46 protein-coding genes, 1 pseudogene and 1 riboswitch are annotated in these 50,405 nt (G+C 37.2%); of the genes and pseudogenes, 27 read left to right on the top strand and 20 right to left on the bottom strand.

Annotation, left to right across the window (positions count from 1 at the left end):
- Both AC3WSK_RS23665 and glnA read left to right on the top strand, forming a co-directional pair.
- Positions 1-351: ISL3 family transposase (locus AC3WSK_RS23665; RefSeq protein WP_492535141.1), on the top strand; the 351-nt coding region annotated here is incomplete at its 5' end.
- A 293-nt stretch (positions 352-644) separates the two neighbouring features.
- Entirely contained in the window at positions 645-1,979 is a 1,335-nt protein-coding gene (gene glnA, locus AC3WSK_RS23660; protein ID WP_492414757.1) for a type I glutamate--ammonia ligase, read from the top strand.
- Between the two features lie 113 nt (positions 1,980-2,092).
- On the opposite strand, the gene AC3WSK_RS23655 is transcribed toward glnA, so the two are convergent.
- Positions 2,093-3,199: a hypothetical protein gene (locus AC3WSK_RS23655; RefSeq protein ID WP_427482754.1), complete on the bottom strand. Its 1,107-nt coding sequence runs from the start codon at positions 3,197-3,199 to the stop codon at positions 2,093-2,095.
- Between the two features lie 804 nt (positions 3,200-4,003).
- Between AC3WSK_RS23655 and AC3WSK_RS23650 the strand changes: the two genes are divergently transcribed.
- Positions 4,004-4,180 (top strand): sporulation protein Cse60, encoded by a 177-nt coding sequence (locus AC3WSK_RS23650; protein ID WP_139376949.1) that lies wholly within the window; start codon positions 4,004-4,006, stop codon positions 4,178-4,180.
- Positions 4,181-4,204: 24 nt separating this feature from the next.
- Positions 4,205-4,414: a hypothetical protein gene (locus tag AC3WSK_RS23645; RefSeq protein WP_079560775.1), complete on the top strand. Its 210-nt coding sequence runs from the start codon at positions 4,205-4,207 to the stop codon at positions 4,412-4,414.
- A gap of 132 nt (positions 4,415-4,546) precedes the next feature.
- Here AC3WSK_RS23645 and AC3WSK_RS23640 read toward each other — a convergent pair whose 3' ends face one another.
- Positions 4,547-4,948 (bottom strand): NUDIX hydrolase, encoded by a 402-nt coding sequence (locus tag AC3WSK_RS23640; protein ID WP_170938918.1) that lies wholly within the window; start codon positions 4,946-4,948, stop codon positions 4,547-4,549.
- Between the two features lie 300 nt (positions 4,949-5,248).
- Between AC3WSK_RS23640 and AC3WSK_RS23635 the strand changes: the two genes are divergently transcribed.
- On the top strand, positions 5,249-6,112 hold the full coding sequence (locus AC3WSK_RS23635; RefSeq protein WP_492414758.1) for an AraC family transcriptional regulator: 864 nt from the start codon (positions 5,249-5,251) through the stop codon (positions 6,110-6,112).
- A 64-nt stretch (positions 6,113-6,176) separates the two neighbouring features.
- Here the strand turns inward: AC3WSK_RS23635 and AC3WSK_RS23630 are convergent, their stop codons facing one another.
- Positions 6,177-6,701 (bottom strand): GNAT family N-acetyltransferase, encoded by a 525-nt coding sequence (locus AC3WSK_RS23630; RefSeq protein ID WP_427483017.1) that lies wholly within the window; start codon positions 6,699-6,701, stop codon positions 6,177-6,179.
- Between the two features lie 161 nt (positions 6,702-6,862).
- Here AC3WSK_RS23630 and AC3WSK_RS23625 point away from each other — a divergent pair, with 161 nt between their 5' ends.
- Positions 6,863-7,654, top strand: coding sequence for a GNAT family N-acetyltransferase (locus AC3WSK_RS23625; RefSeq protein WP_492414759.1), 792 nt, complete (start codon positions 6,863-6,865; stop codon positions 7,652-7,654).
- Positions 7,655-7,682: 28 nt separating this feature from the next.
- Here the strand turns inward: AC3WSK_RS23625 and AC3WSK_RS23620 are convergent, their stop codons facing one another.
- Entirely contained in the window at positions 7,683-7,946 is a 264-nt protein-coding gene (locus AC3WSK_RS23620; protein WP_427483014.1) for a Parvovirus coat protein VP1-like protein, read from the bottom strand.
- A 219-nt stretch (positions 7,947-8,165) separates the two neighbouring features.
- Between AC3WSK_RS23620 and AC3WSK_RS23615 the strand changes: the two genes are divergently transcribed.
- The 3 genes from AC3WSK_RS23615 (at position 8,166) to AC3WSK_RS23605 (ending at position 11,330) form a co-directional block, all read left to right on the top strand.
- Positions 8,166-9,212 carry a DUF418 domain-containing protein gene (locus AC3WSK_RS23615; protein WP_427483012.1) on the top strand — a complete coding sequence of 349 codons (1,047 nt, stop codon included), beginning with the start codon at positions 8,166-8,168 and terminating at the stop codon, positions 9,210-9,212.
- A 145-nt stretch (positions 9,213-9,357) separates the two neighbouring features.
- Positions 9,358-10,056, top strand: coding sequence for a hypothetical protein (locus AC3WSK_RS23610; RefSeq protein ID WP_427483010.1), 699 nt, complete (start codon positions 9,358-9,360; stop codon positions 10,054-10,056).
- A 14-nt stretch (positions 10,057-10,070) separates the two neighbouring features.
- Entirely contained in the window at positions 10,071-11,330 is a 1,260-nt protein-coding gene (locus AC3WSK_RS23605) for a glutathionylspermidine synthase family protein (RefSeq protein WP_492414760.1), read from the top strand.
- Positions 11,331-11,378: 48 nt separating this feature from the next.
- On the opposite strand, the gene AC3WSK_RS23600 is transcribed toward AC3WSK_RS23605, so the two are convergent.
- Positions 11,379-11,852 (bottom strand): YbaK/EbsC family protein, encoded by a 474-nt coding sequence (locus tag AC3WSK_RS23600; protein ID WP_079560794.1) that lies wholly within the window; start codon positions 11,850-11,852, stop codon positions 11,379-11,381.
- Between the two features lie 140 nt (positions 11,853-11,992).
- A riboswitch (guanidine-I (ykkC/yxkD leader) is annotated at positions 11,993-12,090 on the top strand.
- Positions 12,091-12,260: 170 nt separating this feature from the next.
- On the opposite strand from AC3WSK_RS23600, the gene AC3WSK_RS23595 reads away from it, so the two are divergent.
- Complete coding sequence (locus AC3WSK_RS23595; RefSeq protein WP_079560796.1) at positions 12,261-12,602, top strand: DMT family transporter; 342 nt, start codon at positions 12,261-12,263, stop codon at positions 12,600-12,602.
- Positions 12,602-12,916, top strand: coding sequence for a DMT family transporter (locus tag AC3WSK_RS23590; protein WP_079560799.1), 315 nt, complete (start codon positions 12,602-12,604; stop codon positions 12,914-12,916). Before AC3WSK_RS23595 ends, AC3WSK_RS23590 begins: the two co-directional genes overlap by 1 nt.
- Before the next feature lie 289 nt (positions 12,917-13,205).
- Here the strand turns inward: AC3WSK_RS23590 and AC3WSK_RS23585 are convergent, their stop codons facing one another.
- The 4 genes from AC3WSK_RS23585 to AC3WSK_RS23570 all read right to left on the bottom strand — a co-directional run bounded on the left by AC3WSK_RS23585 (position 13,206) and on the right by AC3WSK_RS23570 (position 17,130).
- A complete protein-coding gene (locus AC3WSK_RS23585; protein ID WP_079560802.1) occupies positions 13,206-14,081 on the bottom strand; it encodes a glycine betaine ABC transporter substrate-binding protein in 876 nt (291 codons plus the stop codon).
- Positions 14,082-14,166: 85 nt separating this feature from the next.
- A complete protein-coding gene (locus tag AC3WSK_RS23580) occupies positions 14,167-15,021 on the bottom strand; it encodes an ABC transporter permease (RefSeq protein WP_079560803.1) in 855 nt (284 codons plus the stop codon).
- Positions 15,014-16,213, bottom strand: a complete 1,200-nt coding sequence (locus tag AC3WSK_RS23575; protein ID WP_079560804.1) for a quaternary amine ABC transporter ATP-binding protein — start codon at positions 16,211-16,213, stop codon at positions 15,014-15,016. Before AC3WSK_RS23575 ends, AC3WSK_RS23580 begins: the two co-directional genes overlap by 8 nt.
- A 281-nt stretch (positions 16,214-16,494) precedes the next feature.
- Complete coding sequence (locus AC3WSK_RS23570; protein ID WP_079560805.1) at positions 16,495-17,130, bottom strand: GntR family transcriptional regulator; 636 nt, start codon at positions 17,128-17,130, stop codon at positions 16,495-16,497.
- A gap of 273 nt (positions 17,131-17,403) precedes the next feature.
- Here AC3WSK_RS23570 and AC3WSK_RS23565 point away from each other — a divergent pair, with 273 nt between their 5' ends.
- Genes AC3WSK_RS23565 through AC3WSK_RS23550 form a run of 4 tightly spaced genes read left to right on the top strand, consistent with a single transcriptional unit; the run spans position 17,404 to position 20,921 of the window.
- The gene (locus AC3WSK_RS23565) at positions 17,404-18,135 is read left to right on the top strand and encodes a GTP cyclohydrolase II (protein WP_079560806.1); all 732 of its coding nucleotides are present in this window, start codon (positions 17,404-17,406) and stop codon (positions 18,133-18,135) included.
- Positions 18,136-18,146: 11 nt separating this feature from the next.
- Positions 18,147-19,259 carry a bifunctional diaminohydroxyphosphoribosylaminopyrimidine deaminase/5-amino-6-(5-phosphoribosylamino)uracil reductase RibD gene (ribD, locus tag AC3WSK_RS23560; protein WP_079560807.1) on the top strand — a complete coding sequence of 371 codons (1,113 nt, stop codon included), beginning with the start codon at positions 18,147-18,149 and terminating at the stop codon, positions 19,257-19,259.
- On the top strand, positions 19,256-20,341 hold the full coding sequence (locus tag AC3WSK_RS23555) for an FAD-dependent monooxygenase (RefSeq protein WP_079560808.1): 1,086 nt from the start codon (positions 19,256-19,258) through the stop codon (positions 20,339-20,341). The genes ribD and AC3WSK_RS23555 overlap by 4 nt, the downstream gene beginning before the upstream one ends.
- Positions 20,342-20,357: 16 nt before the next feature.
- Positions 20,358-20,921 carry a 5' nucleotidase, NT5C type gene (locus tag AC3WSK_RS23550; protein ID WP_079560809.1) on the top strand — a complete coding sequence of 188 codons (564 nt, stop codon included), beginning with the start codon at positions 20,358-20,360 and terminating at the stop codon, positions 20,919-20,921.
- 64 nt (positions 20,922-20,985) lie between these two features.
- Here AC3WSK_RS23550 and AC3WSK_RS23545 read toward each other — a convergent pair whose 3' ends face one another.
- The 5 genes from AC3WSK_RS23545 to AC3WSK_RS23525 all read right to left on the bottom strand — a co-directional run bounded on the left by AC3WSK_RS23545 (position 20,986) and on the right by AC3WSK_RS23525 (position 26,109).
- Complete coding sequence (locus AC3WSK_RS23545) at positions 20,986-21,753, bottom strand: IclR family transcriptional regulator (RefSeq protein WP_492414761.1); 768 nt, start codon at positions 21,751-21,753, stop codon at positions 20,986-20,988.
- Between the two features lie 87 nt (positions 21,754-21,840).
- A complete protein-coding gene (locus tag AC3WSK_RS23540) occupies positions 21,841-22,983 on the bottom strand; it encodes a CaiB/BaiF CoA transferase family protein (protein WP_427483000.1) in 1,143 nt (380 codons plus the stop codon).
- Positions 22,984-23,002: 19 nt separating this feature from the next.
- On the bottom strand, positions 23,003-23,809 hold the full coding sequence (locus AC3WSK_RS23535; protein ID WP_079560812.1) for an enoyl-CoA hydratase/isomerase family protein: 807 nt from the start codon (positions 23,807-23,809) through the stop codon (positions 23,003-23,005).
- 66 nt (positions 23,810-23,875) lie between these two features.
- Positions 23,876-24,952, bottom strand: coding sequence for an acyl-CoA dehydrogenase family protein (locus tag AC3WSK_RS23530; protein ID WP_427482998.1), 1,077 nt, complete (start codon positions 24,950-24,952; stop codon positions 23,876-23,878).
- Entirely contained in the window at positions 24,949-26,109 is a 1,161-nt protein-coding gene (locus AC3WSK_RS23525; protein WP_427483024.1) for an acyl-CoA dehydrogenase family protein, read from the bottom strand. Before AC3WSK_RS23525 ends, AC3WSK_RS23530 begins: the two co-directional genes overlap by 4 nt.
- A gap of 561 nt (positions 26,110-26,670) precedes the next feature.
- On the opposite strand from AC3WSK_RS23525, the gene rpoN reads away from it, so the two are divergent.
- From rpoN to AC3WSK_RS23490, 7 genes are all read left to right on the top strand, one after another.
- Complete coding sequence (gene rpoN, locus AC3WSK_RS23520) at positions 26,671-28,008, top strand: RNA polymerase factor sigma-54 (protein ID WP_079560816.1); 1,338 nt, start codon at positions 26,671-26,673, stop codon at positions 28,006-28,008.
- Positions 28,009-28,573: 565 nt separating this feature from the next.
- A complete protein-coding gene (locus tag AC3WSK_RS23515; protein WP_427482995.1) occupies positions 28,574-29,989 on the top strand; it encodes an amino acid permease in 1,416 nt (471 codons plus the stop codon).
- 226 nt (positions 29,990-30,215) lie between these two features.
- Positions 30,216-31,862 (top strand): sigma-54 interaction domain-containing protein, encoded by a 1,647-nt coding sequence (locus AC3WSK_RS23510; RefSeq protein ID WP_427482993.1) that lies wholly within the window; start codon positions 30,216-30,218, stop codon positions 31,860-31,862.
- 465 nt (positions 31,863-32,327) lie between these two features.
- A complete protein-coding gene (locus tag AC3WSK_RS23505) occupies positions 32,328-33,659 on the top strand; it encodes an aminotransferase family protein (protein WP_427482991.1) in 1,332 nt (443 codons plus the stop codon).
- 314 nt (positions 33,660-33,973) lie between these two features.
- Positions 33,974-35,371, top strand: a complete 1,398-nt coding sequence (locus tag AC3WSK_RS23500; RefSeq protein ID WP_079560820.1) for an aldehyde dehydrogenase family protein — start codon at positions 33,974-33,976, stop codon at positions 35,369-35,371.
- Between the two features lie 177 nt (positions 35,372-35,548).
- Positions 35,549-37,576 (top strand): hydantoinase/oxoprolinase family protein, encoded by a 2,028-nt coding sequence (locus tag AC3WSK_RS23495; RefSeq protein WP_492414762.1) that lies wholly within the window; start codon positions 35,549-35,551, stop codon positions 37,574-37,576.
- A gap of 19 nt (positions 37,577-37,595) precedes the next feature.
- Positions 37,596-39,572 (top strand): hydantoinase B/oxoprolinase family protein, encoded by a 1,977-nt coding sequence (locus AC3WSK_RS23490; protein ID WP_079560822.1) that lies wholly within the window; start codon positions 37,596-37,598, stop codon positions 39,570-39,572.
- A 215-nt stretch (positions 39,573-39,787) separates the two neighbouring features.
- On the opposite strand, the gene AC3WSK_RS23485 is transcribed toward AC3WSK_RS23490, so the two are convergent.
- Complete coding sequence (locus AC3WSK_RS23485; protein ID WP_079560823.1) at positions 39,788-40,429, bottom strand: response regulator transcription factor; 642 nt, start codon at positions 40,427-40,429, stop codon at positions 39,788-39,790.
- Between the two features lie 381 nt (positions 40,430-40,810).
- Here AC3WSK_RS23485 and AC3WSK_RS23480 point away from each other — a divergent pair, with 381 nt between their 5' ends.
- Complete coding sequence (locus AC3WSK_RS23480; RefSeq protein ID WP_492414763.1) at positions 40,811-41,299, top strand: hypothetical protein; 489 nt, start codon at positions 40,811-40,813, stop codon at positions 41,297-41,299.
- A gap of 102 nt (positions 41,300-41,401) precedes the next feature.
- On the opposite strand, the gene solA is transcribed toward AC3WSK_RS23480, so the two are convergent.
- From solA to AC3WSK_RS23460, 4 genes are all read right to left on the bottom strand, one after another.
- A complete protein-coding gene (solA, locus tag AC3WSK_RS23475; RefSeq protein ID WP_492414764.1) occupies positions 41,402-42,526 on the bottom strand; it encodes an N-methyl-L-tryptophan oxidase in 1,125 nt (374 codons plus the stop codon).
- A 186-nt stretch (positions 42,527-42,712) separates the two neighbouring features.
- Positions 42,713-44,065, bottom strand: a complete 1,353-nt coding sequence (locus AC3WSK_RS23470; RefSeq protein ID WP_492414765.1) for a uracil-xanthine permease family protein — start codon at positions 44,063-44,065, stop codon at positions 42,713-42,715.
- Between the two features lie 39 nt (positions 44,066-44,104).
- Complete coding sequence (gene guaD / locus AC3WSK_RS23465; protein ID WP_492414766.1) at positions 44,105-45,472, bottom strand: guanine deaminase; 1,368 nt, start codon at positions 45,470-45,472, stop codon at positions 44,105-44,107.
- 259 nt (positions 45,473-45,731) lie between these two features.
- Positions 45,732-46,622: a LysR family transcriptional regulator gene (locus tag AC3WSK_RS23460; protein ID WP_492414767.1), complete on the bottom strand. Its 891-nt coding sequence runs from the start codon at positions 46,620-46,622 to the stop codon at positions 45,732-45,734.
- Between the two features lie 118 nt (positions 46,623-46,740).
- Between AC3WSK_RS23460 and AC3WSK_RS23455 the strand changes: the two genes are divergently transcribed.
- The 3 genes from AC3WSK_RS23455 (at position 46,741) to AC3WSK_RS23445 (ending at position 49,426) form a co-directional block, all read left to right on the top strand.
- Positions 46,741-47,943 (top strand): YbfB/YjiJ family MFS transporter, encoded by a 1,203-nt coding sequence (locus tag AC3WSK_RS23455; protein ID WP_492414768.1) that lies wholly within the window; start codon positions 46,741-46,743, stop codon positions 47,941-47,943.
- A gap of 186 nt (positions 47,944-48,129) precedes the next feature.
- Positions 48,130-48,891 (top strand): class I SAM-dependent methyltransferase, encoded by a 762-nt coding sequence (locus AC3WSK_RS23450; protein ID WP_079560830.1) that lies wholly within the window; start codon positions 48,130-48,132, stop codon positions 48,889-48,891.
- 13 nt (positions 48,892-48,904) lie between these two features.
- Positions 48,905-49,426: a DUF6886 family protein gene (locus tag AC3WSK_RS23445; RefSeq protein WP_492414769.1), complete on the top strand. Its 522-nt coding sequence runs from the start codon at positions 48,905-48,907 to the stop codon at positions 49,424-49,426.
- A gap of 51 nt (positions 49,427-49,477) precedes the next feature.
- On the opposite strand, the gene AC3WSK_RS23440 is transcribed toward AC3WSK_RS23445, so the two are convergent.
- On the bottom strand, positions 49,478-49,963 hold the full coding sequence (locus tag AC3WSK_RS23440) for an NUDIX hydrolase (RefSeq protein ID WP_079560832.1): 486 nt from the start codon (positions 49,961-49,963) through the stop codon (positions 49,478-49,480).
- Positions 49,964-50,207: 244 nt separating this feature from the next.
- Here AC3WSK_RS23440 and AC3WSK_RS23435 point away from each other — a divergent pair.
- Positions 50,208-50,330, top strand: a pseudogene (locus AC3WSK_RS23435) (2-thiouracil desulfurase family protein); the annotation flags it as partial.
- Positions 50,331-50,405: the final 75 nt, after the last annotated feature.

Below are 50,405 nucleotides of genomic sequence, written 5' to 3'. Positions count from 1 at the left end.
GAAACATTGAAAGTAGCTCATGAATTAAAGGAAATCTATTGTGAATGGTTTGATTGGGCAAAGACAAAGAATGATGTCGTAGAAGTGAAAAAGCGATTACTAGCTTTTTACCGTAAGGTAGAAGAGGCAAAATTACCAGCTTTCTTAAAAGCAATTCAAACATTGAAAAACTGGCAAGTAGAAATTTTAAATAGCTTTAGTTTTGGTTATTCCAATGGCTTCTTAGAAGGCATTAATAATAAAACAAAAGTGATGAAACGGAATGCATATGGCTTTCGACGCTTCGATCACTTTCGAGCAAAAATCTTATTAAATTTAAAGTATAAAGAAATTGGAGTTCATCTGGGTTAAGGTGCTGAAAGAGTACAACACCCCAACATTTTACTTAGAACCCTTTTTTGTTGGTGTAACAATTAAATACTTATTGCTGTCGCTTACGCTTTCGCGCAGGAAAAAGATGTGTTGCTGTCGGGGGCTGTAGTAAGAGAGAATGACTCTATTTATCTGAAAAAAAGATAAGTATATTCGAGAAATTGCATGTAATAAAACCTTACATAGATATTGTGTTTTTTATTCTTATGATGTATTTTAAAAGCAGTTGTAAAAGAAATGTGTAAATTAAAATAACATTGGAGTGGTGGAGAATGAAACATTATACAAAAGAAGATATTAAACGTCGTGTTAAGGAAGAAAATGTGAATTTTATTCGCCTACAATTTACTGATATATTAGGAACGATCAAAAACGTTGAAGTACCGGCTAGTCAATTAGAAAAAGCGTTGGACAATAAAATTATGTTTGATGGCTCATCGATTGAAGGATTTGTACGTATTGAAGAATCAGATATGTACTTGTGTCCTGACTGTGATACATTCGTCATTTTTCCGTGGACTGCCGAGAAAGGCAAAGTGGCCCGTGTCATTTGTGATATTGTTAGACCGGATGGTACACCGTTTGAAGGTGACCCACGTTCCAATCTGAAGAAGGTTTTAAAGGAGATGGAGGAGTTAGGCTTTAGCTCATTTAATTTAGGACCAGAGCCAGAGTTTTTCTTATTTAAGCTAGATGAAAAAGGGCATCCAACGCTTGAGTTAAATGATAGTGGCGGTTATTTCGATTTAGCCCCAACTGACTTAGGGGAGAACTGTCGACGTGATATCGTATTAGAGCTAGAAGAAATGGGCTTTGAAATTGAGGCATCTCATCATGAGGTTGCACCTGGTCAACATGAAATCGACTTTAAATATGCCAATGCTATCGAAGCATGTGATAATATTCAAACGTTTAAGCTTGTTGTAAAAACGATAGCTGCACAGCATGGACTGCACGCAACCTTTATGCCAAAGCCACTATTTGGTGTTAACGGATCGGGAATGCACTTCAACTTATCCTTATTTGAAGGGGATAAAAATGCGTTTTATGATGAAAAAGCAGAACTGCAATTAAGCGAAACAGCACGTAGCTTTATGGCAGGAATACTAAAACATGTACATGGTTTTACTGCTGTCACAAACCCACTTGTTAATTCCTATAAACGATTAGTGCCTGGCTATGAGGCTCCTTGCTATGTGGCATGGTCTGCACAAAATCGTTCACCACTTATTCGAATTCCAGCTGCAAGAGGATTATCAACACGTATCGAGCTTCGTTCTGTCGATCCAGCAGCAAATCCTTATTTAGCAATGGCTGTTATTTTAGCAGCTGGGCTCGATGGAATTCGTAAAAATCTCACACCGCCAGATGCTGTAGATCGAAATATTTATAAAATGTCACGAGCTGAACGTGAATTGAATGGTATCGATAGTCTCCCAGCTTCATTGGAATACGCACTCCTTGAGCTAGAAATGGATCATATCGTACGCGAAGCACTTGGAGACCATATCTTTGAAAAATTCTCGGCTGCTAAAGAAATAGAATGGAATAAATACCGCACACGTGTCCATAACTGGGAGCGGGAAGAATATTTAAGAATGTATTAGACGGGGAGTGTTGGGGCTTTGGGGCTCCGACACTTTTTTTGATCCAAAATGCGAGGAATTGAGTGTTAAAGAAGAAGGCTATCCCTAATCTTCATTGATAGGGATAGCTATTTTTAGTTAGGTAGTTCACTTTGGATAATTAATTTGCGTTTTTCATCTGATAAATCCTGGTTAATAATATATATATTATTTTCTGCAGAAAACCCATATATGTAAGGAGTTTCGAATTTCTCAATTTCTACAAGTGAATTATTTTTCACATGAAATAATTTTCTACAATATTCATCATTATTATAAGAAAAGAACACTTGATTATTAAAATCTGTGTAAAGAGTATTTACAATTAACACTTCCGAAACAACTTCTTGAGTATGATTTGTCGAAGCGTCATAAAAAATCAGCTTACCTTCACCAGTTGAAGATTTAGTAGGGGCGTCAAACGTTAGGTAAACCCATTGTTGATCACTAAGTAGTCTTGCCGAACCAATAAATTCATATGAACTTTTAAATTCTTTTATTTCTTTACTTTTAATATCATACAAATAGAGGTATCCAAAATAACCCTTTTCATCAGTGAATAATATTTTTCCGTCTTTCGCAGACAAATTCATATTCCTGTTTGTATAGCTATTTAAATCATATATACTTATTGTTTCGTCTGTTTTGAGATTCTTAAGCATAACTTGCGCTTTTTCATCTTTTCTGTCCTTTTGAATCCATGCTGCATAGTCTCCAATTAGTATTGGAAAATCATTAGTAACATTTTCTTCATTTTCTTTTGTCAATGGTTGAATTTCTCGCGTCTTTAAATCCATAAAATATGGATTCAAATATCCTCCGTGTTCATCGGTATCAACCCACAATAACCAAGTATCATTTAATTCAACCCCTTGAACTGAGGGCATTTTGAATTTACTGTTAAAAATGGTTGTGTATTTCTGGGTCTTTCGATTGTATTGAACAATTTTATTATCAAAAGAAGGACTCTCTTGGTCTATACTCATATAAATATAGTCAGCATTACCCTTATATGAGTTAATATTAGTAAAAGGTACGTCTACTGTTTTATTAAAATCTTTATCGATTATTTGGTAATAATTTGAACTTTGGGGTTTGATCAAAGCTCTATTTGACTGTACACCATTATATACGGCTTTAGAAACAATAAATAGAAATATAGCTGCACATGATAGTATTATTGTTCTCTCTATTATTTTCAATTGAATCTCTCCATTTAAATTGATTAAGAGCAGATCTCTCTTTCTATGAAAGGGTTGAATTTTTGGTAGCTAGTTATGTAACATCTACTAAAGCTTAATAACTTGTCCTGTTTTAAAAGATTATTATTTTTCTTTTAAAACGGTTTTGAGAATGTTAAATCCTTTTGTTCCAGTACAATGGCAAGAATAAATACAGTCAATCTTTATCCCATTTAATGTATTACCAATTGAAATTATTTCTTCTCTGGTCTTTCCTAAAGTGTTAACTATGGGGAGATCAATTTAATGAAATCCCCCAATAATTGCGTTGATATTCTGATTTGAAAATTTTCGGTTATAGTTTTAGTTATGTTTACAATTCCATGATGACTACAACCGCTAAATAGTACTAACCCATTTTCGTTTTCAATCACTAACACGATTTCGTGATTAAAATCATCTAATTCCTTCTTATCCCCTTTATATAGATTTTTTGTATATTCATTCGAGGGCTCTAAATGAATTTTTTATCTAACTTAGAATTTTCGAGGATAGCAGCAATTTTCAAAAAAAACCTACTTTCTAATGAAGATTAATCATGAATGCTAGACATAGTATATTGGTGTAACTCTTTAATTTAACTTTGATAAATGGAGAATATTTCAATACGCTGTTCTTTATTTTACCATATAAAAGGTATTTTACCTTTATTTATCGATGAAGGGGTGTAGCCTTATTGTTTATGCCCTACTCTTACTACGAAAATATTTTTTTGTGACAAATACTTCCTTTTAATCTATGATTAAAAGAAAAGGGGGAAAATGTATGACACAAGCAACTCAAGTAGTATCGATTCAAAATAATGATATTGTGCAATTTGAACATGATATTAATAACGCTTTATTAGATTTAAACGATTATTTAATAGTTGATATTAAATATAATACGTTATATATAGGGGAGCATAATGTTATACATTCAGCTTTAATTATTTATAAATAATTGATTCAAAGAGGGGGATATAACATGTCAAAAATATATTGGGTATCCATTGCTAAAAGAACAGATGAATTTGAAGTGAAACAGAGTGTCGTTGAAAAAATATTTGCGAAGAAATCGGAGCTTAAAGATTTTCTAGAAAAAGAAGGCTATTGTAAGGCAGCGAGAAATCAATATCTTAAAATCGAGGACGAATTGATATATGAAGCGGCTGTTGAAAAGGTAAAGATGAAATAATATTTTAAATGTTTACCCGCGGGTGACAGGGAACTACCCGCGGAAAAAAGGTAAATATCCAAGATTGAGAAAATGCCAAGTAGCCTAAAATTTATTGTCTATAAGTATCTTCCTACTATTATCAATCCTATATCATGACAATTTCATTTTTTGAAATAATGATAAAAGAAATTGCCTATCTTCAGGGAAGGATAATGTTAAATTGAGTATTTCTTCTTTTGATTTCCACGCAATTTCATAAATTAATTCATCAGGATCATGAATCATCATTTGTCCACCAGTAATAGTCGTCTCAAAATAACGAACTTCCACTGCATCATTATTTTTATGTAACACTTCTCCGACGATGTCTACTACATATCCTGTTTCTTCATACACTTCACGAATACAACACCTCTCAAAATTTTCATTAGCTTCTTTTCCTCCCGATGGTACTGCCCATGTCTTTTCTTCTTCTTTCGTACCTTGCAAAACCATTAATAATTGATTGTCTTCGTTTAAACAAATTCCTGCAGCCCCTTGCCATTTAAGCAATATCAAAACCTCCGATCTATTTATGCTGTTTAATAATAATTTTAACGTATTATGGTTATTTATTGGGTGTTGAAGCTGACATTTATTTAAAGTGTATGTCATGTGAAAAAGTTGATTGTAGTGGAGGCTCATCGAACGCCCCCAGGAAAGCGCTCAGCGGGAACGGGAATCAACCCCACGCTATGGTGGGAGATAAGCCAATAAAAATAAAGCTTTCATTTTAACCAGTCCAAAGTTAGCATAAAAAGACAGGAATAACTAATTTTGATGTTTTATGCTATAAGCAAGGAGTGAGGGCACATGAGTTGGATTGAGTCGATTCAAAAAGCAATTAATTATATCGAGGAGCATTTATTAGATGACATCACAATGGAACAAATCGCACGAGAGGTAAATTCTTCGATTTTTCATTTTCAACGGACTTTCTCGATTTTAACGGATATGTCTATTGCAGATTATATTAGACGGAGAAGGTTAACATTAGCTGCACAGGAGTTAATAAATACAGAACAGAAAGTAATCGATCTCGCCTACAAATATGGCTACGACTCTCCTGAAGCTTTCACAAAGGCATTTCGTAAGCAGCATCAGGTAACGCCTAGTGAAGCAAGAAAGAAGCAAGGACAACTACAATCATACAATCGCCTGGTTATCCAGGTGAGCCTGAAGGGAGCAGAACCAATGAAGTATAAAATCGTAGAAAAAGAAAAGTTTCAAGTGGTCGGAGTAAAAAGAACGTATAATTGTCAAAATGGTGAGAATACGAGAGAAATCCCTAAATTTTGGGATGAGATTAACAGCAAGGGGTTGGATCATCAATTATTTTCATTAAATAATGGAGAAATTAAAGGGGTGCTTGGCGTCTGTGCACCAAATGCCAGCGAACAAAAAAATGGGATTATTGATTATTGGATTGCAACGGATCATATTGGGGATGTTCCAGAAGAACTGAAAGCCATGGAAGTTCCAGCTTCAAAATGGGTTGTGTTTGAAGTACATGGCCCTATGCCGGATGCTATGCAAAATACTTGGAAACAAATTTACTCTGAGTGGTTCCCGTCCAACCCGTACAAGCCTGCCGGGACAGCTGAGCTGGAAGTGTACTCGGATGAAGATCCATTTAGTCCTGACCTTTATTCTGAAATTTGGATTCCGATTAAGTAACAGAAATGAAAGTAGCCAAGAATGTTCATAGATAACATTCTTGGCTTTTATTTTTTACATTAATTTATTTTCTGAAAGAGTAAACATTAATGTCATAAAAAGATTCTTTTGATTCTTCATATTCTTGAAATGTTCCTTCAAACGTAAAATTCAATTTCTCTACTACTTTTATAGAATTACTATTACCAGGCTCTATTTTTGCTACAATTTTAGTGATGCTTAAAGTAGAGAAAGCGTAATCCATCAAAGCGGAAATACATTCGGGCGCATAGCCCTTTCCCCAATGTGCCTTAGCAAAATCATAGCCTATTTCTGCAGTAGCTCCTTCTACGTCAAATGAATTGAATCCACAAGAGCCGATAATCTCATTGGATTCCTTCTCAATAATTGTTAAGCGAATAGCTTTGTGCTCATCAGCCAATTGATCAAAAAGTTCAATCATCTCCTTCGCTTGCTCTTCGTGAGCAAAATTGGTGATATTCATAAATTTAGTAACTTCTGGGTCTGACCAAATGTTAAATAAACTATGTGCATCAGCCATCTGCATTTTTCGTAAATATAATCTTTTTGTGTTCATGTGTTCTATCAATACTTTTACCTCCAAGTTTTTCGTTAAGTTTGGATGAAAAATATTGCTATCTGCGCATAATTCAGTCCCTTCAAATTTCGTGTATCTATTATACAATAATTGTAGTAATTGTTAAAATATTATACTGTATGAAGAGTTACAAAAGAATAGGGGGAATGATAATGATTAAAGTTACAGCAGAGAATTATTCGATTATCAAAGAAACAATAGAAAGGGCGCCAACATTTGTCTACAGTATTCTAGATCAAGTAATAGAAGGTGCAGTCTATGCCGACAATGAAAGCCTTCATTCACTACTGTTTCAAACCAAATCCGGAATATACTACGTTTATGGTGATTCATCCAGCGAGCAAGTTATAAATAAACTCGCGGCTTTACTACAAGAATCGATTGAGGAAAGTAAACGTTTCACATTATTCAGTTATTCAGATGAATGGAGCGCAAAAATTGAGCAACGATTAAATGATTATGTGAATAAATTAGAAAGGTACAATTTTAGCTTCGATATAAATGCTTATAACAATAGAGAGAAACGAGAGTCGCTTGACTATGAATGCATTAAAATCAAGCAACCTCAAATTGACCATAGTTTAGAATTTGAGAATCAATATTATGAGGACTACTGGGATTCTACCGATAATTTTCTAGAAAAAGGCTTTGGTTTTTGCCTTCAGCATGAAAATAAGATCATTAGCGAAGCAGTTTCTATTTTTAGATCTCATCAATTTGCAGAGATTGATATAATAACTGATGCCAATTATAGAGGAAAAGGGTTAGCAAGCTTTATTGCAGAAAAATTTATTAATGATTGCCTTTTAAATGATTTACAGCCTTGTTGGGATTGTGATATTGATAACAATGGATCGTATCATTTAGGCGTTAAGTTAGGCTTTACTAATCCAATGAAATATCCAGTTTTTTACAAAAAAACAATAGATAAGCTCACGATGTAAAAATAACATCGTGAGCTTTCTGTATGGCTTAAAAGAACCGATTGCGGATATCGAAGATATTGTAAAACAATCTAGCATCTTTAGCCATTTTATTATTAGCATTCATTTGAGGTCGTAAGCAATTTTGGAACATTTCATCGCAATATCTTGATCTACCATATCGATCATAACATTCGTCGTGTAATTTGCAGCATGAATCTACAGCATTGGTAGGTCTACCTGGTCCTGAACACCCTGGTCCGCAGTATTTATAGCCAGGGTAGCAAAAACCAAATTTGCGTTGTCTGTACATCGTCTATTCTCCTTTTTAAAAGAAATAATTGTTACTATAAAATATGAAATTTTCGCTTTTAGAAAGGGATTAAAAACTAATGTAAGTGAAAAAAGGCATTAACTTATGAGAAAAATCTATAAATGTAAGGTTCCTGTAAGCTTTTAAAAAAACTATTGTAAGGATGGAAAGCTATGATAGTCATACACAGTAAAGTTTGAAAGATAAGGAGTTTTAAAAATGAATCCATCCGTACCTCAAAAAGAAAGAATCGTATCCTTAGACATTATTCGTGGGCTAGCGTTATTTGGCATTTTGTTCATAAATGTAGCGGCCTACCAGGTAATAATGGAGGGAGGACCGATGCCTGACTATAGTGGAGTTAATGGTATTATCGATACGCTCATAGATATTTTTATTGAGAAGAAATTCTTTTCAATTTTTTCATTCCTCTTTGGTGTAGGTTTTTATATTTTTACTTCACGTGCAGAAGCGCGTGGGGATAAACCAAAATGGCGTTTTGCAAGACGTTTATTAGCTTTATTATTAATTGGCATTGTTCATATATTTGTTTTCTGGGGATCAATCTTAGCTATGTATGCAGTAATAGGTTTTTTACTGATACCTTTTTATCATGCAAAGATTTTAACAATTAGTAAATGGTTATTTGCGATTATTACTGTTCATATCCTGTGCATTCTTGGGCAAATATTGATACCAAATCAAGAAGCCTTTTCAATTGTTTTTGGATTATTAGGAAATGATGCAATTACTATTTTCATCATGTTTTTAACTGGTTTTTTAGTAGCGAAAGCTGATTGGATTAGTCATGTAAGTGAATACTCAAAACAAATAAAGTGGCTACAATTTGTGACGTTCCCACTTTTTGTTGGCATTTCAATATGGATTTGGTTTGCATCTCAAAGTGAAGATCAAAGTTTACAATTAATTATTGGATTAGGTGTAATTCCTACAACATATTTTTATTTAGCTTGTCTATTTCTTTTGTTAGAGAATAAGAAAATTGCAAAGCTGCTTAAGCCAATAGGACGAGTTGGACAAATGGCATTTACAAACTATTTAGCTCAAAGCTTTATTGGCCTAGCTATTATGTCTGCAATGGGGCTTGAAGTTGTTTCGCCTTCTGATGTAGTAATCATTGCAAGCATCACTTTTGTCATTCAAATTATCTTTAGTGTCATCTGGTTCAAATTCTTTAAAATGGGACCATTTGAAAAGCTATGGCGCTTTATGACATACGGAAGAAAAGCAGTACCGAATAAATAATTTGTATAAAACTCCCTGATGGTGAATGAATTCAATCCATCAGGGAGTTTTTAGTGCAATAATAATATGTATGAATTTGTAAAAAATGAAACCTAGAGAAGTAAACATCCGTAAAGAAGGTATCGAGATAAAGGAGAAATATAATATGGCAAAACAAATGAAAAAATATATAGCAGTCACAACTGCGTCATTTATGGCTATGCAATTAGCCGCGTGTGGGAATACAGAAAGTCAAACTGTCGAGGAATCCTCTGCTCCTTCAACGGATACAAATAATGTAACGGAAGAAAACAATTCGGCAGCTACAGCTAGTGATGATTTACAAAGTGTTTATGACAGCGACATGGCAAATGCATGTGATGAATGGAAAGAAAGTGATGATGGCTCCTTCGAATGTTTAGATGAAAATTCGCCTCATTATGCACATCATTTCTTTAATGGACTTATGTATGCAACTACCGGTGCATTGATTGGAAGTGCCATTTATAAAAGCCGCAATCTAAAAAATGGTACAGATCGAGAGGATAAAAGTGGTGGTTCAGGTTCAGCAATGCCACGTTCGACTAATAGTAATACTAGCGAAAGTAAAAATACAAATGGAATCACGACGAACGGCTCTCAAAATTCGTCTGGCGCAACATCTAACAGTTCAAATAACTCAACAACAAATAGCTCTCATTCAAATACAAGCGGTTCCAACTCTTATTCGAGTGGCAAACGTTCATTCTCAAATAGTTCAGATTCATCTTCGAATAGTTCTTATTCAAATCACTCATCAGCCAGTACTGGGAAATCAGGTTTCGGCTCAGGTGGTGCCTCTCGAGGTGGCTCTTCATCTTCTTAAAAGGAGAAATCAATATGGACAATTATTTTCAACAACGCCAAGCATTTTATTCTCAATTTCCTGATTTTTTTCCTGACTTTGAGAACCTAGAGTACGCCTTATATGATGTAATGGATTTACCTAAAGAGAAAATCGATGAAATTAACTATGCATCTACTATACTCTGGAAAGTATTTTTGAAGGTGGGTAAACAATTTAAGCATTTATCGGATGAACAACTTTTAGCACTGGGCATTCGTTCTGAAATGCTGCCCTATATCCAATTGGATTATTTACAGCAACAATCGGTACTGGCACGCTTTGATTTTATTTGTACAGAGGACGGACAAATAAAATGTCTTGAATTAAATGGTGAAACACCATTTCTTGTCCAAGAAACCTTTGAGATAAATGAAACGCTTTGTCATCATTTCGGATTTGATAGCCCAAATGATGTTTCGGCATTACAGAAAACCTTGTCTAGTGCACTCTTTGCAGCTATGAATTATGTAAATGATTTGAAAAAACCTAAAATCATTATCACAGGGAAAACGGCAGCGGAAGATTATGAGGAATACTGCCAGATACAGTTTTTAAAGAAATGTATACCTTTTGATGTAGAATATGTACCTATAGAAGAGCTAATCATTTTCTCTAGTAATACGGCTAATATAGCTCGAGGACTCTATACGCCTAAAATGGAGAAAATTGATATTTTGTATCGCCCTGCACATCCAGTAGAGTTTTTAATAGATGATGTGTCTTCCGACGGTGAGCGTATTGGTCTACATTTATTAGAACTTGTAAAAGATGGACAGCTTGCTATTATCAATGCACCCGCTGCATATGTACTGCAATCGAAAATTTTATTATGGCTGATTTGGGAAAGAAAAAATGATCCTCTTCTTTTTAATGCAGAAGAGCGAGCGGCCATTCAGAAATATATGTTACCAACATATGTTTCGGAAGAGCCCTTTGTTCAGGAAAATATGCCGTTTATAAAGAAACCTGTCTATTCACGGGAAGGGAATACTGTAGAAATTTATGCAGGAGATGGTACGAAAACGAATGCCTCTGCGCATACCCATTATGATGATAATTTGTTTATTTATCAGCAATATGTAGAAATGCCTTCAATAACGATAAAGCTTAAAGAAGGATTACAAACAAAGAAATGGTTAATCGGCTCATTTATCGCTGATAATCGTGCATGTGGCTTATCTTGTAGAGTAGGCAATCAAATTACAGAATGGGATTCTCACTGGTTAGCCGTTGGATATAGGGAAGAAAGCTAAATCAAAATCGGCGAAGCTCTATAGAAAGTTTCGCCGATAATTATATCTTTATTCATTCCAGCCTTTGCAAACATCAACCCATTCTTGATATGGAGTATAGGTCTCTAATTCAGAAATAGTAAGTTCAATGGCGGAGTTACTGCTACCACATGCAGGGAATACTGTTGTGAAGCGTTTGAGTGATTCATCTAAATAAATAGCAACCCCCTCATTCACGCCAAAAGGACACACACCACCTACATCATGTCCGATCTTTTCGAGTACTTCATCTTTCCCAAGCATTTTTGCCTTTGAACCAAAGACAGCTTTATATTTTGCATTGTCGACTTTGGCATCACCTGCAGCAACAATTAATATCGCTCCATCGTTTACGAGAAACGATAAGGATTTTGCAATGCGTTCTGGCTCACACCCGAGTGCCTGTGCTGCCAGTTCAACAGTAGCCGAGCTTTCGTTTAGCTCCTGTATTTTATGTTCCGCATTCCATTGCGCTAAATGCTTACGTACTTTTTCAATTGCCATATGTAATACCTCCTTACAATAATACATTTCATTTTAACATAATTTTCTGAACACATCGCTATTTATCTTTCTGATTAACCTTGGCTATGTCTCAGTAGAAAAAAGCTGAATAATTTGCTATACTAATAGCATAATCAAATATGAAAGTTTTCTAGGGTTCCGTAGCAAATGCTAGTCTGGTCCGAGAGAAAACCACAAAATTGATTTTGTGACACGGAAGGATAAAAGCCTGGGAGATACTGTTTACAGCAGTGTTTCTTAGGCTTTTTTTTATTTGGCTACTGTGGGAAAGGAGTTTTGTTCAGGGGTAGACAGCGTGAAGTGATTGGGTATCCTGAAGAAGTGATCAGTTAGGTCAGAAAATCGCTCAACATCCGTGTTTTTAACAATAAAATGGAGGAATTCGCAATGAACAAACAATGGTTAAGTGTCGTAATTGCTGCTTTTTTTGAAGTTGGCTGGGTTATAGGTTTAAAGCATGCAGGAAGTGTAGTTGAATGGGTTGGTACTGCTATTGCAATTTTTATTAGCTTTTATTTATTAATTAAGGCTGGAGAAAGCTTGCCGGTCGGGACTGTTTATGCAGTATTCGTAGGCTTGGGGACAGCGGGTACTGTGTGTGCGGATAGCTTATTGTTCGGAGAGCCATGGAAATTAGCCAAAATGTTATGTATTGTCGTTTTACTTGCAGGGGTCGTCGGTTTAAAGCTTTTGACCGGGGAGCCTACAGAAAAAGAGGTGAATGAATAATGGCGTGGATTGCATTAGTAGCTGCGGGGCTATGTGAGATGATGGGTGTTTATATGATTAGTAAATATAATGATACTAAGAGTACTAAAAATTTGGTGTTATTGATTTTTGCATTTACCTTGAGCTTTGCTGGCCTTGCATATGCCATGAAAACATTACCGATGGGCACAGCATATGCTATTTGGACAGGAATCGGAGCAGCGGGTGGAGCTTTACTCGGAATGCTGTTTTTCAATGAATCAAAGGACTGGAGACGTGTTGTTTGCATTGTCCTTGTTTTAGGGGCAGCGATTTCTTTGAAATTATTGTCTTAGTTAATGGATTAAATAGTCACCCTGCATCGGTTTAATCGTTGTGGGGTGACTTTTTTTATCCTCACTTAACGACAAAAATTCGCTAATACTTTAAAAAGAAATAATAAACATTTGAATATTATGCGTTATTTGTTAAAATAAGGATAATGAGATAGATATTAATTATTCGATTCTGTTCATAACGGAGAAAGATTTTTATAGAGTAGCCTTAATGTTCTTCAAATAAGATAAGAAAAATTAATAAAAAAGACAGACAACTTTTGGTGAGTTGTCTGTCCATTTTTAAAAATTATTTTTTTACATCCTTCGTCCATTCAGCAACTTTATCTGGATTAGCTTCAACCCAATCTTTAGCAGCTTGTTTTGGGTCTTTGCCATCCATAACTTCAAGCATAACGCTCTCTAAGTCTTCTGAAGTCCAATGGAAGTTATCTAGCACAGAATATACATCTGGTTTATCTTCTTTTAACCCTTTACGTACGAATGTGTTAATTGTTTCTTGTCCACCAAAAATTCCTTTTGGATCTTCTAAATATTTAAGGTCATATTTAGCGAATTTCCAGTGAGGAGACCAGCCAGTCACGATGATGTCTTCTTTATTTTTAATTGCTTTAGCAAGAGAAGTTGTCATAGCACCAGATGAAGATGTTATTAGATTCCAATCTGCTAAGTTATCGTATTCATCTAAAGCATTTTCTGTAGCAGCTGTAATTCCAGCACCAGGCTCGATACCCGTAATTGTGTGATCTGCTTGATTTTTTAAATCTTCAATCGAATTAACGTTCATATAGCTTGGCACTACTAGACCTATTTTTGCACCAGCAAGGTTTTCGCCTAGCTCATCAAGATCATTCTTATATTTTTTGTACTGTTCTCCATGAGTATTTGGTAACCAAGCAGCAACCATACCATCTGCATCACCTTTTGAAACAGCCTCCCACATAATTGCATTATCGAGTGGTGTTAAAGTTACATTGTAACCTAAATCCTCTAGCACCTGCCCAACTACATTAGTGGAAGCAATTTCTGTATCCCATTCAACGTAGGCTAGATTGACGTCTTTTGAGTTACCATCGCTCTTACTTGAATCATCCCCACTACATGCAGCTAGCAAAAAGCCAAGCCCTAAAGCCATTCCTAATTTAGTTAAAGTTTTCAGTTTCATTGAATCTTCCTTTCGTATATTAATAACGTAAATCTTAGCTATGAAAATGAAAAACTAAGACTTTACTAATAAATTCCTTGTTTTTCTATACGGCTTTCTTCTTATTAAAACTTTGCGTTAAGCGGTCTATAATAATGGCGAAAATAACAAGACCTAGACCTGCAACGAAGCCATTTCCGACCTGTGTACGTTGTAGTGCAGTTAATACTTCACGTCCTAGACCAGGTGCACCAATCATTGAAGCAGTTACAACCATTGAAAGTGATAGCATAACAGTTTGGTTAATCCCTGCCATTATAGTTGATTTGGCAAGAGGTATTTCAACTTTAAATAGTTTTTGTCTTGAGGTACTACCATATGAATCCGCAGCTTCTACCAATTCTTTTGGTACTTGGCGAATTCCTAGGTTCGTCATTCGTACAGTAGGTGGTAAGGCAAAAATAACGGATGCAAATACGCCAGGTACTATTCCAATACCAAAGAAGGCAACGGCAGGAATCAAGTACACGAAACCAGGCATTGTTTGCATGAAATCGAGTATCGGCTTAATCACATTTTCAGCTACTGTTGACTTGGACATTAGAATGCCAAGCGGAATACCTAAAATGATGGAGATGATACTTGAAAAGAGCACGAGCGTAGTTGTTTCCATAAGATGTGTCCATAAGCCTTGATTATAGATAAATAACAAACCAATTAATGAAAACGTTGCGAGCCCGAATTTTTTGCCGGTAACGAAAAAGGCAAAAATGACAACAAGTAAAATAAGAATAATCGGGGGAATGCTAACTAATAGATCAGTGACCTGATTCATGAGTAGTTTTCCATTTTTTTGAATCAAGTTAAAAAACAGTGAAAAATTACTCGTCAACCAGTCCATAACTGATTCTACCCACGTTCCTACGGGTATAGCTGGGATATTGTCTAAAAAATTATTCATCTGCTACTACCTCCTCATCGCTAGTTGAAAGTGCTTCGATGACAACGCCCCGGATGAGAACACCAAGTAAGCGCTCATTTTTTACAACTGCAATAGGAGTAGGAGAATTATGAATCATGCCTAAAATATCTTGTAAAAGCATATCTGGTGGAACAGTCAAGATTTCAGATTGAACAATTGAATGTACCGTTTGTTCTTGTCTTTTAGCTGCAGCCCGAGCGTCGTCAGCAGTAATAAAGCCTTTCAAATGTCGATTTTTGTCAACGGCCATTAGTAAGCTAACCGTTTCTTCGCGCATTCGTTTAAGTGCCACGGTCGGTCCATCTACATCTATATTGACATATACAGGTCGAACCATTGCATTTTCAGCTGTTAATACTTTAGAACGATCGACGTCTTCTACGAAGGTTTTAACATAATCATTTGCGGGATTTGTTAAAATTTCTTCTCCAGTACCAATTTGAATGATTGAGCCATCTTTCATAATAGCGATACGATCACCAATACGTAATGCTTCATTCAAATCGTGTGTGATAAATAAAATTGTCTTTTTCACTGTACTTTGTAAATCGAGTAACTCATCTTGCATTTCTTTACGAATTAATGGATCGAGTGCAGAAAAGGCCTCATCCATTAGTAATATTTCAGGGTCGTTTGCTAGTGCACGTGCTAATCCAACACGCTGTTGCATACCACCTGATAATTGATTTGGATATTGGTCCTTATAAGCAAGTAAGCCTGCATTTTCGAGAGCCTGCTCTGCTTTGGCTTGTCGTTCTTCTTTAGAGATGCCTCTAATTTCAAGGCCATATTCAGTATTTTGAAGAAGTGTACGATGGGGGAATAAACCGAAGTTTTGAAAGACCATACTCATTTTATTTCTTCTTACATTTCGTAAACTCTCTTTACCCATTTTAGAAATATTTTCTCCGTCGATAAGAATATTTCCGCTTGTAGGCTCGATAAGCCGATTTAAAAGTCGGATAAGTGTTGACTTCCCACTCCCTGATAGTCCCATAATAACGAAGATTTCACCTTCATTTACTGTAAAACTTGCATCGTATACACCAACAGTTGCCCCTGTTTCTTTTAAGATATCAGTCTTGCTTTTTTGTTGCTTGACGAGTTCTAATGCTTGGGGAATATGTTTCCCGAAAACTTTAGAAACATGCTCCACTTTTATTTTTTCCAATAGAACCATTCCTTTCGTAGATCAATATCGCCTTGGCGTAAATGGCTTGCTTCACTTACGCACAGATAATATGCCACTGTACGTGACATATTAGGCTTAGTTCTTCTAGTACAGTAGGCGTTTGGACACCTACTGAATGAAGATAAATACTATTTGAGGATAATGATACCCAAATATGAACAAGTAACAACTTAACCCTAACAAAGAGTTGTTACTTTTGTCAAATCGACAAAATAGAAAAAATCCGCTTAAACGCTGTTATACCAGCGCTTAAGCGGATTTTAATTTGGATATAAAAAGCTCTGAACTCGAGCGAAACTTTCATCATTACCTATAAAGTAAACGATATCTCCTTCTTCCAATGACACATATGGACCAGGTGATAGTAATAATTCATTTTTACGACGAATTCCGACAATCGTGCTAGATGTATTTTGCCAAAAATTCAATTCCTGAACTGTTTGGTTGATACAAGGGCTTTCAGCTGTCATCTCTAATTGATATGGGATAAATGGATTGACGGATCGGAAATGTTCAGTTCGACTAATAAGTTGTTTAGTCTTATCCTGTAGATTTATTAATTCTTGGTGTTGCTTCTGAATGCTAGTCATAAGCTCATGCTGTAGTTCATGGACAGATTGAACATCCTGGAATTGTCGGACAAAAGATGCAGCCTTTTCATAGGAGATGATAATAACTCCACTACCTTTAGTTGCCTCCACAATTTCCAAGTCTTGCAAAACGGCAATTGCTCTTCTGGCAGTTTCCGAAGAGACATTGTATTGGCTAGCTAGAGACGATCTTGCGTAAATTTTATCGCCAATTCTATATTTTCTTTCCACGATTTTTGAGGCTAGGTCGACAGCTATTTGTTGGTATTTTGGCTGCTTCACCTGAACATTTTTTTCAAATTGCATTCTTAACTTCCTTTCGTCATTACAGTTGCCACAGCTTATTATAGACTAGCCTGCACAGAAAAAATAGCACCTCCATAAGCTATTAGTATATGATTACAACGTAATGTAGCAGTTTTTGTTTCTAATTAATTATTTTTAATAGAATAGGAGCTGTAGTTTGACAGTTTTTAGTTATTATTATAAACTAAGTTACGTAATGTAAGTGTTGTGAAAATACAAGTGCTCAGTTAGTATATGAAGCTAACTGTTTAACAATAGAAGGTTGGAGAAAATATGACAATTACTACTAAAGTTTTGGACATAGTGAAAGATAAAATGACGATCGTGAAACAATCTGAATCTGAAAGTATTTGCCTAGTTGGTCCAGTGAAATTACCGGTAAAACAGGGTGAATTTTCTGCGACATTTCAGTGGTATAACTGGTTAAAAGTAGGGACGAATCAATCAAAAGAAGAAATCATTGATGGATTAGCATCTGCAAATTTAGCTTTTTTACAGCAGTCATCAGTGCTTATTTATGGAGATTTTGCACATGCAGAGAATGCTTTAATTCGTATGCATAGCATTTGTCATACAGGTGATATTTTTGGAAGCCAGCGTTGTGATTGTGGCTATCAATTACAGGAATCGATGAAAATGATTGTGGAGCATGGCTGTGGTGCTATTTTCTATTTAGCAGATCATGAAGGTCGTGGTATCGGGCTATTCTCGAAATCGCTCGCTTATTTATTACAAGAAGAGGGGTTAGATACTGTTGAAGCAAACCATGCTCTTGGCTTCCCGGACGATACCCGCTCTTATGAAGATGCCATTACTGTGTTAGCTGCACTGCGCTCAAAGCCAGTTACACTGATTACCAATAATCCGAAGAAGCTTGCCGCGTTACAGGCGCATGGTTTAGCAGCAGAAGGACATGTCCCATTATGGGGAGGATTAACGGAAACAAATCGTTTTTATTTAGATACGAAAGTAGAGAAATCTGGACATTTGCGCGAAGAGAAGTGAATGGAGGAACGATGATGACAACAGATGAAAAATATATGCAGCTAGCACTTGATTTAGCTGCTAGTGCAAAAGGAAATACGAATCCCAATCCATTAGTAGGCGCTGTAATCGTCAAGGATGGTGTAATTGTTGGAACAGGTTTACACAGAAAAGCAGGTGAGCCACATGCAGAGGTGCATGCATTCCGTATGGCTGGAGAACATGCTAAAGGTGCTACACTTTATGTAACTCTTGAGCCATGCTCGCATTATGGAAAAACACCTCCTTGTGCAAATTTAGTGAAGGAATCTGCAGTTAGTCGTGTTGTTGTGGCGATGCAAGATCCTAATCCGGCTGTTGCTGGACGTGGTATTCAACTGTTACGAGATGCGGGCATTGAGGTAGAGGTAGGTGTTTTAGAAGCACAAGCTCGCCGTATAAATGAACGTTTTATTCATAATATGCTAACAAAACGACCATTTATTATTTCGAAATATGCGATGACTTTAGACGGAAAAATAGCTGCTCATACGGGACATTCCAAGTGGGTAACTGGTGAGGCAGCGCGTGAGGATGTTCATCGTATTCGTCATGAAGTGGATGGTATTTTAGTTGGGGTTGGGACTGTTTTAGCTGACAATCCATCCTTAACGACAAGATTAAAAGAAGATTATGGGAAAAATCCAGTACGCATTATTATGGATAGCTCACTTCGTACACCGGTGCATGCTAATGTCCTAAATGTAGAAGAAGCGAAAACAATTATTGTATGTAGTGAAAATGCCAATCCAGAAAAAATAACAGCATTTGAGGAAAAAGGCGTAACTGTATTGCCAGTTCGACATGAATCTGAGGGGCTTGTTGTTGATGATATGCTTGAAAAACTATATCAATATGGCATTACGGATATTTTAGTAGAGGGTGGAAGTACGATAAACGCTTCATTTTTACAGCAAGGTGCTATTAACAAATATGTAATCTACATAGCGCCAAAGATTCTCGGTGGTCGTTTATCTTTAACACCGATTGCTGGTCACAACCCAACTTCTATGGATGAAGCGTGGGATGTAGAATTTGCTTCGTTTGAGCAGGTTGGGCAAGATTTACGTATCATTGCTTATCCCAAGATAGGTGAGGAAAAGTGAATTATCAAGCAGATGTTTGTATTGTAGGGGCTGGGCCAGGTGGAGCACTTCTTTCGCACTTACTAGCGAAAAAAGGTCTTTCTGTAATCCTACTGGAAAAAAACGCAGCACTGGGGCAGGCATTTCGCGGTGAGCATTTAAATGAAGAGGGTGAGGCAGTTTTAAAAAGTCATCAACTTTTTGAAGCGGTCGAGGCACTCGGTTTATTACGTATGAGAAAGCTTGAATATTACACAGAAGGTAGAGTATTTAAAACTATTTTTCCTGATGAAGCTGTAGGACATTTAGGTATTCATGTGCCGCAAGCAAATCTATTAAAGGGAATTTTACAAGAAACACAGCATTTTCCGCACTTTTCGTGTTTCCTAAATACGAAGGTGACGAAGCTCATAGTTGATTCTTTTGGCAGATATATAGGCGTCATTGCAACAAAAAATGGGGAAACAATAGAAATAAATAGCCGGTTAATTATCGGTGCTGACGGTCGTTACTCTACGATTCGTAAGCAAGCGCACATTGAAAGTCAAAAGCATAAGCATGGTTTTGATTTATTATGGGCAAAAATTCCTGCACCTCACGGGTGGGAGCCGTCGATTAAAATGGCTTTAATAGGTGATAAGCAGCTATCATTGTTTACGCAGGTAGGTGGGTTTATTCAAATCGGCTGGAATATTGAACAAGGAAGTTTTCCTCAGCTTAGAAAAAATGCATTTACACCATTTATCCAACAGCTTTCAGAGCAATTTCCGGAACTATCCGATACTGTTAAGGAACATATCCGATCTTGGCAAGATTTTGTATTGCTCGACGTATTCAGTAGTCATTGTGATTGCTGGGGGACAAAGGGGCTTGTGCTATTAGGGGATGCTGTTCACACGATGACACCAACTGGGGCATTTGGTCTCAATAGTGCACTCAAGGATGCAGATTGTCTTGCATCACTATTAAATAAAGATATGCTTGTTCATTTTAACGTACAAGAGTTTCAACAAATGCGCAAGCAAGCTATTGAGGAAGTATTAGCGACACAAATTGAAAAAGAGCAAACATTTGCGACTAACTTCATCAACAAGGCTTCGTGAAGGGAAGAAAAACAAGATGAAATTTGGCTTTGATATAGATGACACACTCATCGATTTACGAGCACATGCCTTTGGGCTCTATAATAAAAACCTTAGTAAAAATGTTGCACTAGAAACATTTCAAGCTTTGCAAAGAGTTGAAATTCACGAACCTTTTGGATTAACAGATGCTGAAGGATCGGCAATGTGGAATAGTTCATTAGAGGAAATTTATTTTACGGATTGTCCTTCTTTTGAGGGAGCACTCGAGATGCTTCAAGCTTTGGCACAGCAAGGACATGACATTTATTATATTACTTCGCGTCCAAAACAGTATTGTGAGCAAACACAAGCTTGGATGAAGGCACAAGGTTTTCCAATCACAGAAGGTCATTTTTTCTGCGGAATGCAGGATACAGAAAAAGTGGCGATCATCAAAGAGCTAGCTTTAGATGTTTATGTGGATGATAAACCAGCTGTATTAGAAACACTGCAAGATGTGCAGACAAAAGTAATTTTAAAAAATCAATCCTATAATCAACATGTTGAACTGCCACGCTTAAATCATTGGCAGGACTTCTTAGAAATAGTAAATAATTGAAGTAATAAACCCGAATAGAGGGCACTTAAAAAGTGAACCTATTCGGGTTTATTCTTTGTTTCTATCAATACAATTGCTTTTCGATTTCTAATGCAACGCTTTGAATAGCTTCAATTAATAAAGTTTCATCATAGTCACTATAGCGTACTTCTGGTATAACGAGTGACACGGATGCAATGATTTGGTTGGAAGCGTTTAAAATCGGTGCAGATAAAGAACATGCTCCACGTACACGCTCACTATTGCTTCTCGCAAAGCGCTGACTACGAATCTGCTGTAAATCATCCCGCAGCTGCTCTTTTGAAAGTATTGTCTGATCAGTGATACGTTCAAGACTAATATTCTCTACATATTCTTCAACATCTGGCATAAATGCGAGTAATATTTTAGATGATGCACCTGCATAAAGGGGAGAGGTGTCACCTACAAACATTTTCGTTGAAAGCGGGTATGTTGAATCATAGTTTAAAATACATCGTCTTTCCAATCCGTCAATAATATTCATGGAAACACTTTCGCCTATTTCTTCGTTTAGCTTTTTTAAAATAGGGTCTGCGACAATAATAAGACTGGATTCTTCTTTTACTAAATTTCCTAAATAAAGAAGTGAATGACCTAATTGATAGCGCTTAGTACGCTCATCTTTGTGAAGAAAGCCTTCGTACACAAAGGTAGAAACGAAGCGTTGTAAACTGGAAATGCTTATCCCTGTTTTTTTACTTAACTCAGTTAGGGAAAGGCTAGGTTCATCTTTTGAAAAAGCTTTTAACACTTTAATAGCTTTGTGCAGTGATGACATTGTATAGTTTTTTTCGAAAATCTCTTGATTCATCCCGTCACCTACGTAATAAAATTCTCTTCGACATATGCCGGAGGATTTACCTATATTAATACATTTTACCTCTATTATAGCGCAATTTTATTTTTGTAGAGAGGACTTTTGGAATTCGTTCGTATGTTCTCCAAGTATCGGTGGTGCTAATTTAGATTGAATAGGTAAATCAGAGAACTTTATCGGGCTTTTGATGAACTTGATCGTACCATACTGTTCGTGCTCTATTTCACCAATCATGTCGCGTGCAATAAATTGGGGTTGTTCTAGTGCTTCAGCGATGGTGTTCACACGTCCACCTGGAATTTTGTATTGTTGTAATTTGGTAATCCATTCATCCCGTGTTTTTGTCATCGTAATGTTAGTAATCATCTGAACTAGCTCCGCTTCATGTTGCTTGCGCATCGTATTTGTTAAAAAACGCGGATCATTAGCCCATTCTTCACGTTGCAACAGAGTGCAAAACTTTTTAAATTGCCCATCTGTACCGACGCAAATCATTAAGGGGCCATCCTCACAGTGAAATACTTGATATGGCGCAACATTATTATGACGATTCCCTAGACGTTCTGAGATAAAGCCTGTATTTAAATAGGCGCTTGCTACATTTGCTAAACTACTCATCTGAACGTCTAATAATGCTAAGTCGATAAATTGCCCTGTATTTGTTTGGTCACGCATTCGTAAAGCGGTTAAAATACTAATGACTACATAATTAGAGGTTAAAATATCTGCAATAGGGACACCAACTTTTGTCGCTTCTCCTTCAGCTGAGCCAGTAACATGCATTAAACCACTCATCGCTTGAATAACTGGATCGAAGCCTGGTTCATGCGCTAGAGGACCTGTTTGACCGAATCCTGTTACCGCGCAATATATGATTCTAGGATTCACTTTTCTTAATTCCTCATAGCTTAGTCCCATTCGTTCCATGTCACCCGTCTTAAAATTTTCGAGTATGACATCAGCGTCTTTTACAAGTTCTTTAAATTTTTCTCTGTCTTCTAGTGTCTTTAAATCTAATGTAATCGATTTTTTATTGCGATTGGCACATAAATAATACGTACTTTGACCATTTACAAATGGCCCCCAATCACGCATACTATCAGAGCCATTTGGATGTTCTATGCGAATTACTTCTGCTCCTAAATCGGCCAACATCATGGAGCCAGCAGGGGCAGCATAGACGCGAGATAAATCCAACACTCGAATATTTTCAAGAGGTTGCATTGTTCGTCCTCCTAACACTTCATTTATAAACTGGCTTACGTTTTTCTACTACTGCGTTTACACCCTCTTTAAAATCATCTAGCTCTGTGACAATCGCCATTTGTGAAGAAATGTAATCAAGGGCAGTACGCAAATCCATCCGTTGACTTTGATAAACAGCACGCTTTATGAATTGTAATGTCGTAGTTGGACGACTTGCTAATTCCTTAGCATAATTCAATGTGTATTCATCAAGCTCTTGGTCTTCGACAACAAATGTCACAACACCTTTGTCTTTCGCTTCATCAGCAGTTAATACACGAGCTGTCCAGAACATGTCTAATGCTTGGTCGATGCCGATTAATTTCGGTAAATAATAAGCGCCACCGTCGCCCGGCACGATCGCAACGTTAATATAGCTTTCTGAGATCTTTGTAGATTTTGCAGCAATCCGAATATCGCACATTAAGGCCATATCAAGTCCTGCACCCATCGCAAACCCATGTACCTGTGCAATAACGGGCTTATCAATTTCTTCAAGGAGAAGGGGGATACGCTGAATCTTTTTCCAAAGCGAATTTTTGCGTGCTAAACCTGTTGAAGAGATATCGTCCTCGCTTTGGAAAAATCCTTCACCGGCTTGCATCGCTTTAATATCCCCACCAGCGCAAAATGATTTTCCATTCCCTTTTACGATAACGACACGAATATCCTCTGAATCACGGACATTTTCAAGAGCTTCAATCCATTTAGAGATCATCTCTTCACTAAAAGCATTGTACGCTTCAGGTCTATTTAATGTAATTGTGGCAACATGGTCTTGCACCTCAAAAAGTAAATCAGTCATTGATAACACTCCTTATCATGTCATTAGTTTTTTAAAATTCATTACAACCTTGTATAATTAACGTCTTTAACCTTCTACTTTAAGAAGCGGTGAGCTTGCGCTGAACGAAGTTAAATATCCCCATAGGCTATCTCCGCTTTTTTCCAATAGTTGTGTTGCGACAAAATGAGTCCAATAAGAGGTGCTGGCTCCTTCATCGCGCCATGACCAAAGTCTTCGTGTAAATTGATGCAAACTATGCTCGTGTGTTGTACCAATTGCAGCGTGTACTTGATGCGCAATTGTTGTCACTGCTTGAATAATTTCTTCAAAACGAATGCAAGCGTAAGCAACCTCACTATTTTGACTGTTCATCTGAAGGGCTTCTGTAACATTATTAAATGCTGCAAGAGCAATCGCCGTTTCACCTGCTAAATTTACAATATGCTGTTGAACGAGCTGGAAGCGATGAATCGGTCGACCGAATTGCTCACGTTCTTTCGTATATTGAATAGTTAAGTCATTTATTTTATCGATCGCACCGGTCATCAGTGCTAATTGGAACGCAGAATTAAGTGTTGTTATAGTGTGTATCTTATCAGTGGGTAACACAGCAGATATTTGTGAAGCAGTAGCATCATGGAATATCACGGTATCCCGCGGCTCGCTTGCTAAATTCGTACCTAGCTTAATTTCAGCTTGGCTTAAATCTATTTCTACAAGATGCGTGCCCTCCGTGCTATGGGCAAGTGTTACTAGGTGTTTTGTATGACGTGCCCAAGGGACTTGAATCGCTTCTCCCGTTAATTTACCATTCTCTAACGTAAAGGCTTGATTAGGGCATAGTATATACGTAGCTAAATCCTCAATTACTTGTAACTGCGTAAACTGCAATAAGTAATTTGCAAATGTTGTTTCTATAAATGGAATAGGTGCAGCGTATTTTCCAGTTAAACGAACAATATTTAATAAATCCTCTATGTCGCCACCAGCACCGCCATTTTCTTCTGAAATAGCAACAGCAGTCATTCCATTTTCTTTAAACAGTTCCCATAGTTCAGGTGCCCAATTACCTTGTTCCACTGTATCGACTAAATCTTTATCAACTTTTTCTTTTAACATACGCTCTACAACATCAACAATCATGTCTCTCATTTCACTCATTGTGCTATAACCCCTTTCGCTACAACGCCATACAGTACTTCTGAAGTTCCTCCACGAATAGTAAAACCTGGTGCATGTAAAATGGATTCAGCCATAAAGCGGTCGATTTTACGATGCGCGTCAAGTGTTGGATAAGTCTGTACGATTAAGCGTGTGATTTCAGGAATACTTTGCTCAAATTTCGTACCGAGAGCCTTCACAAGTGCTGCAGGAATAGATACATCATCACCTTTACAGGATTCTAGAAGTTGAGCTACACCAATTGATAAATTACGTAAACCCCAAAGACGAGCTACTATTTTAGACGCTTGCTGTAACCCTCCTAAATTGTTTTGGCGCTTTAACTCTTGAATAAGCTCATCGATTAATGGGAAGGTACTCAATATGCGCTCTGGGCCACTGCGCTCAAACGCAAGCTCTGCTAATCCTTGAGTCCAGCCATTACCGATCTCTCCAACAACCATATTGTCAGGTACAAAAACATTGTCAAAGAACACTTCGTTGTAATGATGTTCACCAGTTAAAAATTTGATAGGAACAACAGTTATACCTTCTGCATGTAAATCGACAATCAACTGACTGAGCCCGGCATGTTTACTTTTTCCATCAAATGGACTTGTGCGCACTAAAGTAACCATATAATGGCAAAGGTGTGCGTTACTCGTCCATATTTTCTGACCGTTGACAATCCATCCACCATCTACTTTTTCAGCACGTGTGCTGACCGAAGCGAGGTCAGAACCACTATTCGGCTCACTCAAACCTATGCCGAAGAAGCATTCACCTTTTACGATTTTTGGTAAGAAATAGTCACGCTGCTCTTCTGTTCCATAACGTAAAAGAAGGGGCCCTGTTTGGCGATCAGCAAACCAATGTGCAGCAACTGGGGCACCAACGGCTAAAAATTCCTCTGTTAAAATGTATCGATCGATAGTACTTCTCTCGTGGCCGCCATATTTTTTAGGCCAAGTTAAGCCAATCCAACCTTTTTGACCGATTAATTTAGAGAATTCAGGATCATCTCCACTGAGCCAAGAATCACATTTAGGCGTGAAGGTTCCTTTTGCTAATTCATCCTGTAAAAACGTTCGAACATCTAAGCGAAATTGCTCTTGCTCTTGTGTAAACTGCACAGTTGGTAAATGAAACAATTTGATTCACTCCTTAAATTTTACCGTAATGTGGTAATTATTATCGTATATGTGTATTTTATGATTACTAACAAGTGTAGTCAATTACTTTTTGGAATTATTAGAAAATTTAACGAGTGAAGTGAAGAAGTTTTAACGCTTATCACCAAAACGTGGGATGATTTCCGTTCCGACTGGGCGCTTTGTTGTTGCTGTCGCTTCGCTTTCGCACAGAGCAGAGCTTCCTGGGGGCGTCCGATGAGCCGCTTCACTCGCGATGCTCGCTGCAGGGTCTCGGGCCAACAGATGTTTTTTGCGCGAAAGCGTAGTGCTAACGAAGTGGCAGCAGCACCGATGTTGGTCACGAAGGTGTTATCACAGGATGTGATGCTTTTAGCCTTCGTTCCTCTATCGCTGATCCCCAAGGAGTCGCCCAGTCTCCACTCCAATCCACTTATAAAATGGCATACATTTTAACAAATATCATCCCAGGCTTTTTATGCACGGAAATAAAATTGATTAAAAAATGGAAAATTGCAGAATAAACATGTTACTATGTAGAAAATTCTGTTTTTGGAGGTGTGGGGTATGCAATTGGCTATCGAAACTTCCCAAAAAATAATGCAAGTTTTATCACCACAATTAGTACAGCATTTGGAAATACTGCAATATACAACGAATGAGCTAGAACAGTATATTTATGATAAGGCTAACGAAAACCCACTGTTAGCAGTCACTGATGCTAAGGTGAAAATGCATTATGAGGAAATTATGCAATTAGCAAGCTATTCCGATAAAAGTTATTCCGCGCAACATTATGCGCCTCAACATCATTCATTTAATCCAATTGAGATGAAGTTTGCTGTAAAAGAAAGCTATGAGCAGTTCTTACTGGAACAAGTACCTATGCATAAAAATCTATCTTCTATAGATTTGAAAATTTTAACGTTTTTAATTCAATCCTTAGATGAACGTCTATTTATAGATGTTGATTTAGAAGTTGTCGCTACTATATGTAAAACGGATGTTATGCATGTAGAGGCATTATTGGACTTACTTCAAACTTTCGAGCCAGTAGGAGTAGGGGCACGTAATTATCAGGAGTATTTACTCATTCAAGTAGACAGTGATGCGCTTGCTCCAAAATTGGCCTCTCGATTTATCGAAACGGATTTAGAGCTAGTAGCAGCACAAGCTATTAAACAGTTAAGTAAAAAGTATAAAACGTCTCTACATGAAGTGCAGAAAACGATCCGCTATATAAAAAATTTAAACCCAGTGATGATGGGAGATCAATTCGAAGCGATTCCATATGTTATGCCAGAAATCGAAGTAGAGAGATTAAGAGAGGAATGGCTGATTAAATTAAATCGTGGATATTTACCAGTCGTTACTATCGATAAACAGTATGTTGAAATGCTAAAAAATGATCCGAATTGTAAAACATATTTCAAAGATACAATGAGAGATGCTCTTTTATTATTACAAGGAATTGAGCAACGTGATAAAACATTGTATGAGTTAGCTAGATTGCTAGTGGAATTGCAAGCAGATTTTTTCCGTAAGGGTATGGAGGCATTGAAGCCAATGCAGTTAAAAGATGTAGCGGATAAATTAAGTCTACATGTATCAACAATTAGTAGAGCCGTGCGTGGAAAATATATAAAAACCCCTCATGGTGTGTATGCTTTACAATCGTTATTTACAAAAGGAGTAATGAATATTTCTGGAAAAATGGATTCGATTATGTATATTAAAAAGCGGCTCAAACAGTTGATTGAGGGAGAGGATAAACAAAAGCCTTTAACTGATCAACAGATTACAAATACTTTGAGTGCTGAAGGTATCCAAATATCCAGACGAACAGTAGCGAAGTACAGGGAAGAGATGAATATTATGAGTTCCTTTAATCGAATGTATGGATAGGATAGATGATGTAAAAGAATAGTCATTGATGTATTTTTGCATCAAAACTTGAAAATCGCATATTAAAAGATTTGTAGATTTTCCTAACTAAGTAAATTTAAAGCTCATCAGCATAGCGTGAGGTTGATTTCCGTTCCGGCTGGGCGCTTTGTTGTTGTTGCTGTCGCACAGAGCAAAGTTCCTGGGGGCGTCCGATGAGCCGCTTCGCTGCGCTGCAGGGTCTCGGGCCAACACGATGTTGGTCACGAAGGCGTTATCACAGGATGTGATGCTTTTAGCCTTCGTTCCTCTATCGCTGATCCCAGAGGAGTCGCCCAGCCTCCACTCCAATCAACATATACATGGCATATGTTTTGACTTCATTCTAGCGGGTGTCCAAACATCCTTATCCCTGAATTTTTGTGATAAGACAATTTTCGGCAACAATAATCGATGTAAATAAAAATATTTTGAAATTTTTGATAATTAGATAGGTTTGGCATCAGAATTGCTCATTAAACTGTAGACATTCAAGTAGAGAAAAGGGGCTAGTAAATGTCTACATAAAACACAAAGGGGTGGTTTAATGGGAACTTTGCAAAAATCACTGAAAACACGACATATTACAATGATTTCCATTGGTGGGGTTATTGGTACAGGGCTTTTCGTTGGGACAGGAAAAAATATTTTAAGTACCGGTCCTGCAGCGGTGGTTTCATATGCAATTGCGTGCTTACTCATAGTGCTGATCATGCAAATGGTTGGGGAAATGGCAGCTGGAGAAATTGTATTAGGAAAGAAATCAGGAGGTTCTGCAGAGTTAGGTTCATTTGCTTCGTATGCAGGTAAGTATATTGGTCCATGGGCAGGGTTTACAGTAGGCTGGCTTTATTGGGCAAGCTGGGTATTTATTGTGGGGTTAGAAGCAGCACTCATAGGGGGAATGCTGCATAATTGGTTTCCGATGATACCAACATGGCTTGGAAGCGTAGGCATAACGTTATTGATGACAATCGTTAATATTTATTCAGTAAAATCATTTGGTGAATTTGAATATTGGCTTTCCTTCGTTAAAGTTACGGCTATCGTTGTATTTTTAATTGTTGGTATAGCCATGATTTTAGGGATTTGGCCAAATTCTGAACCGAAGGGATTGGGCATTTTAACAGAGTTTGGTGGATTTGCTCCAAATGGCATTGTCCCAATTTTTACGGCAATTGTCTTTGTTATATTCTCGATATGTGGTGCTGAGGTTGCAGCCATCGCGGCAGCAGAGTCAGAAAATCCAGCAAAAAATATTGTCCGTGCTATCCGCAACGTTGTCTTTCGATTAGGTTTATTTTTTGTAGGATCAGTAGCTATTATGGTTTTACTTATACCTTGGAATGATACAAAAATGTTGGCAGCGCCGTATGCAAATATTTTAACAATGGCAGGGCTTCCAATTGCTGCTCAACTTATTCAAATAGTCATTTTCATTTCATTAATTTCTGTTTTAAATTCCGCTCTTTATACAAGCTCACGTATGTTACTAGAAATGTCGCGTCAAGGCGATGCACCAAAAATATTCTCACAAATTAAAAATCATCGAGGTGTGCCTGTCCCAGCTGTTATTGGTAGTACGGTGGTTGCATATATTTGTGCGATGTTATACTTCATTTCACCTGAAGTTATTTTCTACTTTTTGGGGAATTGCGTTGGAGGATTAATGATTGCAGTTTATATTTTCATTGCTATTTCACAAATTCGTTTCCGACGTCATTATGACAAAGTTGCAGATGAGGTATTATCGATTAGAATGTGGCTATTTCCATATCTATCGTATGTCACAATTGGTATTTTAACACTCGTTTACTTCTGCCAAGCACTCATCGAATCTTTACGTTCACAATTTTATTTAAGTACATTAGTACTAATTGGCTCAATTGTGTTGTTCATGATCATGCGAAAGCTGTCGACAAGACCTGCGGAGCAAATAGAGGAAAAGCTAGCCTCGGAGTAGAATTCTATAAAATGCAAAAAATTCGCGATATTCCTGCGAGATATCAAGCCGCGAAAGAATTTAAAGGATGCTTTAAGTTCTTTCGCGACGTATAGATGCCCCGTAGAAAGAGCGAATTTTTTTGTTATTTTATTGGATAAGGTGTGGGTTTGTAAATCGGTAAAAATGGTTAACTGATACACCTATTAATTGATAAAGATTTAAAGTTCGAGAGGGAGTGATCTAGATGTCGATAACTCAACTACATAAAGATGAGCATTTTTTTATTGTAAAAAATGATGAGGTAATGATTAAAAGTGATATCCAAATAGAGCTTCTTGAAAAAATAATAAAAAACTATAGTAAAGGGACGGAAAGCTTTGAGGTAGATGGTTATTTTGTTCATGTATTAGAGACTTCGCAAAGTAGCTTATTTTATGTCAAACCATTCATGCAGTATAGCTATATAGATTTTATGAACCCGTTGTCCATTAAAGTATTAAACTCCATATCTGATGGCGTTACAGTATGTGATAGCGATGGCAAAATTTTATTTCAAAATGATATTGATATTGAAATTGTTGGCATTGATTTAATGGGGAGATATGCAAAAGACGTAATCGCTGAAGGATTAATGAGTGATTCCATTTCGATGAAAGTAATTGAATCAAAAGAAAAAGTTACGATTTTGCAGACGTTTATTAATGGAAAATGCTTTTTAGTTTCTGGTAAGCCAATATTTGATGAATACGGTGAATTACAATACGTAGTAGCAATTACACGTGATATGACACAATTAAAACTGTTAGAGAAAGAAGTAAAAAAATTAGAAGTTCAAAATGAAAATTTTAAAAATAAGCTACATGCCCTACATAATAAAGAAACAACAAAAAGTAGTTTAATCGCAGTCTCTTCAGAAATGATGCAGGTTGTAAAGCGGGTTATGAGAGTTGCAGAGGTAGACTCAACTGTATTAATTGGTGGCGAATCGGGCGTTGGTAAAGAAGAGATTACAAAGCTTATTCATGCAAATAGCCGACGTTACGATAAGCAAATCTTAACAATAAACTGTAGTGCAATCCCTGAGAATTTATTAGAGTCTGAGCTTTTTGGCTATGAGGCAGGAGCATTTACGGGTGCAGCAAGAGGTGGTAAGGCAGGATTATTTGAGATTGCGTCTGGCGGTACAGTGTTTTTAGATGAAATTGGAGAGATGCCCTTACTACTACAGGCGAAATTATTACGTGTCCTCCAAGAATCTGAGGTTCAGCGTTTAGGGAGTGGAAAGCCTATTCCAATTGATGTACGCATAATCGCTGCGACAAATCGAAATTTAGCGGAAATGGTAAGGCAAGGTCATTTTCGTGAGGATTTATATTATCGTTTAAATATTATCCCGATTGAAATTCCTCCTTTAAGATTTCGTCGTCAAGATATTATCCCGCTAGTCTACCACTTTTTAGCTGTTGTTGAAGAAAAATATGGTATCCATCGAACAATAGAGTCATCTGCAATGAAAATATTAGAGTGTTATGATTGGCCAGGAAATGTACGACAACTTAAAAATATGGTGGAGCGTATTTGCTTGCTAGCAACGCAGCCAGAAATAACAGCATATATTGTGCAACAAGAGTTAGATAGTAACCCCATTATTATACGTGATGTAGAAAATCCTGTAGAAATACAAAACAACGAGGAACAAGTAGTAAGCCCGAAGTTTAGCGGTACGTTAAAGGAGCAAGTAGTGGCGTTTGAAAAGAAGATTATTAAGGAAGCTCTATCTAAATTTCCGAGTATCCGACAGGCTGCTAAATCACTAGGCTGTGATCAGTCAACGTTAGTACGTAAAATACAAAAATTCCAATTAACGAAACAAATTTCATATAAGGACTAGTGATGTATTTTTGCATCATAACTTCATTTGTGCAAAAAAAGCTGTAATATTGCAATACTCACTAATTCATACAAGGAAAATGATGAAATACATCATTAATATGTTTATAGATTTAGAAGAAAAGGGGCATTTTCAAAAAAGAAAACGTCTCTTTTTCATTTGTTGCAGTTGTTGTGAAGCGTTTTGATTTTTTCACTCATCACCAAAAGATAGGAATGATTTTGTTGAAATGTATGCAAAATATATAAGTTGATTGGAGCGGCTCATCGGACGCCCCCGGGAAGCTTTGCTCTGTGCGAAAGCGAAGCGTCAGCAACAACAACAAAGCGCCCAATCGGAACGGAAATCAACCCCACGTTATTTAATAAGGTAATATTTTTCGTTAAAAGAGATTTTTTCATCAGTTGGCATGAGAATTGCTATTAAAAAAGTGTATGAAATTTAAACGAAAAGAGGTTGGCATTTATGACAATTCAACTAAAAGAAGAGTTAAAAACGTTAGATCAAAAACATTTTCTACATCCAACAACGTCGATCGAGCAACAGCAAACACAAGGTCCAGCAGCCATCTTTATAGAGGGCAATGGTATTTACTTAAAAGATATAGAAGGAAATATATACATTGATGGCATGTCGTCTTTATGGAATGTAAATATCGGGCATGGCCGTAAAGAAATTGCAGAAGTAGCGAAGGAGCAAATCTCTACATTAGCATTTAGTTCCTGCTTCGCATCATTTAGCAATGAACCAGCTATCCGTTTAGCGACGAAAATCGCATCTTTAACTCCGGGAGACTTAAATACTGTATTTTTCACTTCAGGTGGCTCAGAGTCGAACGATACAGCGATTAAATTAGCACGTCATTACTGGTTACTTAAAGGGCAGCCAGAGCGTCAAAAAATTATTTCTCGTACACATTCATACCATGGTGTAGCTATGGGGGCTACAAGTGCGACAGGCTTACAAGCATTCCGTGACTTTACCAATTCACATGCCCCTGATTTCCATTATGTATACAGTGAATCGGTACGTAATTTACGTGAAACGATTGAAACATTAGGCCCTGAGACTGTTGCGGCATTTATTTCTGAGCCTGTACAAGGAGCAGGTGGAGTTAATATTCCACAAAAAGATTATTTTAAAGAAGTGCGAAAAATTTGTGATGAGTACGGTATTTTATTCATTGCGGATGAAGTTATTACAGGGTTTGGTCGTACGGGAAAATTCTTTGGTATGGAACATTACGGGGTAGTGCCGGATATGATGTCTTTCGCTAAAGGAGTATCAAGTGGGTATGTTCAACTTGGTGGTGTGGCGATATCCGAAACCATTCATCAAGATTTATGTGAGCTTTCTAAAGGGACATTAATGCACGGATATACTTACAGTGGTCATGCACTCGCTTGCCAAGTTGGATTGAAAAATATAGAAATCCTTGAGCAAGAAAATCTCGTTGAAAATGCTGCAAACATGGGGGATGCCATGTTAGAAGGATTCCGAGCATTGCAAGAAAAATATAGCTTTATCGGTCGTGTGCGTACACTTGGATTACTTGGAGCCATTGAATTAGTGAAGAGCCGTGAGACGGGTGAATTGTTTGAGACTGCTCTTAGTCCGACTTTTGTTCAAGAAACGATGAAACGAGGATTGATTCTACGTACGGTCACGTATGATCAAGATACAGTTGTTTTTTCTCCACCTCTCATTCTATCAAAAGTAGAGCTAGATGAAATGTTACGTATTTTAGACGAAACATTTGAGCATATACGTAAAACAATTGTTAAAAAAAATATTTAACTTCTTTCAGAAAATATTTTGGTAGCGAAAGCAAAGCGTCAGCTACAAATGCTGAAAGAAGTTAAAAAGCCTCCGGCGGATGTCACGGAATCGGAAAGGAGTTCTAGAGGATGTTAGCCTAAAATCATTGCATCCTTGCGATAACGGCTAACTGACCTGCATCTGTAAAAACGCCACTTCCTGTGGCATTACCGAAATGACCGACATCGTGTCGGCCCTCGTGCAGGCCTAAGCACAAAGCCGATTCCGGACGTAATTATACCGAGGCATAATTGATATAGGTGTAAACGATCATGATTTGAAGGAGGAGTTTTATGACAACGATCGTTAGAGAAATACGAGAGCAATTTAACCCAGCGAAACCATCACAATGTATTGGCCAAGTTGAGCTTTTGACGATAGATGAAACGAAAGAAGTTATCGTTGCAACTCAGGAAGCATTTGAAGGGTGGAAAAATACGTCCTCGGTTATACGTGGAGAAATTTTACGTGTGACAGCAGACTTGCTTGAGAAAAATATTGATAAACTAGCTGAAATAGCTTCCAGTGAAATGGGTAAAACGAAAAATGAAATGCTTGGTGAAGTGAAACGTGGTGCTTCCATTTTACGTTATTTTGCACAAGAAGGAATGCGAGCAAAAGGAGAAGTATTACCTTCTGCCAATGAAGCGAAATTATTGTACACAATGCGAGTACCACTTGGTGTCGTTGCTGCCATAACGCCTTGGAATTTTCCTGTCGCTATTCCACTATGGAAAATTGCACCTGCATTAGTGTATGGCAATACAGTTGTGTGGAAGCCATCTATTGAAAGCGCTTTAACTGGTAAAATGATTGGTGAATTATTCCAACAAGCAGGCCTGCCGGAAAATGTATTAAATGTCGTACAAGGTCGAGGTTCAAAGGTAGGGCAAGTATTATTGGAGTCACCTGAAGTAAAGGCGATTACATTTACAGGTTCGAATGGTGTGGGTCAAAGTATTTTAGATACTGCTGGATCTACGAATAAAAAAATTCAGCTCGAGCTTGGAGGCAAAAATGCAGCGATCATTTTGGCTGATGCCAATATAAATCAAGCTGCAAAATTAACAATTGAAGGTGCGATGAAGCAAACGGGACAGCGTTGTACAGCAACTAGTCGAGTTTACATCGAGGAAACAGTTTATGATAAGGTATTAGAGCAATTAATCGAAGAAGCTAAAAAAATTGAAGTTGGTGTCACGATGGGGCCAGTGTCATCCAAAGGGCAATATGATTCTATTTTATCCGCTATCGAAAAAGCAAAAGATGAGGGTGCGGAGCTTGTATTTGGCGGAAATCCTACAAAAGGTATGTTAGAAGGATACTATATTGATCCAACCATCTTTACGAATGTAACCCACGAGATGTCGATTGCTCATGAAGAGATTTTTGGACCAGTTTTAGCGGTCATCAAAGTAAAAGATTATGAAGAAGCGGTTCGATTATCGAATGATTCTAATTTTGGATTGAGTGCTTCTATTTATACAAATAACATTCCGAAAGCATTTGATTTTATTAACCGTAGTGAAGTTGGACTTGTACAGGTAAACGATGAAACGGGTGGAGCGGAGCCCCAAGCGCCGTTTGGAGGGGTGAAAAACTCAAGTACTGGTGCCCGTGAGCAGGGGCAGGCGGCGAAAGAGTTCTTTACAACGTTTAAAACAATTACGATTGGCACAAAAAGTGAGTAAACAGTTTATCATGAAAGAAATTTAAAATAGAAGACAAAAAAATAAATGTCACATATGCCTCGGTGTTGTGGCCCAGATTTTTCTTGAATTGTACGCAATAATTTAAAAAAATCAGGGGCATTCGCACGAGGCATTAGCTTTATATAAAAAGATAATTTAACGAAAGAGGGTAGAGCTATGACACAAAGTCGTTTAGCAATTGATGTCGGTGGAACGTTTACAGATGTATTTGTTTTTAATGAAGAGACGGGAGAAGTATTTGTCACAAAAACGTCGTCGACACCTGCAAATCCGGAGCAAGGGATTTTAAATGGAGTAGCAAAAGCAGAATTAAATGGCAAGGATATTAAAATTTTTTCTCATGGCACAACAGTTGGAACGAATGCGTTAATTGAGCGTAAGCTGCCAAAAACAGCTCTTATTACGACGAAGGGCTTTAGAGATGTCATCGAAATCCGTCGAGGGACAAAAGAAGATATTTGGGATACTTATAAAGATACTGCGAAGCCTTATATTCAACGACGGGATCGATTTGAAGTGACAGAACGAATAGATTATGAAGGGAATATTCTTCAGGCTATTGATGAAGGGGAGATTCGTTTATTAGCAAAAAAATTAAAACGTCGGGGAACTGAATCCATTGCAGTATGTTTCATCAATGCCTATGTGAACGGGGAAAATGAGGCGAAAGTCAAAAAGATTTTAAAAGAAGAATTACCGGATATCTATGTTTGTATTTCAAGTGAGGTGCTTCCGGAAATTTTTGAGCATGAGCGTATGAGTACAACGATTATTAATGCCGTTCTTGGGCCAATTATGAGTAATTACATTAGTAAGTTAAGCAATGAAATGCAAAAAAAGGGCTATGACGATGAAATATTAGTATTACATTCTGGTGGCGGTGTCATGACTTCAAGTACAGTTCCTCGCTATGCTGCTCGATTGGCAAGTTCCGGGATAGCTGCTGGCGCAATTGCAAGTAAGCATATCGCAAAGTTGTGTGGATTTGACAATGCTATTGGCTTAGATATGGGTGGTACAAGTACTGATATTTCACTGATGTATAAGGGGGATATACGAATCACAAAGGATTGGTCTATAGAATATGGCTATCCAATCGGTTTCCCGAGCATTGAAATATTAACAATAGGGGCCGGTGGAGGTAGCCTCGCTTGGCAAGATGAAGGTGGTTCTTTACGTAATGGACCACAAAGTGCAGGGGCAGTACCAGGTCCAGCTTGCTATGGCCAAGGAGGTGCGGAGCCCACAAACTCAGATGCAAATTTAGTGTTAGGACGTCTTGGTGTAGATTTGTTAGATGGAACGATGCAGTTAAATAAAGAGGCAGCAAGAGATGCTGTGACAAAAATCGCAAATGCATTCGATCAATCAGTTGAAGAAGCGGCAAGTGCCATTATAGAAGTTGCAAACGCCAATATGAGTGATGCAGTTCGCTTGATTTCAGTACGGAGAGGCTATGATCCGCGTGATTTCGCACTTGTAGCTTTTGGTGGTGCAGGCCCATTACACGGTGCTTATTTGGCAAAAGATTTAAACATCCCAAAAGTCATTATCCCTACGCATCCAGGTGTAGCTGCAGCAATGGGATGTTTACTAGTAGATGTACGCCATGATATTTCTAAAACGTATGTGAAAAAACTTGATGAAGTAAGTGAAGAGGAACTGACAAATCAATTTAGTGAATTACGAGAAGAGGCAAGTGCTTTATTAGAAGAAGAAGGAATAGCAGAAAACACATCGTCATTAACGAATTATATAGATTTGCGTTATAAGGGACAATGGAGATCTCTAGCTGTTCTTGTATCCGATCAAATCACTTCCTTAGATGCTATTTTAGAAGCTTTCCATACAGAACATGAACGCGAATTTGCATTTTCTGATAAGGAACAAACTGTAGAAATATTTGGCCTACGAGTAACGGCTATAGGAACAGTACCAAAGCCTAATTTCCCACAATATGTTGCTGAAGGCTCACTGGAGGATGCTTTTAAAGAAACACGTCCTGTTTATTTTGAGGGAAAATATATAGAAACAAACGTTTATAACCGCGATAAAATACCTGTACACACACAATTTGCTGGTCCAGCCATTATCGATCAGCTAGATACGACGACCGTTATTCCGCCAGGATTTACTGCGGAAGTAGATGCCTATAAAAATATCATTATAACAGTGAACTTATAGCGATAAGGAGGAATGGGTGATGAGTACAACGAAATTGGAGACAAATCATAAGGTCCAAAATCTAGACCCAGTAACATTTGAAGTGTTAAAAAACGGCTTTGTCAATTTAGTGGATCAAATGGCTGAACAAATGCTGCGTACATGCTACTCGTTTGTTATTTATAATCGAGACTTCAGCTGTGCTTTATGCGATGCACAAGGGAATACCGTTATGCAAGGAACGCAAGATATTTCCGTTCACGTAGGGACATTGCATTTAACGGCAAAAGCTGTCTTAGAGGATTTCGCGGATGATATCCATCCAGGTGATGTATTTTTAGTAAATGATCCTTATCGTGGAGGAACACATTTCAGTGATGTACGTGTGATTTTACCAGTGTTCCATGACGATAAACTAATTGCACTCATGCAAACAAATGGACATTGGGCAGATGTCGGCGGTTCTAATCCAGGTTCCTTTGATATTACAGCTAAGGAACATTACGGGGAAGGTCTACGTATTCCCCCTGTCCGCATTTATAGTAAAGGTCAATATTTAACCGATGTAGTGAAGATTATTGTTATGAATATGCGTATTCCTGAAGAACGTATTGGAGATTTGCGGTCTCAAGTGGAAGCGGCGAAAGTTGGGGAAAAACAACTCAAGGAAATGATTGAAAAGTACGGGATTCAGACAGTGCTAGTAGCTTTTGAAGAAGTTCAAAATTATGTAGAACGATTAATGAGAGCGAAAATTAAAGCTTTACCAAAAGGTCAGTGGGAAACGGTGGACTATATCGATATGGATCCGCAAGTAGGAGATGGTCTCATCCCAATTCGTGTGAAAATGACCATTACGGAGGATGAAATAGCATATGATTTAAGTGATTCACATCCTTATATTAGCTGTTTTTTAAATGCAGGATTTGGCTCAGCCCTTTCTGGTACTTATGCAGGAACGAAAACATTTTTCCCAGAGATTCCGCTGAACTCAGGATTTTATCGTGTTGTGAAAATATTCCTCCCTGAAAACTCTGTCGTCAATGCACCTAGTCCAGTAGCTGTTTCTGGCTATTGTTCAGGAGCGTTTGAAAAAATTATGAATGCTTGCTTTGAATTATGGTCAAATATTATGCCTGAACGCGCTATCGCATGTTCATTTAATTTAGAATATTTATTAATAGGTGGGTATGATCAACGAAGAGACGGTAGTGAATATTTTATGTGGTATGACTGGATGGCTGGTGGCCATGGTGGACGTATAGACCGTGATGGTGCGAATACTACCTCACCGGTGTTCGGGGTAGGCTTGAGTGTTCAACCATGCGAAGGGCAAGAGCGTTTGTCACCGGTTGTTACAACGAAGCATGAAATCATTATAGATTCTGCTGGTCCAGGTAAATACCGTGGCGGTTGTGGTGTAGAAAAGGGAGGCGTTTTAACGAATGTAAACCAAACAGTGATGTCCTATTGCTGTGATCGGTCTCGTTCCATTACATGGGGCATTATGGGCGGCTTACCTTCTATTGCACAGGGGGCTATTTTAAATCCAAACAAAAAGGAAGAAGAATTTTTAGGCACAATCTTCTCCAATGTTGAGTTGAAGAAAGGAGATTCCTTTACACGTCCATCAGCAGGAGGTGGTGGTTTAGGTGACCCATTAGCACGTGATGTAAACGCTGTTTTAGAGGATGTAATTGATGAATATGTTTCGGTTGAGCGTGCGAAGCTTGATTATGGCGTAGTCATCCATGAAATTGACCGTGATATGGATGCCTTCGAAATTGATATGGCAGCAACAGTAAAGGAACGCGATTATATCCGCAAAAACCGCCATCGATGGCTGGAAACAGATCCAATTGAAGTTGAGCAGATGTATAACAAAGGTGAAATTAATCAAATGGATGTTGTTCGAAAATATGGTGTTATTATGGATTACCAAACAAATAAAGCATTGCCGATCTCAACAGAGCAATACCGAGAAGCGATGAAAAAACGTTCTTTGGCCTACTGGTGACAGACATAACGTTCTTGCAATCAAGTGTTAATTAAAATAAGAGAGTAGTATACACTACTCTCTAGAAAATAAGGGTATAAAATTTTTGATGGCTTCTATCATGGTATCGTAACGTATGACCACAAAAAAACCACAATTTGACCACAATCTTTTTCTCGGTTCCCCATTATTTTTTACGGTTTTTAATTAGAAAAATTCCCCTTATATGCGGTTTTTTATAACAAACCAATGTCCCTAATTTTTTCAACAGCTTCTATTCTTGAATGTACTTGTAGTTTTTTGAAAATCTTTGTTAAACGATATTCGACTGTGCGTAAACTGACAAATAAATTTTCTGCTATTTTTTTATTTGTTTTTCCAGCGGCCACTAATTTAAGCAAGGCTAGTTCATTTTTTTGGAGGTCATATTGGAATAACTGATTCATTAAGTCCATTCTGTTCTTTTGGCGATCGACTACTTTTAATCGTTGTAATAATTGTACTGGCATCATGGCATTCCCATCTAGAGCGGAGTGTATTGCCGCAATAAGATTTTCTGTAGATGCTGTTTTACTAACAAAACTATAAACACCGGATTCTACTAATATATCGAAGAAAGGTTCAATGTCGTATCCTGTGTAAATAATTTTAATTACATCATAATTTAGTTTTTTTACACTTTTTAATAATGCTAGATCCTTTAAAAAGGGCATGTTTATATCAAATAAAAATATATCAAATGTTTGTTGTGAGAGAGCATTCAAAGATTCCTCATCAGTTCTTACAACCGTGACATGGAAATTTCCTTCTTGTTCTAACAATAATTTTATACCTTCACCAACAGCTTTATGGTTATCTACTACTAAAATATTTACCAACTTCTTACCTCCTTGATGAAAATAGGCTATTATTTTGAAACTGTTAATTATAATGCATTATACCTAATTTTATGCTGAAAAGGGATACAATTCATAAATAGATTTAACTTATTTCAACGGGTATCTAAACACCCATTGAAATAGAGGAAATAGTCTAAGAAAGCCACGTCCTGTGGCAATTTATCTGCGTGAAAGCGACAACAACAGCAGCAGATCATGAATCTTTTTATAGAAAAAAACACGGCTATCGAATAAGTGGTTAAATTAAAACACTATTAGTATAAAATTACACTAATAGTGTTTTTTGTTGTGTCGGCAAATTTTGAAGGACATCGATAAAATAGCATTACTTGATTGAGTAATGCTTCGGGAGGGAATAAAATGACATTGTTACGTTCTTGGCATGTCAAAATTATGATGGCATGTATTGTTGCATTAATTGTTGCGGTAATTGGTACCAAGTTATTTCTTACTTATCCACTGTCAACAAGGGGGATCTATCTATTTGGTATATATTCAATGTCAACAATTGGTATACTTGCTCTTATTGTGCTACCAATCACGCTGATTTTAGCTGGAAGACGCTTTGCTCCAGCGCCATTGAATAATTTCACTACGTGGGTTGTTATCATGATGATTGGTATTTGCATCTTACATTGGATAGATCAAGATGATAATGGATTTTTGATGACGCTTGTCACGCTTGATTTTGTATTTATGCGGCTGCTCCATCACGACACTGTACGAGAGTATATGATTGCTAATGATTTTACGGTTTTTAGCTATATCGTGCGCATTATGCTTGGGGTATTATATGGTGTTTTGTTGGATGCATTCAGCTATTTCTTCAAAAAGATAATGAAACGATAAGTTTTCTTAAACAGCAGAAGACTGCCTTTAAGGCAGTCTTCTCGCAGTAATACGCACACTGTAGTAAGAGCATTGAGTGGGGGATTTCATAGAAGCGAAGTGTTAGTCTGTCTTAAATCGACTAAGGCTAAAGGGTGATAAATCCTGTATGCTTTTTCCGTTTAGCGTTAAATCTGCTAGTACTTCACCCACTGCACTACTGAATTTAAAACCATGTCCTGAGAAGCCCGCTGCAATGATAATATTTCGATTCTCAGGTAAAAAATCAATAATGAAATCCTCATCTGGTGTCATCGAATATTTACATGTTTTGCCGAATTTCAACGCACCGTGCTGAGGCATAAAACAATTGATAAAATTTTGTAAATCTATTGCATCCTGTTCGTCGAATGGACGTAGCGGATCATTTGGATTGACTGCCTCACCGCCATCATGTCTGCCAAGCTTTAGGCCTGCTCCATCGATACTTGGAAAACCATAGTACATAGAATCAGTAAATTCAAAACAATAGGCTGGGAAAATTTCTTCATGATAAAGCTGCTCATCAGCCTCAAACCATGCAAATGTTTTTCGCGTCGGTGTTACAGGGATGGTGATGTCCATTGTTTGTAGTAACTCAGTTGCCCAAGCACCAGCAGTTACAATTAAATGTTTAGCTTCGTAAATATTATTCAACGTTTGGACACGGACAATTTCTCCAGCTTTGATGTTCTTCACTTTTTCATTTGTATGTAAGGTTGCTCCTGCCTCAAGAGCTAATTTTTTATAAGCGCTAATGCAGGCTTCTACACGGAGGACACCGGCAGTAGGCTCAAAGCAAGCAACAAAGTTTTCTGGTAATGATAATCCAGGCCATTTTTCCATTGCCTCAGCCGCAGAATACTGCTCTAATGTTAAATCATAGAGCCTAGCACTTGTTTTCACATTTTGAATAAATGGATGGGTCTCTTCACCGACATTCATTACCCCTGTTTGTAAAAATAAAGTTTCACCCGTTAACGTTTCAAGCTCTTTCCATAATTCACCTGCTCTTTTGACAAAAGGGACATAGCTAGCGCCTTCACCATACGCAAAGCGAATAATTCTCGTTTCCCCATGATGACTACCTTCCGCATGTGGAGGATTAAAGGCATCAAGCATCAAGACATTTTTTCCTGCTTTCGCTAAATGATAACCAGCTGCCATCCCCATCGATCCAGCACCAATAATAATTGCGTCGTAAATCATATTAATCCCTACTTTTTTGCTCAAGTATAACAAAATAAAAGGAGGTAGGACAGAAATTTCAGAAAATATTTTAAATTTCTTTAAGCCTACCACCGATTCCGGACGCAATTATGCCGAGGCATAATTGATAGTAGAAAATGCACAATCTCACTAGGAGGTTGTGCATTTGAATAAAAGTCTTAAAAGCTATTTCGCGCTTGGTAATATTTTATTTAACAATATGGCTACTATAGCAGCTGTTGCTATTGGAGAGCCGAATAAATATTGAACGGTTGTTGGTAATGAATATAAGAAATCTTTCGGAAGTAATGTAAGGGCTAATGTTAAAATCACTGGTACTGCGATTACATACATTTCCTTTTCACCAATGTTTTCATTTTTCATTATTTGTAAACCACTGATGGCAATAATGCCACAAACGATCACGAATACACCACCGATAACTGCTGAAGGAATAGCAGAAATAAGAGCAGCTAGTTTACCAGAGAAGCCGAATAAAATAAACCAAAAACCTGCAGCAATAAAAACACGGCGACTTGCGATACCTGTAATCGATATCACACCTGCATTTGTTGAATAGCCAGTAACAGGAGTTGAGCCTAGTAATGATGCAATGAAACAACCAATTCCTTCGCCGATAACTCCACGATTAATTTGTTTATCAGTTAATGGCTGATCAATAACGTTACTCACTGCAAACCATGTACCTGTAGTTTCTGCCATTAACACGATATAAATAATCACCATCGTAATGATAGCTGAAAAATTAAACGTAAAGCCGAAATCTGTAAATGGAATTTGAGGCATACTAAACCATCTTGCTTGTGACACTGCTGATAAATCTAAAACACCCATAATATTTGCGGCAATACAACCTGAGATTAAAGCGATAATTACTGAAGCGATACGAAATACGCGACCTTTTTTATTAAAGACAGAGCCTAGCATAACACAAAGGATTAGAACGCTAGCAGAAATAAGAGCTAAATAGATGTTTTGGTTAATAGATGCGCCTGCCGCATTAAAAATGTTATTACTTAAACCTACAGGCATTAATGAAAGACCTACTACAAAAATAATTGTCCCACCGACAATTGGTGGAATGAATGTTTTCACGATTTTATTGAATATACCTGTAACACCTAAAATAATTACTAAGATGGCGCCGACTAAACTTGCTCCTAGCACAGTACTCCAACCGAGATCTCCACTACCACTCGCTGCATAAATACCTACAATTGCACCGATTGGAACATATGAAGGACCTTGTGCTATCGGTAACTTCATGCAAAAGTGAGTTTGAATAATTGTTGCAATTCCTGCAGCAATGAAAGTCGATTGAATTAATGCGCTTGATTGTCCTGATTGTAAACCGATTAACATGGCAATTAAGAATGGCACTACGTAGACGTCCATCGCCATGACGTGCTGTAAACCGAGTAGAGCTGATTGACCAAATGATACCTTCTCATCTGGTAAAACTGTTAACTGCTGATTTTTTATTTTGTCGATTGCTAATTTGTTATGTTGCGTTTCCACTTAGATGTACACCTCAAAGTTGTAAATTTAGAATTTTATTTATGGTCTAGCGTGAACCTTATTTCCTTGTACCCAAACTTCACGGATGTTTTCAGGGCGCACAAGATACATAATTTTTTGGAAAATATCCTGTAAATCTTCCTTATCATCAAAAATAGGAAGTTTTGCAGAAGGTAACCTAGTATCGATAATTTGTACATCCCACGTGTAGCTTTCTTGTAATCGACCAATTGGTAGGCTTAAGCTTTCTCCGCCACCTGCTGTTGCTAAATAAAATGCTTCATTAATCGTAATACGTGAATTTGGGACACCACGTTTTTCAGCAGAAAGAGTTGTATCGACGCCGTCTTCTAGCATTCTAGATGACATGACTGCTTGTCTAGCATTATCGTATAGGCTAGGGGAGAAACCGCCAGAAATATCTGACCCTAATCCGATATCAACGCCTTTCGCACGGAAGCGGGCAATTGGAATGACACTATTTGCAAAATAAGCATTGGAAATTGGACAATGCCCAATCGCTGTGCCTGTTTCAGCAAATAGTTGTACATCATCATCATTTAAAAAATTACTATGCGCCATGACAGATTTATCGCCTAATAGACCAAAATCATTTAAGGCAAAGGCGTCATTTTTCTTAAATCGTTCCTTTACATAGCCATGCTCCCAATCGCTTTCACTACAATGTGACTGGATATGTGTATCGTATTTAGCAGCTAATTCTCCCAAGCCTTTTAGTGCATCGTCTGTACAGCTTGGAATAAAGCGTGGTGTGACAACTGGATAAACACCTTGTTTCGTTGATTTGGCTAATTCCTTCACAGCTACAATAAATTCTTCTGTATCTTTGAGTGCAGTTTGAGTATTTGCATCTCGGTAATAGTCTGGATTTTGTTCTGGATCATCCATTACAACTTTGCCGACTAGACCTCGTTGACCTTTATCAGCACAAATTTTCGCTAATAGTAGGCTTGCTTCTTTATGGACAGTTGCAAAATAGAGTGATGTAGTAGTTCCGTTTGCAAGTAGAGTACTTACTAAATCGTCATAGACCTCTTGTGCAAACTCTAAATCGGAGAATTTAGATTCAATAGGGAAGGTGTATGTGTTCAGCCAATCATAAAGTGGAATATCTAATGCAGTTCCAGCCTGTGCCCATTGTGGTGCATGTATATGCAAATCGACAAAGCCAGGTAAGAAATATTGTCCATCGGCTAATTGATGGAAATTTTCTTGATGTTGATATGTAGTTAGTAGATTATGATAGTCTGCATGCTCAGGAGATACTGTTTTCGCAATCATTCCGTCAGCATTAATGAAGAATAAATAATCCTTTAAAATTTGTACTTCAGTAGGAGACTTACTAGAAAAAGCTGTCCCTTTAAAAATTAACGTATATTCACTCATGAAATCCACCTTAATGTTCGTTTATTGTTGAATTCAAGGATTATTATAGGTCGTTAAATCTATTTTGTCTATAAAAAAGCGAATATTGATAGATTTATTTAAGGTTTTTAAACGGAGCTCACTATTTTTTTACAGCTTTTATAAGCATGGAGATGGATTATCGGCAAAATTGGGATTGAATTTTTTTACAAATGAAAAACTACACAAAAACTTGTTATTGTACAAATTTTGTGTAGTTCAAACTTCTAAAAAATAATTGTTATGAAATTGAATCATTGATGATGTTAATAAAAGTATTAAAGGTCGAAGAGGTATTTTGTTCATTTTTTCTTGTGCAAAGATAAATAGGACGCTGAATATCGATGTCTTTTATAAAAACTCGTGCTACTTCCTGTCGTTGAATAAAGTTAGAAGCCGCTATGGACGGAGCTAACATCGTACCATATCCAGCTGCAATGGCGTGAATGGATTCGTTGATGCCGTCTAGTTGTAGCCCTACTCGTGGTGGTGGGATTTTATGAACTTTACATAAAGCGTTTAAATATTCTTTCGTAGAGCTACCATCTTCTCGTGAAACAAATGGCTGCCGCATTAATTCCGCTAATGTCACTTTCTGATCTGCCAGCGGATGACCATAGGGGACGATAAACCAATAATCGAGATTCATGAGAAATTGATAATTAATATCTGGATGATGGCCATCCTCTTTTACGATAAAAGCCATATCAACCTTATAGTGAAGCAATTCTTCAATAACCTGCTGGGAATTAGCCGTTTTTATATGGATATGAGTAGTCGGATAGGCTTGTTTATATTTTGCAAGCCATTTCGGTAGTAAAAAATGGGACGGAACATGGGTAGAAGCAATTTGTAATTCTTCATTACCTGTGTTTTTTAATTGCCCCAACTTATTTTCGATATCCATTTCTAAATCAAATAACCGTCGTGCCTGTTTAAATAAATATTCTCCATTTGGTGTTAAGGTAATTCCTCGACCTTTAGATTCTAAAAGGGTTAGGCCAAGTTCTTTTTCTAAATTTCTCATTTGAATGGTAACGGCAGGTTGACTAATCATTAGAGCTTGCGCGGCCTTCGAAACACTATTGAGCTCGGCAACTTTTGTGAATAATCTAAGAGCATGTAAATTCATTATGTATCCCACCTTATATAAGAATTTTTTATCCTTTTATATAAATTATATATTAGATTTATTAATTTTCACTCTGTATCCTTTTAATTACAAGAAGTTTTTAGGGGGTGGGGACAATATGAATCGACAGCACATCGGGATTTTATTTGGTGGGGTGCTATTACTTGTAGTGGCTATGGGGATTAGCCGGTTTGCATTCACACCAATTTTGCCTTTTATGCGTCATGATGTCGGGTTTTCGTTTGAAGTTGCAGGATTTTTAGCATCGAGTAATTATATTGGCTATTTCATTGGTGCATTGTGGGCAGGGTTTATTAATCGCCAAAAGAAGGGTTTTTTATTGTTAAGTGTTGTCTTGAATGTCCTTTCTGTTGTTCTTATGGGAATCATTGGAATATATAGTGTTTGGCTTGTGCTTCGCCTAATTGCGGGCATTACAGGGGGACTGATTTTTGTATTAACATGTAGTATTATTATGGATTATTTAGCAAAGCATTCACTTACAAAATGGTCAGGCTATTTATTTGGCGGTATTGGATTAGGAATTGCTATTTCAGGTTTATTAGTCCCTGCTATTGAAGCGCGTTTTGCTTGGCAAGGTACATGGATTGGCTTAGGGATTTTATCTGCTATTTTTTTAGTGGTGACATATATACTTTGGAGAGGCTTGCATGTACAAGATAGTGTGAAAACTGCTAAATCCTCTGATGCAAAAATGACAACAGGCTTTATGCCATGGTTAATTGTCGCATATGGTTTTGAGGGATTAGGTTATATTATTACAGGTACTTTTTTAGTCGATATCATTCACAATATTCCTTCACTACAAGCATACTCTTCGTATAGCTGGGTCATTGTTGGGGTAGCGGCTATCCCATCAGCACCTGTTTGGACTGTATTATTAGAAAAATTTTCTGCCATCAAAATTTTGTTTGTTGCCTATGTATTGCAAGTAGCGGGCATCTTGTTGCCAGTATTTTCACAAACAGTATGGAGCGTATTATTATCGTCATTTTTATTTGGCTTAACATTTGTAGGCATTGTGACGTTAACGACTTCTTACGCACGTCAGCTATTCCCAACGCAAAGCGGTCCAGTCGTATCATTATTAACAACGTTCTATGCTTTTGGTCAAATTATCGGACCAATCATCGCGGGCCAGCTTGTGGCGGTTTATAGTAGTTATAAAGCAGCGCTTGTCTTTGCAGGAGTCATTGTATTTTTTGCATTAATTATCATGTTATGTGGAAGATGGATCACAGTTAAACGACAGGTCTCTTTAGACAATGCATTACCTATCAAAACTCAATCTAACCCTTAAATAAGAAAAGCCAGAAATTCCGTTGGGAATTTCTGGCTTTTATTTTTACTTAAAGATGGCGTGCCTCAATCTAAATGATATAAAAAAATAAAATAAAAGTCTATAACTTTTTGGGTATATATGAAAAAATAGTAATGTGCACAAGGGACGTAACGTTACGATTCTATACAGAGATGAGGGAATTATATGGCAAGAACAGTACCGACAGAAGAAGCGATTAAACGCTGGAATCAACATGCAGAAAGGTTTACAGTAAACTACGATGAACATGGTGGCATACACCGTGAAGTATTATTAAATCCAGCCATTTTTTCATTATTAGAAGAGGTGGAAGGAAAAAGGCTTCTAGATGCAGGGTGCGGAGAAGGCTATTTAAGTAGAATACTTGCTCAAAAAGGGGCTATTGTCACAGCAGTTGATTATTCAGAAAAGATGCTAGAAATTGCTAGAGAAAGAACGTATGAGGAAGTTCCGATACAATATAAACATGGAAATTGCGAAAAACTAGATTTTTTAGTAGACGAACAGTTTGATTGTATTGTTTCCAATATGGTCCTTCAAGATTTAGAGGATTATAAGGCGGCTTTGAGTGAAATGTATCGCCTTTTAAAACCTAATAGTACTTTCATCTTTTCTATTCTTCACCCGTGCTTTGTTACGCCGAATAGTGGATGGATAAGAAATGAACGGCTTGATCAACAGTATTGGAAGGTTCAGCGTTATTTTTATGAAGGAGTATACGATCAAAAGCTTCCGCTAGATTCCGATGAAAAAATTGTATTTTATCACCGTACATTAACGAGCTATATGAAAGCAATTATTCAAGCAGGCTTTTCTATAGAGGACGTTATCGAACCGATGCCTTCAAAAGAGATGCTAATAAAGTATCCACAATTCGAGGAAGATTTGCATTGTGCAGATTTTATCGTATTTAAATTAAGAAAATAAAGGAGGGGAGCATGTGCGTATATTTCATGTGAGTGAGGAAAGCGATATTACAATATTCCATCCCCGATTACCTGATCGACTAGATTTAGATCCAGAGAAAGGGCTAGTATGGGCAATTAACGATACATGTTTGCCTAATTTTTTAATCCCTAGAAATTGTCCACGAGTTTGCTATCATAGTGGTGCCGATACAACCGAACAGGATAAAAGAGCCTATATAGCATCAGCATCATGTTCACATGTTGTCGTAATTGAAAGCAAGTGGTTTGAGACGATGAAAAATACGAAACTTTACTTATATGAGTTTGATAGTAATGGATTTACGCTGCAAGATCAAAATGCTGGTTATTATACGAGTGAGACAACACAATATCCTATAGCTAAATTTGAACTAGAAAATTTATTTGAGGAAATGTTTAAACGTAATGTTGAATTACGGATAGTCGATAACCTGTGGAACATCTATGATGAAATTCAAAAAACAACCTTGAATTGGTCGATGTGCAGAATGCGATTTGCACTACCAAGAAAATAATTAACCAAGCCTCGTATACGCTACTATCGCGTGTACGAGGTCTTGTTTAACTTAGACAGTAATAGTTTGTACGAATGGGGTACTCGTAATGTCAATTAATTTACTATCTTTATATGTAAATATATATTCATAGTTGGCTGTTTCATCTAGCATTTTTGGTAAGTAATGTTTTAAATCGGCTATTCCTACATTTTCGGGATGAAAAATCCACGATAAATCTTTCCAATCTAAAATGCCCTCCGCGACTTTAATCGGTGTCACATATGGATAAGATTCTGGCAATTCAGCAATAAAAGCATACATACAGCCAAAGTCGGTTGTTCCATCCGTCCATGATATTTTCCCTTTGAATGTAATATCGTTCAGTACGATGCCCGTTTCTTCTTTAATTTCTCGTAATGCACCAGCAAGTGGCGTTTCATTTTTCTCAATCTTTCCGCCAACCCCATTCCAAGCTCCCATCCAATGAGGGAAATCCCTATTTAGCAATAATATTTGGTCACCCTTTTTAAGAAAACAAATTGTAAACTCAACCAAGTCTTTTTCCTCCTTTTTAAATGATAGAATGAATTCATAAAAGAAATTTAGATAATGAAATAGGCACAACCCAGTAAAATGGTTGTCCTACTAATAATAAACAACAGTTTCAAAATATCAATATTACTCTTTAAAAAAAGAATAAAGTAGGGGAAGTAAGGTTTAGCATTGTAATAGATGTTGACAGACTATTTTAAAGAGCTAAAGTTTTCCTTATACGATATTACTTAAATGAGGTGTGCATATGATTTTAATAAGTGCTTGCTTAGCGGGATTAAAGGTACGATATAACGGAACAGATAGTTTAGATGAAAGAATTCAAAAGCTTGTGTTAGAAAATAAAGCGTTAACCGTATGCCCTGAACTGAACTGCTCCCCAATTATTAGACACTCAATCTAACAATTGGAGGTGCAGTTTTTGTATGGTTAAATTTAAAGAAAA

The organism is Lysinibacillus sp. EB271-A1-10B (genome assembly GCF_058791335.1).
The sequence above is the reverse complement of the archived record's forward strand: the minus strand, read 5'-3'. Positions and strand labels throughout refer to the sequence as shown.

Excerpts from the sequence above, each read along its gene's own strand:
- AC3WSK_RS23500 (WP_079560820.1), top strand. The coding sequence starts at position 33,974 with ATGACAACGATCGTTAGAGAAATACGAGAGCAATTTAACCCAGCGAAA.
- AC3WSK_RS23530 (WP_427482998.1), bottom strand. The coding sequence starts at position 24,952 with ATGAGTGAAATGAGAGACATGATTGTTGATGTTGTAGAGCGTATGTTA.
- AC3WSK_RS23450 (WP_079560830.1), top strand. The coding sequence starts at position 48,130 with ATGGCAAGAACAGTACCGACAGAAGAAGCGATTAAACGCTGGAATCAA.
- AC3WSK_RS23625 (WP_492414759.1), top strand. The coding sequence starts at position 6,863 with ATGATTAAAGTTACAGCAGAGAATTATTCGATTATCAAAGAAACAATA.
- AC3WSK_RS23455 (WP_492414768.1), top strand. The coding sequence starts at position 46,741 with ATGAATCGACAGCACATCGGGATTTTATTTGGTGGGGTGCTATTACTT.
- guaD (WP_492414766.1), bottom strand. The coding sequence starts at position 45,472 with ATGAGTGAATATACGTTAATTTTTAAAGGGACAGCTTTTTCTAGTAAG.
- AC3WSK_RS23580 (WP_079560803.1), bottom strand. The coding sequence starts at position 15,021 with ATGAATAATTTTTTAGACAATATCCCAGCTATACCCGTAGGAACGTGG.
- AC3WSK_RS23605 (WP_492414760.1), top strand. The coding sequence starts at position 10,071 with ATGGACAATTATTTTCAACAACGCCAAGCATTTTATTCTCAATTTCCT.
- AC3WSK_RS23510 (WP_427482993.1), top strand. The coding sequence starts at position 30,216 with ATGTCGATAACTCAACTACATAAAGATGAGCATTTTTTTATTGTAAAA.
- AC3WSK_RS23495 (WP_492414762.1), top strand. The coding sequence starts at position 35,549 with ATGACACAAAGTCGTTTAGCAATTGATGTCGGTGGAACGTTTACAGAT.
- AC3WSK_RS23550 (WP_079560809.1), top strand. The coding sequence starts at position 20,358 with ATGAAATTTGGCTTTGATATAGATGACACACTCATCGATTTACGAGCA.
- AC3WSK_RS23635 (WP_492414758.1), top strand. The coding sequence starts at position 5,249 with ATGAGTTGGATTGAGTCGATTCAAAAAGCAATTAATTATATCGAGGAG.
- AC3WSK_RS23600 (WP_079560794.1), bottom strand. The coding sequence starts at position 11,852 with ATGGCAATTGAAAAAGTACGTAAGCATTTAGCGCAATGGAATGCGGAA.
- AC3WSK_RS23535 (WP_079560812.1), bottom strand. The coding sequence starts at position 23,809 with ATGACTGATTTACTTTTTGAGGTGCAAGACCATGTTGCCACAATTACA.
- rpoN (WP_079560816.1), top strand. The coding sequence starts at position 26,671 with ATGCAATTGGCTATCGAAACTTCCCAAAAAATAATGCAAGTTTTATCA.
- AC3WSK_RS23585 (WP_079560802.1), bottom strand. The coding sequence starts at position 14,081 with ATGAAACTGAAAACTTTAACTAAATTAGGAATGGCTTTAGGGCTTGGC.
- AC3WSK_RS23480 (WP_492414763.1), top strand. The coding sequence starts at position 40,811 with ATGACATTGTTACGTTCTTGGCATGTCAAAATTATGATGGCATGTATT.
- AC3WSK_RS23595 (WP_079560796.1), top strand. The coding sequence starts at position 12,261 with ATGAACAAACAATGGTTAAGTGTCGTAATTGCTGCTTTTTTTGAAGTT.
- AC3WSK_RS23490 (WP_079560822.1), top strand. The coding sequence starts at position 37,596 with ATGAGTACAACGAAATTGGAGACAAATCATAAGGTCCAAAATCTAGAC.
- glnA (WP_492414757.1), top strand. The coding sequence starts at position 645 with ATGAAACATTATACAAAAGAAGATATTAAACGTCGTGTTAAGGAAGAA.
- AC3WSK_RS23620 (WP_427483014.1), bottom strand. The coding sequence starts at position 7,946 with ATGTACAGACAACGCAAATTTGGTTTTTGCTACCCTGGCTATAAATAC.
- AC3WSK_RS23460 (WP_492414767.1), bottom strand. The coding sequence starts at position 46,622 with ATGAATTTACATGCTCTTAGATTATTCACAAAAGTTGCCGAGCTCAAT.
- AC3WSK_RS23590 (WP_079560799.1), top strand. The coding sequence starts at position 12,602 with ATGGCGTGGATTGCATTAGTAGCTGCGGGGCTATGTGAGATGATGGGT.
- AC3WSK_RS23505 (WP_427482991.1), top strand. The coding sequence starts at position 32,328 with ATGACAATTCAACTAAAAGAAGAGTTAAAAACGTTAGATCAAAAACAT.
- AC3WSK_RS23545 (WP_492414761.1), bottom strand. The coding sequence starts at position 21,753 with ATGAATCAAGAGATTTTCGAAAAAAACTATACAATGTCATCACTGCAC.
- AC3WSK_RS23515 (WP_427482995.1), top strand. The coding sequence starts at position 28,574 with ATGGGAACTTTGCAAAAATCACTGAAAACACGACATATTACAATGATT.
- AC3WSK_RS23540 (WP_427483000.1), bottom strand. The coding sequence starts at position 22,983 with ATGCAACCTCTTGAAAATATTCGAGTGTTGGATTTATCTCGCGTCTAT.
- AC3WSK_RS23570 (WP_079560805.1), bottom strand. The coding sequence starts at position 17,130 with ATGCAATTTGAAAAAAATGTTCAGGTGAAGCAGCCAAAATACCAACAA.
- ribD (WP_079560807.1), top strand. The coding sequence starts at position 18,147 with ATGATGACAACAGATGAAAAATATATGCAGCTAGCACTTGATTTAGCT.
- solA (WP_492414764.1), bottom strand. The coding sequence starts at position 42,526 with ATGATTTACGACGCAATTATTATTGGTGCTGGATCGATGGGGATGGCA.
- AC3WSK_RS23565 (WP_079560806.1), top strand. The coding sequence starts at position 17,404 with ATGACAATTACTACTAAAGTTTTGGACATAGTGAAAGATAAAATGACG.
- AC3WSK_RS23650 (WP_139376949.1), top strand. The coding sequence starts at position 4,004 with ATGACACAAGCAACTCAAGTAGTATCGATTCAAAATAATGATATTGTG.
- AC3WSK_RS23615 (WP_427483012.1), top strand. The coding sequence starts at position 8,166 with ATGAATCCATCCGTACCTCAAAAAGAAAGAATCGTATCCTTAGACATT.
- AC3WSK_RS23645 (WP_079560775.1), top strand. The coding sequence starts at position 4,205 with ATGTCAAAAATATATTGGGTATCCATTGCTAAAAGAACAGATGAATTT.
- AC3WSK_RS23610 (WP_427483010.1), top strand. The coding sequence starts at position 9,358 with ATGGCAAAACAAATGAAAAAATATATAGCAGTCACAACTGCGTCATTT.